The sequence below is a fragment of the Vulcanococcus limneticus LL genome (assembly GCF_002252705.1).
In the GTDB taxonomy this organism is placed as follows: Bacteria; Cyanobacteriota; Cyanobacteriia; order PCC-6307; family Cyanobiaceae; genus Vulcanococcus; species Vulcanococcus limneticus.
In genome coordinates, this window is the sequence record NZ_NQLA01000002.1 from 1 (window position 1) to 56,284 (window position 56,284).

Sequence of the window (56,284 nt, forward strand, 5' to 3'; positions counted from 1 at the left end):
CCATCCAACGCCTGATCCGCCAGCCGCCGCACCTGCCGCAGGGGATGGGCCCTGGGGATCCGCTCCTCGGTGGAGACGTAGGAGAACAGGGGACCGGTCCGCTCCTGCTGGCCGCGCATCCGTTCAGTGCCGTTGGGCCATTCTCCCGCGGATCGGTTGGTTTTTCAGCAGCCTCCTAGCCGCACACTCAGTCCATTTCCCGATCTCAGTACCGGTCTATAGTCCGCCGAGCGGCCCTGCGGCGAAGTGGCCGCCTCGATGGCCCTCGCCCATGGGCCCGAACCCTGACCCGATGTTCCCCTCCCTGCTCGCGGCGGCGGCTGCCGGTTTCCCCGCTGGAGCTGCCGGCAGCGCCTTTCTGGAGGTGGCGCGCCATCCCAGCGGTCTGATCACCCTGCTGGTGTTCGCCGGCGCGATCGTCCTGTTCGTGGGGGGCTGGCTGGCGCCGGAGGTCACGGGCCTGCTGGCGGCGGCCCTGCTGGTGACCTTCAAGGTGCTCAAGCCCGACGAGGCCGTGCGGGGCTTCGGCAGCCCGGCCCTGATCACCCTGATGGGCCTGTTCGCCGTCTCGGCCGGCCTGTTCCGCAGCGGCGGCCTCGACCGGCTGCGGGCCCTGATCGGCTCCGAGGCCGTGCGCAGCCCACAGCGGATGATCACCCTGCTCGTGACGGTGGTGGCGCCGATCTCGGGCTTCATTCCCAACACCCCGATCGTGGCCACCCTGCTGCCGGTGATCGAGGGCTGGTGCCACCGCCGCGGCGTCTCGCCCTCCAAGGTGCTGCTTCCCCTCTCGTTCGCCACGGTGCTGGGGGGCACAATCTCCCTGCTGGGCACCTCCACCAACCTGCTGGCCAGCGATGTGAGCCGCCAGTTGGGCTACGGCTCCTTCGAGCTCTTCAGCTTCACCGCCATCGGCATCCCTGTGTGGCTGCTGGGCAGCCTGTATCTGCTCTGGGCCTCCGACCGGCTGCTGCCCGACCGCGGACTCGACGATGGCGACCTGCTGAACTCCCTGACCCGCGAGGGCTACCTCACCGAGGTGCAGGTACCGGAGGGCTCGGAGCTGGCCGGCCAGTCGCTGCACAACAGCCGCCTGCAGCGCCGCTACGACGTGGACGTGCTGGAACTGCAGCGGGGCAATGAGCTCTTCAGCGCCCCCCTGGCGGATCGGGTGCTGCAGGTGGGCGATCGGCTGGTGCTGCGCTGCAACCGCGAGACCTTGCTCCGGCTGCAGCAGGAGAGCACCGTGCTGCTCTCGCCGCCGGCCGAACAGGAGGAGTGCCTGGAGGAGATGGGCCATCCCGAAATCACCACGATGCGCACGGTGGAGGTGCTGCTGCCCAACGGCTCCACGATCACCGGCTCCAGCGTGCGCGACCTCCGCTTTCGCCAGCGCTACAACGCCACGCTGCTGGCGGTGCGCCGCGGCAACCAGGTGCTGCGCGAGCTGCTCGGCCAGGTGGTGCTCCAGAGCGGTGATGTGCTGCTGCTGCAGGCTCCCCTCGACGCCATCCGCGGCATGCAGGCCAACAACGATCTGGTGCTGCTCGATGAGCTGGAAAAGGACATGCCCACCACCAACCGCAAATGGGTGGCGGTGCTGGTGGCGGCCCTGGTGATCCTGCTGCCCCTGTTCAAGGTGGTGAATCTGATGGCAGCCGTCCTGCTGGGGGTGGTGATCATGGTTGCCACCGGCTGTCTGCGCCCCGGGGAGCTGCAGCGCTCGGTCCGCTGGGACGTGATCCTGCTGCTGGGCTCCCTCTCCTGCTTCAGCGAGGCGATGCAGAAGACCGGCCTGGCCGAGGCCCTGGCCACGGACCTGCTCCACTCGCTGCAGGGCTGGCCGGCCTACGCCGTGCTGCTGGTGGTGTTCGTGCTGGCCCAGCTGTTCACCGAGGCCCTGAGCAACGGCACCACGGTGGTGCTGCTGATGCCGATCGCCACCGCCCTGGCCACGGGGCTGGGGCTACCGCCGAGGGCGTTCATCTTCGCCATCACCTTCGCCGCCAGCCAGAGCTTCCTCACCCCCATCGGCTACCAGACCAACCTGATGGTGTTCGGACCGGGGCGCTACCGCTTCCTCGACATGACGCGCTACGGCGCCCCCCTCACCCTGGGGCTGGCCCTGGTGGTGCCCTTCCTGATCTGCCGCCACTTCGGACTCTGATCGGAACAGCCGGAAACCAGCCAGGACCCAGGGCCGCGTGTCACACCAGCCGCGAGCCGCTGGCCCGCTGGCGCTGCTCGGGGTCGAATACGGAGGCCACCGTGCGGATCAGCCAACGGCCCTGGCTGGTCACCTCCACCCGGCCGCGCTCGCCCTCTCGCTCCAGCCGCACCAGGCCATCGGCCTCCAGGGCCTGCAGGTCCTGCCACTCGGTGGCGAAGCGCGCCAGGTCCAGATCCACCTGGAAGTGACACATCACCTCCTTGATCAGGGCGCGGCGCTCCAGCACCGCCGGATCACGCACCACCAGCCCCCGCTCCACCGGCAGCTGGCCCTGCTCCAGGGCGCCGTAGTAGGCCTTGAGGTCGCGCTGGTTCTGGCTGAACAGGTGGGGGAACTGGCTGATGGCCGTGGGCCCCACCCCCAGCAGATCCAGCTCGCCGCCAGTGGTGTAGCCCTGGAAGTTGCGGTGCAGGCGCTTCTCCCGGGCGGCTATCGCCAGGCTGTCGCCGGCCAATGCGTAGTGGTCCATGCCGATGGCGTCGTAGCCAGCGGCGCAGAGCAGCTGGTTGGCGTCATCGAGCATGGCCAGCCGTTGCCGCTGGGTGGGCAGGTCCGCGGCGGCGATCTTGCGCTGCAGCGGCAGCTGTTCGGGCAGGTAGGCGAAGGAGAACAGCGAGATGCGATCGGGCCGCAGCTCGCGCACCAGCTCCAGGGTGGAGCGGAACCGCTCGGGGGTCTGCAGCGGCAGGCCGCAGATCAGATCCACGTTCACGCTCTCGAAGGCAGCCTCCCGCAGCCACTCCATGGCCCGGCGCAGCTGCTCCACCGGAACCACCCGGTTCACGGCCCGCTGCACCTCGGGGTTGGCGTCCTGGATGCCGAAGCTGATGCGGTTGAAGCCCAGCTGTCGCAGGTGCATGGCGGCATCGCGGCTGAGAAACTCCGGGTTGACTTCGATCGAGGCCTCCAGATCGGGCTCGAGGTCAAAGTGCTCGGCGATCAGCCCCCAGAGGATCGTCTGCTCCTCGGCGCTGAGGTAGTTGGGGGTGCCGCCGCCCCAGTGCAGCTGGGCCAGCCGGCGCCGCTGCGGCAGCACGGCGCTGATCAGCTCCAGCTCCTTGGCCAGGGCCGCCAGGTAGGGCGCCACCACCTTCGAGCCCAGCTGGGTGGTGACCCGGTTGCAGCCGCAATACCAGCAGGCATGGCGGCAGAACGGCACATGCACGTAGAGGGAAAGGGGCTCGCTGCCGGGCTGGGCCAGCTGGGCCGCCAGGTCGCCGGCCCCCACGGCCGGACTGAAGGCCGCCGCCGTGGGGTAGCTCGTGTAGCGCGGCACGGGCTTGTCGTATTTGAGCAGCAGCTCCAGCGGGCTGGACTGGGGTTGGGCCGGGGCCAGGGGCTCCGCGGGAGCGGTGGCGGGGCTGCTGGTGGCCGTGGGGCTGGCGACAGGGGGCATGGGGCGGGGCGAGGTGGGAGGAAGGCGGACAGGGGGCGAAGCAGGGGGATGGGCGGGGGCTCGCCGGCAGCTCAGGGGGCGCCGGGACCCTGGATCGGGGCCCCGGCGCACCGCCCTCAGGCCGGAGCCAGCTCCGCCAGTTCGGCCAGCAGCCGCTGGGTGGCGCGGAAGGCGCTCTCGGCCTCCTCCAGCAGCTCCTCCTCCTCAGCCGCAGAGAGATCGAGCTGCTCGAAGCCGTCGTGCAGGGCCTGCTTCAGTTCGGGGGTGGGCCGATCGAAGGCCCAGAAGTGCAGCGCCGGCAGGCCATAGGACTGCAGGATCGCGTTGGCCTGGCCGCCCAGCTGCTGGCCGCCGGAGAGGTCGCCGCCGTAGCGCACATAGACGTGGGCCATCAGCCGGTGCGGGGCCTGCTGGGCCAGCACCCGCAGCTGCTCCAGCCACAGGGCGGCCGCCGCCGAGGCGGGCGCGGCCGGCAGGGCGGCGAGGGCCTCGGCGTCCTGGGCCAGGGCCTGGCTGCGGGCTAAGGCCGCCCAGGGGATGGCCGTGGAACCGAGGGCCGCGGCCAGCTCGGGCCCCTGCTCCTCCAGAAGTTCGTAGGCCGGCCGCAGGGCGCGCAGCAGGGCCGCCAGCTGGAAGGGGCTCACCTGTCCCTCCAGCAGGGCCCGGGAAAACACCATGCCCTCGGCCTGGCGATGGGCCGCGCCGATGCGGGCATGCAGCCGGCGCACCCGCGGACCGAAGCCCTTGCGCAGGGCGGCATCGTCGCCACCGGCATGGGCGGAGATGGCGGCCTCGGCGGCGGCGGGATGGCCAGGGGCGGCCGCCTGCCCAGGGGCTCCGGGGTGACCGGGAGCGCCGGGGTGACCGGAGGCGTGGGGGGCGGGATGGGTCGTGGTCATGACAGAAGGCGAAGCGAACGCCGGGAGGGGCCCGCAGACCCCGCTCGAACCAACGTTATAACGCTATCGTTGTTCTGCTGTTTCAAGGTTGCGATTTCGTTGCAACCCTTCCCGCCATGGCCGCCCAGCCCTTCCCTTCCGCCAACCCTGGCCACGCAGCCCCAGCGGCGGGTTCCACTGCCCCGGGCCCGACATCCCCAGCTGGCTCCCCAAGCAGCTCCACTCGCCTGGGCCTGTTGCTGGCACCCCAGGGCCTGCTCAGTGGCGACGGCCAGCTGCGGGAACTGATCCAGGAGCAACGCGAGCGCAAGGGAGCCCAGGCTTCGATCTGGTACCTGCCCCCCGCCCTGGTGCGGCACCTGGGCCTGGGCCCCGCCAATGAAGAGGCCGTGGCCACTGCCGATGCCGCGACGCTCACCTGGCTGCAGCTGCGCTTCGGTGGAGCGGTCCGCCCCTGCGACCTGCGGCCGGAGACCCTGGCCCAGCAGGCCACCGCGCTGCCGCCCGCCGCGCCCCTGGCGGCTGTGGGCCTGCGGGAGTCGGGGCGGAACTGAGCCCATGGCAAAGCCCGGGAGACAGGGCTGTCTCCCGGGCCGAACGGCCGCTCTCAGGGACGGCGTGCACGGGACAGCCGGGTGGCTGCGGAACAGCCCAGCTGCCGCGAGCCGGCTCAGCCCAGCGGCACCGTCGCCACCGAGCGGAACACCAGCCGCCGGGCCTCGGTGGCGCTGAAGCCGATCGTCGCCAGCGACTGCTCGAACAGCTCACAGAAGCTGCCCACCAGATCGGCCGGATCCATGCCGATGGCCCGCATATCCGCCGCCACGGCCTGCAGGATCCGCAGCGTCACGGGCAGGCCGCGCCGGCAGATCGCCGCCACCGCGTCGCCCACCTCGGCAAAGCGGGCCTGCAGCCACTGCTCGCCGTAGTTGAGATGTTCGGCCTCATCGGCAAGCACCGCCGCAGTGATCGGCTGGGCGTAGGCATCGGCCACGGGCAGATAGGCGCGGTAGGCCGCCACGGCGAAGCACTCCACGATCAGGCACTGGATCACCAGGCAGCCCGCCAGATCACCCGCGCTGTCGCACTCCTGAAACAGGGCGTGCAGGGGGGCGAACAGCTGCTTCGCCAGGGCCGCATCGGGCCGCACGCCCAGGTTGGCGCCACAGCCGATGAAGTCGCGGGCGTGACGACCCTCCATCGCCCCGAGGCGCAGGAGCTCGGCGCCGTCCTCAGGGATGGCGCGGGCCAGCAGCCGGAAATGGCGGTCGGCCAGGCCCTCACCCACCACCACCACACCGTTGATGCGGCTGTAGGCATCGCGGTAGACAGGGCTGGTGGGATCGGGGCTGGGGGCTGGGGCTGCGGTGCCGGAGGAGGGGGATTGGCGTGGCGTCATCGGGGATGGCGTGGGGGGAACGGGCGTGTGGTCTGCAACGGGGCTGTGGCACGCGGAGATGGCGCGGTATGGGCCGGCGCCACCGCGTGCAGGGGGGCCGCCAGACGGATGCGACGGGCCAGACCCAGCCGCCGCAGCAGGCGGATGTGCTGCCAGGTGAGGTCGAGCTCCCACCACTGGAAGCCCATGCGGGCGCTGCTGGGGTAGGCGTGGTGATTGTTATGCCAACCCTCCCCGAAGCTGAGCAGGGCCACCCACCAGTTGTTGCGGGAGCCATCACCACTGGCATGGCACACATAGCCCCAGCGGTGGGTGGCGGAGTTCACCAGCCAGGTCACGTGGTAGACGAGCACCAGCCGCAGCGGAATGCCCCACAGCACCAGGGCCCAGCCACCGGCGCCCGTGGCCTCGCCCAGGGCGTAGAGAAGAACAGCCAGCGGCACCTGCAGGAGCAGGAAGTTGCGGTTCAGCCAGCGGTAGTAAGGGACCTGCTGCAGATCGGGCGTGAGCTGGTGCACATAGCGCTTGGCGGGCACGTCGTGCAGCATCCAGGCGAAGTGGCTCCACCAGAAGCCCAGATGGCTGTTGTGGTGGTCGGCCGGATCGTCGGAGTGGAGGTGGTGGTGGCGGTGCAGGCCGGCCCAGTCGATCGGGCCGTGCTGGCAACTGAGGGTGCCGCAGGTGGTGATCACCGCCTCCAGCCAGCGCGGCACCTGGAAGGAGCTGTGGGCCAGCAGACGGTGGTAGCCGAGGGTCACCCCCACGCAGGCGGTGAGCCAGTAGAGGACCAGCAGCACCACCACCGCCGTGGGGCTCCAGAAGCGCGGCAGCAGGGCCACCAGCGCCAGCCCATGGATCGCCACCATGAAGGCGACGGTGCCCCAGCTGAGGCGCAGCCGCCGGGGCTCCACCGCAATGCCCCGCCGCAGCGGCGGCAGCGGGGCCAGGGTCGCCGAACTCACGCGCCCTCCGTGCTGGCCACCATCGGCTGGCCGAACTGGCGCACCAGCAGGCCGGCGAAGCGCACCTGCAGCCCCAGCTTGCGCAGGGCGCGGCCCAGGCCGGAGGGCTCCTCGGCGAGGGCCTTGATGGCGCGGTAGGTCTCCACCAGACGGTCGCGCAGCTCGAAGTAGGCGCGGCCCTCCAGGGCGAACACCACCGGGAAGGCCCGGCGCGCGGTGCGGTTGGTCTGACGCATCACCTCCTCATCGAACAGGGAGGGATCCATGCCGAGCAGCCGGTAGAAGTTGCCGCGCTCACACACCGTGAGGCTGTGGGTCAGGAACACCGACCACAGGAAGAAACGGCTCAGCAGCCGGCCGCGCAGGCCTCGGCGCAGGGCGGGGTTGCAGCGGATCAGTACGTTGAAGATGTCGCCGTGGCGGTTCTCGTCCTGGCACCAGGGCTCAAAGAAGTCGAACAGGGGAGCAAAGCTGTTGTCCGGGTTGGCCTTGAGATGCCGGTCGATCAGGATGTAGCGCCAGTAGCCGATCTTCTCGGAGAGATACACCGAATACAGCACCCAGCTGAGCGGGAACCAGGTGATCGGCCGCTTGCCACTCAGCGACGGCAGGTCGATCTCGATACCCTCCGCCACCAGGGCCCGGTTGAGGAAGCCGGCGTGGCGGGCCTCATCGCGGGCCATCAGCTGGAACAGGCGGCCGAGTTCGGGGCGGCTGGCCTTGAAGAGGCGGCGCGAGAGTTCCTTGAACAGCAGGAATCCGGAAAACTCCGACACGCAGGAGCGCACCAGGTAGCTCTCATAGGCCTCCTTCTCATTTGGAGCGAGATCCTTGAGGCGGTTGAGAGGAGCCTTGCGATCGAAGTGGTCGCGGTTGTAGTCGGTCTCCATCTCGCCGAGCATGGCGTCGAAGGCCTGGCGCTGGCCCTCCAGGTCCATGGTCGCGGCCTTGTCGATTTCGGTGGTGTAGAAGCGCGGGGTGAGCAGGTCTTCCCGCAGGTGGGGGGCCGGGCCGGCGGCGGGGGAGAGGGCAGGGCCCGAGACGGCAGAAACAGTGGCGGTCATGGCGGCGATCAGGCGGGGGTGACGGCGGTGGTGACGGCGGGAGCGGCGGCGCTGGCCAGGGCGTAGGCGTTGGCATCGGGACCGGCCCGGTGTCGGTCGAACCAGGTCTGGATGGCGAGCAGCCAGTCGAGACGGGCCGAGCGGTCCAGGCCGGCCTGGCGATAGCCCTCGAAGGCCGTGCGGGCGGCATCGCGGTGGCCGGCGCGGTGGCCAGGGCAGAGACAGCCCGAGGCCTCGAGCCAGCGCTCCTCGAGGCGCAGGTGCAGGCGCAGCTGCCAGAGCAGGCGGCGGCAGCTGAGGTCCTGGGCCAGCTGGACTGCCGGGCTCCCTTCGGGGCCTGTGGACTCCAGGGGCTGGCGGTAAAGATCCACCAGCTCGGCCAGCAGGGCCTCAAGCCGGTCGTGCTGGCGCTCCAGCAGCTGCACCCGCTCGGCCCACTGCCGCGGCCAGCGGAAGGCGGAGGACCGATCGGGCGGCTGGGCGGGAAGCGGGGCTGGCAATGGAGGCGACGGCGGCGCCAGGACGGAAACCACGGGCATCGCGGAGGACGGGGACGGACTCACCCAAAAGCCTACCAGTGAAATAACGCCATCGTGATACTGGGGCAGCGGCAACCGTTGTATCGGCACCCCATGCTGCCGCGATAGAGGTGCTACCATGGTGAGGGTCCCCGGCTTGCGCGAGCCGCTTCCGCCCACTCAGTTACATCCGCCGCCCCACCTCCCATGGAAGCCCTGGCCGAGTACTTCAAGGTGTTCTCCGAGCCCAACCGCCTGGCGGTGCTGGAGGCCCTGCGCGGCGGCCCGCTCAACGTGACGGCCGTGGTGGAGAAGACGGGACTCAGCCAGGCCCTGGTGTCCAAGCACCTCAAGCTGCTCACCATCGCCGGCGTGGTGCAGCGCCGGCCCGAGGGCTCGCTCGTCTTCTACGAAGTGATCGACAAATCGGTGTTCAAGCTGATTGCCCAGGCCGAGAAGCTGCTGCTGGCCGCCCGGCGCCAGCAACTCGACGCCCTGGCCGCCATCCTGTGATGCCCCCCTCCGGCGCTCTCCCCAGCCGGACATGTCTGCTCCGGCATGGCTCCATCTGAACCCGCTCCATCTGAACCCGCCCCATCGGACCCCGTCGGATCCGGGAGCGCCCCGCCGCCCCGGTCCCTGGATGAGCTGCGCGCCGCACTCCTGGCCGGCCGGCACTCCTTTGCGGGCCTGCGCCTGGGGGATCTTGACGGGGTGGACCTGGACCTTTCGGACTGCGACCTGAGGGGGAGCTGTTTCAAGGAGGCCCGCTTCGGCCGCGCCCGATTCCGCGCCGCCCGGCTGGAGGGGTGCCGCTTTCAGCAGGCCCTGCTCTGGGGTGCCGACCTCTCCTCGGCCCAGGCGAGCGACTCCTTCTGGCACGAGGCCGACCTCTCCGGCTCCCGCCTGCAGGAAGCCGATTTCTCTGGTGCCCTGCTGCACCGCGCCTGCCTGCGCGGCGTGGTGGCCGCCGGCAGCCGCTGGCGGAACACGCGGTTGGTGGAGGCCGATTTCCGCAGCGGCCTGGATCAGCTCACGGACCTGGGCCGCGCCGACTTCCAGGGCGCTGACCTCAGCTTTGCCCTGCTGCAGGGGGCCCAGCTGCACGGCGCCGACCTGCGGGGCGCCTGTCTCTACGGCACGGACCTGCGCAACGCCGACCTTCAGGAGGCCGATCTGCGCGGCTGTGACCTGCGGGACTGCAGCCTCGATGGCACCTGCCTGGAGGGGGCCCGACTGGACCGAGCAGAGCTCGGCGACGCCGGATAAGCAGGAAGCAGAAGCTGGCCTGGGCTAGCCCCTCAGGCACTGGCCAGCTGCTGCAGCTGGCCCTCCAGTTGCTGGCGGAGCCGGTTCTGCACCAGGGCGCAGAGCTGATCCACCAGAGCGCTGTCGGCCGTCCAGATCGTGCGGACCCCATCGCGTTCGCAGCGCACCAGGCCGGCGCGTTGCAGCATGCCCAGCTGGCGGCTGATGTGCGACTGGGAGAAGCCCGTGGCCTCAATCAGGCCGGCCACATCCAGGGGACCCTGCTTGAGCTGACAGAGAAGCTGCAGGCGGGCCGTCTCGCTGAGCAGCCGGAAGAAGCGGCTGTATTCCTCCAGCAGCTGGGGGGTGGGCATCGGCCCAGGCAATCCCATGGCAGTGAAGTATGACGATCAAGACATTATGCAGACATCGCGCAGCCCACCACCGAAGCCACGCCGGAACACGCCCCGCAAATCCAGCCAGCGGACGACCACCCAGGGCCTCGCACAGCCTCCTTTTATGCGGCTATCATCATAACAACGTGACATGGCTGCATGGCCGCCGCTTCTGCCCCGGGTGTCTCCCTGGCCGCCGCCGCCGGGGGCGCCTCCCTCTTGCTGCGCCAGCTGTTCGATGCCGCCACCGGCACGTTCACCTATCTGCTGGCCGATGTGCCCAGCGGCGAGGGCGTGCTGATCGACCCGGTGTTCGAGCAGCACAGCCGCGATCTGGCCCTGATCCGCGAACTGGGGATCGACCTGGTGGCCTCGATCGACACCCACGCCCACGCCGACCACGTGACCGGCAGCTGGCTGATGCGCCAGGCCACCGGCTGCGCCATCGGCCTGGCCGCCACCGCCCACGCCGAGAACGTGACCCTGCCGCTGCACCACGGCGAACGGGTGCGCTTCGGCGGCCGCTCCCTGGAGGTGCACAGCACGCCAGGCCACACCGATGGCTGCCTGTCCTACGTACTCGACGACCGGGCGATGCCCTTCACCGGCGACACCCTGCTGGTGCGTGGCTGCGGCCGCTGTGACTTCCAGCAAGGCAACGCCCACACCCTGTGGCGCTCGATCACCGAGCAACTCTTCACCCTGCCGGATGCCTGCCTGATCTACCCGGGGCACGACTACACCGGCCGCAGCGTGACCTCGGTGGCGGAGGAGAAGGCCTTCAACGCCCGCCTGGGCGGGGCCGCCACAGAGCGCGACTTCGTCGGCCACATGGAGTCGATGAAGCTGCCCCACCCGGGCCGGATCGCCGAGGCCCTGCCGGGCAACCTGCGCTCCGGCAAGCCCCAGCAGGCCGCTGCGGCCCCCGAGTGGGCGCCGGTGTTGCCCAGCTATGCAGGTCTGCCGGAGCTCGCGCCGGCCTGGGTGGCCGACCATCGTGCCGCCCTCACCATCCTCGATGTGCGCTCCCGCGAGGAGACCGAGGGCCCCGACGGCCGCATCGGTGGCAGCCTGCTGATCCCCCTGCCCGAGCTGGAGGAGCGCCGCGGCGAGATCCCTGAGGACCGTCCGGTGGTGGTGGTGTGCCATTCCGGCAGCCGCTCTGCCCTGGCCACCCAGCAGCTGCTCAAGGCCGGCCGCCGCCAGGTGGCCAACCTGCGCGGCGGCCTGGCCCGCTGGAGCGATGAGGGCTACCCACTGGAGCGCCCCAGCGCGCCCTGAGACTGGGGCCGACTGGCGGCGATGCCATGGACCGGGTGAAGCCCTGCGAGGAAGCGCCACCAAGCTTGTCCCGTCGGAGGATGGTTCCACCGCTCCCCACTGACCCATGCAGGACCGCTTCGATCTGATCGTGCTCGGGGCCGGCTCCGGTGGCCTGGCCGCCGCCAAGCGCGCCGCCAGCTACGGCGCCAGGGTGGCGATCGTGGAGGGCGACCGGGTGGGCGGCACCTGCGTGATCCGCGGCTGCGTGCCCAAGAAACTCTTGGTGTATGGCTCGGCCTACCGCCACCTGCTCGCCGATGCCCCCAGCTACGGCTGGGATGTGGGCGACATACGCCTCGATGCCTCCCGCCTGCTCGCCAACGTGCGCGCCGAGGTGGATCGGCTCAACAGCCTGCATATCGGCTTCCTCGAGAAAGCCGGCGTGGAGCTGGTGCGAGGCTGGGGACGCTTCAGCGGGCCCAGCGGGGTGGTGGTCTCCGCCGCCGACGGCAGCGAGCGGCAGCTGGAGGCCGAGCGGATCCTGATCGCCGTGGGCGGCCGGCCCCAGCGGCCCGAGATCCCGGGCGCGGAGCTGGGCTGGGTGAGCGACGACCTGTTTGAGCTGGAGTCGCTGCCCGAGGCGGTGGTGGTGGTGGGGGCTGGCTTCATCGCCTGCGAATTCGCCTGCATCCTCAACGGCCTGGGCGTGCAGGTGACCCAACTCGTGCGCGGCGACCACCTGCTGCGCGGCTTCGACCGCGAGGCCAGCCGCGCGGTGCAGGAGAGCATGGAGGAGGCCGGCATCGCGATTCGCTTCGCCCACACCCCCGCCGCGATCACCGGCCAATGCGCCCCCGGGGAGTTCACCGTCACCACCCAGAGCGGCGAAACGATCGCCTGCGGCGGCGTGCTGCTGGCCACCGGGCGCCGCCCCATGCTGCAGGGACTGAACCTGGAGGCGGCCGGCGTGGCGGTGGAGGGAATCCGCATCCCGGTGGATGCCGATCAGCGCACCAACGTGCCGGGGATCTATGCGGTGGGCGATGTGACCGACCGGATCAACCTCACCCCGGTGGCCGTGGATGAAGGCCGCGCCTTTGCCGACACGGTGTACGGCAGCAGGCCCCGCCAGGTGGACCACAGCCTGGTGGCCAGCGCCGTGTTCTCCCAGCCCGAACTCGCCGGGGTGGGACTCACCGAGGAGCAGGCGATCGAGCGCTGCGGCGCCGAGGGTATCCGGGTGCATCGGGCCCGCTTCCGGCCCATGAGTCAGGCCCTGCCGGCCACGGGGCCCAGGGTGCTGCTCAAGCTGATCGTGGAGCGCTCCAGCGGCAAGGTGCTGGGGGCTCACATGGTGGGCGAGCACGCCGCCGAGATCATCCAGATGGCCGCCATCGCCATCGGCATGGGCGCCACCAAGGCCGACTTCGACCGCACCATGGCCCTGCACCCTTCGGTGGCCGAGGAGTTCGTGACCATGCCGAACTGAGACCCCGACCCCATGACATCAGAGCGAGCTCCCCGCACCCTGCTGATCAGCGGCGACAGCCGGGGGATCGGGTGCTGGTGTCGAGGAGCGGCAAGCGGGTGAAGAGACACCAGAGCGCTTACCCCATCAGCAAGCACGCCCTGAAGGGGCTATGCCAGACCATGCGCAACGAGGGCTGGGGGCAGGGCATCGGCGTCACTGCCATCGGCCCCAGCTGGGTGGCCACGGACATGGCCGCGGCAGTGACCGCCCTGCCCGGGGAGGCGAGGACCCAGGCCGACGACATCGCTGCCCTCACCAGCCAGCTGCTGCAGCTGCCGGACAGTGACGTGCCGCTTGAGCTGGCGGCGAGCTGCCAGCGGGAGAGCTGAGGCAACAGGTTCGGCCTTGAGATATCGCGGGCGCGTCTTGTCCCTTTCGCGTGGGAGCACCTGGACAAATCGATCTGATTGCGGGGCCTAGAGACGCAGGACTCCAGGCCTGATTCGCCTGGCATGAGCAGTGCAGTCAATACCCTTTGCAACCCCAGGGGGCTCCTGGCGAGTGTCCCGCGGGCAGGGGCTGGGAGTCAGTAGCAGAGTTACCGGTGGAGGCAACACGAAGGGGGCGTACCACAGAAAACGCTCTACCCACGGCTTGCAGCCGTAACAGAGAGCCAGACCGTGAGAACAAACCCGGTCAGGGTGTGGCAGCTCGTGCAGATCACTCGACACCTGGGCAGCCCAAGAGCAGGTTCTGAGCAGACCGCTCAGAATGCGGTGCAGCTCCATCCAGGTTGATGGGTCTGGGCAAGACGTTGTGCCATACAGGTCTTGTCCAGGTTGGGATTCTCCAAGGGAAGGCGATTCCAAGGCAATGACGACCAGTGCACCCGGGGAGCAGCACGATGATGCGGACATGGCTCCGTCAACACGCTTGAGACGCACTCCTCGGGGAGGCTCTCCAAGCAGCGGCCCACAATCTACCTAGGGGAAATCAGAATCCCTGGACAGCAGGGTCAACAGCAGGCATGCCCAGGACCCTGCAACCACAGAACAATTTAGCGCATGGAACTCGCCCTGGATGATCGCAGCTGCTACCCACACTCACCGCCTCACCGGAGCGCCTGTTCAGCTTGAACAATGGCTTGCTACCAGCGGATGCTAAATTCTTTGAAGGATGCAGAACAAACTTGAGGTCATACGTTGGTCTGCAGACTGCTCGGCAACGTCATCCTTTGAAAGCTCAACAAGTACACCAGAACCCGAGAAAGGTCCTGCCCTTTCTCCCACGAGTCCGCAGGCAGACCCGAGCGCTCCCTACCCAACGGAGCGGCGGATGACCTACGACCCCTGGGGCCAGCATGAACGCCGCTTCCCCGGCAACGGGGCAGCGGCTCGACTGACGGCGCTAAAAGCTCACTTCGAAGATCGCTCAGCCCATTACATCGGATTTCCAAATAGTCGCTTGCTGTCTTTTGCGGCTTTGGCCGATTTCCTGAAATTTAACATCAACAATATCGGCGATCCATTCCATCCCAACAATGGGATCAACACCTGTGATTTTGAGCAGGAGGTGATTGCCTTCTGGTCGACAGCACTGCACCTCGATCCCGCTGCAGGCTGGGGCTACATCACCAACGGCAGCACCGAGGGAATCATGTACGGGATTGCCCAGGGGCGCGATCGGTACGAGGACGCGATACTGATCTTTTCAGACCAATCCCATTACTGCCTGCACAAGATTGCCCATCTGCTGCGGCTGCCCCACCGGGTCATCCCCAGCCATCCAGACGGCACCCTCAACCTCGAGGCCCTGAACACGACGCTGGCGGAGCTGGGAGGCCGCCCCTGCATCCTCAACCTGACCGTGGGCACCACCTTCCATGGCGCAATCGAGGCGCCTCAGCAGGTGCTGGAGCTGCTGGAGCAGCGACACTGCCGAGACTTCCATCTGCATGTGGATGCCGCCCTCTACGGTCCGATGCACTGCTGGATCGCCGGGGCGCCCCTGTTCGATTTCCGCCTGCCGATTCATACCCTCTCCTTTTCCGGTCACAAGTTCCTGGGCGCGCCGATTCCCTGTGGGCTGGTGCTCAGTCACCGCGACCCCATCCAACCCTTCGCGGGCAGCGCCGAGTATGTGGGATCGCTGGACACCACCCTGTCGGGCTCGCGTGATGGATTCTGCGCCCTCCTGCTCTGGCTGGTGATCCAGCAGCTGGGCCCCCAGGGGCTGGCCGAGATGGCGGCCGAATCCCTGCAGATGGCCGCGGAGCTGGTCAGCCGGCTCAAGGCGGCCGGCATCGCCGCGACCCGCCATCCCCAGGGCTGCATTGTGGTTTTCCCGAGACCGGAACAGGCCATTGCCAGGCGCTGGCAACTGGCTACGTACGGTGACTTTGCCCATATTGTGACCGTGCCGGGCGTGACCCAGGAGATGATCGGAGCATTCATCGCAGAGCTGGTGGAGGCTGGAGCGCAAACCGCCACCGGCCTGGGGCCCTGAGCATGGGCAGTCTTCCGATCCGACGTCGGTGGTACTGGAATCCGGCAGTGGAGGGGATCCTGTTTGCCCTCGCCTGGCTGGCGATCACCAACGTAACCATCTACTTCATCTACGTGCGGGCAGTGGAGGCGGTGAAGGAACAGATCCGTGAGGGTCTGTTGCGGAATGTGAGCGCCGCCGCCACGGTGATTGATGGCGATCAGCACCGGACGTTCACCTCCAAGGCCGCTAAAAACGATCCCAGCTATCAGAGTTTCATCCAGCGCCTCGAGCGTCTGCGCCGGGCCTCGAGCGACGTTCGCTATGCCTACACCAACATACTCAAGGATGGGAAGGTGTACTTCATCGCCAACGGCAGCCTCCAGAACGACAACGACAAGGATGGCCGCCCCGATGAGGCACCGCAGCTCATGGATCCCTATCCTGATGCCGGCCGAGCGCTACTCGAGGCTCTTCGCCTGCACAGACCCACCGTCGATCGGGAACCGTACACTGACGCCTGGGGCACCTTCTACAGCGCCTACGCCCCCTTCAAAGATTCCAAAGGGCGATTCGTCGGCACCCTCGGGATGGATCTCGAGCTGGTCACGCTGAAGGCGCGGCTGGTGCCGATTGGCGTTGCTGCCCAGCGGGCAGCCTTCACCTCCGGCATCCTGGCGTTCCTGTTCGGGACCGCCGTCTGGTACTTCCGCAGCCGCAACCACATCCTCGAAGAGCAGCACCGCAAGGGCCTCGACCGGATCGACACACTGGAATTGGAACGCAGCCAGGAGCGCACCGCTGCCGCGATCCAGTTGGAGGCTGTGGCCTCCAGGATTCACCAGACGACGGCCACTGAAGTCGGGGTGACACCGGCGGACCAGACGCGGACGTACGCGATGGCCCTGAGGCGTTATGCGCTCGCCAGGCAGGGGCACCGCTCCAGCCATGGCGAAAACTTCGATCCAGCCCAGCAGGTCCGATCGGCTCTGCCGACGGAGATCCCAGTTGAGGTCTCCCGCGAGGTGCCCTCCAGGCTGTTCGGTGACCCCAGTGAAATGGCTGACATCCTGAAATCTGTGTGTTTCAATCCGCTCAGCAGCACAATTCTGGGATCGTTACAACAGGTCAGTCTTGAGGCCAGCCGCGAACAACTCAACAGTCTCGATCTTGTCGTGACCCTGAGGTTCTGCGGGGCCATGGAGGGTCGCGGCAGCGGCGGAACCCTGATCCAGGACCCGGACCACCCCGAGCACGTCTTCGACGAGGACTCCCTGCAGTTCGCCACCTGCTGCGAACAGGTCCGCGCCCTGGGCGGCAGCCTGTCCCACGTTCAGGATGGAGAGGAGGTCGAGCTCGTTCGGCTCATCCTGCCCTTCGAGAAGTTCCGGGAAACCTGAACCATGGCGCAGGCAAACCAGACCACGGACGACAGAGGAACCCTGGTGGCGGTAGCGGCCCTGGTCCTCGCCACGGCGGTTGTGCAGGCGGCTGTGGGCTTCAACACCGTGCTCTTTCCAGTGCGCCTCGAGGGCTACGGATTCAGCAAGGGCCTGATCGGCCTCTGCCTGGCCTTCGAGATGGGTGCGGTGGTGTCGATCGTCTCCTCGATCGATTGGATCCTCGCCCGCCTGGGCCTGGTGGGCACCATGGCCCTGGCCACCGGGGTACGCCTGGTGGTGCTGCTGCTGCTCCCCGGCAGTCGCAGCCTGCCGCTCTGGTGCCTGGGGGTGTTCTGCTTCGGCATCGGCACCTACCTCTGCCTGATCTCGCTGCAGACCTGGGTGAATGCCGTGCCGCTGGGGCGCCTGCGCGGTGTGGTGAGCGGCTGCTACAGCTCTGCCCTGTCGCTGGGTACCGCCAGTGGGCCGATCCTCTTCAACCAGGTGGGATCGACGGCAGGCAGCCAGGCCTTTCAGGCCAACATGCTGATTGTGCTGCTCGCCCTTCTCCTCGTTGTTCCGTTCCTGAATCGGCAGCCGCGAATCGCCAGCCAGGGCCGGCTACGCCTGGGGTATGCCATCCGCATGGCGAAGGTGCCGATGCTCTCCTCCTTTGTCGGAGGCGTCACGTTCTTCGGTCTGCCGGCGTTCCTGACGCTCTACGGGATGATGAATGGTCTCTCGGTGCAGCGCGCATCGTTGCTGCTCACGGCCTTCATGCTCGGCTCTGTGAGCCTGGGGCTGCTGATTTCCAGCCTCTCGGATCGTGTCAACAGGACCCTGCTGACGATTCTCTGCGTACTGGTAGGTGTGGTCTGTGCCGTCTATCTGCCACTGGGCATCTACAACTACGGCATTGCACTGAGCCTCCTGTTTCTCTGGGGAGGAGCTGCCGGAGGCATCTACGCCACGGGCCTGGCCACGGTGGCCGATCTATTCAGACAGGAGGACCAGGTATCAGCCAATGTGGCCTACTCCATTCTGGACAACGTGGGCGGCATCATCGGCGTGCTGTTGATCGGTGCACTGATGGGTGCAGGCATCTCCGATGGCATCGTGTATGTCATCGTGCTGACTGCCTTGAGCTATTTCATCTACTGCCTGGCACAACTTCTACACAGCCCAGACCATGCCATCTGACACTGCAGCTCTCGTCAACCACCAACGACACCCAGGACAACTCTGCTGCGTTTGCCACCACACGCCAAACTCTCGATGAACCCACACGAGCCACGCCGCAGAGCACGACAGCGCACCAGCCTGCAGAAGCCATGGAATCTGTCAGCTCTGCTGATGGCGCTCATCGCGATCGGCCTGATGCTCCTGGCTGTTTTATCGGTTGATAGGCCCAGCAGTCGAACGGGCGACTATCTGGAGCTCTCAGGCAGCAACAGCCAAGCGATCATTCAGCGCAAGAAAGGGCTAAGCGAACTGCTGAAACGCGACCATAACGACTACCAGAAGTCCGGCAAGGATAATGCCGCCCCTGCTGAGCAGGGTGTGATGAAAGTCAAGATGGGAATTTACGCCATGAACAACTATGGCATCAATCTCCAGGTCCCCTCCTTTGAGAGTTCAGGCTATTGGTGGCTCAAGTGGGATGACGATCTCCAGGAGTACCTGACCAAGAACGACCTCAAAATCTGGAAGGTCCTGACACCCGTCAACCTGCTGGACATTCCCCAGTCCGCCGATTCAGTATTTGTCCCCACCGGCAAGGACGAACCGATCCGAATGAAGGATGGCAGCTGGTACATGACAGGAGCCTACAGCGGCATCTTCTTCATTGATCGCAGCGACTTTCGCCGTCACCCCTTCACGACATTAAGCCTTCCGATCATGATCGAGGCCGACGATATCGTACTGAGCAACAACAGGCTGCAAATCGTGCCCGACGTGCAGGGAAGCGGGATTGGTCAATTTACTTACTCCAACTCAGGATGGGTCAACCAGGGCTGGACATTAGCATCCTATAAACACCATTACGACACAGATTTCGGCTTTGGTCAAGGGGCCTCGGACTACAGCCAACTGGTGTTCGAAGTGAAGTATGCCTCCAGCAGCTGGTCAGCCTTCTGGAAAGTTCTGGTGCCTTTGTTGATCGTGATGGCCATGATCGCTGGAGCCACAAAACTCGATACCACGCATTACGACGTTCGTCTCACGCTGCCCGTCACCGTACTGCTGACCTTGGTTTTCCTGCAACAGACGCACGACGCAGACCTTCCCCGCCTTCCCTATCTCACCTTCTTGGATGAAGTCTATGTCGTTGCCTACATCCTCACCCTTGGAGCGTTTATCATGATGCTCTGGGCCTGTCGCCGGTACTACAAGGCCCTGCAGATCAAAGACCCGGTTGAGCAAGAGGTGGAACTGAAGAAGCTCGACAAGTCAGACGATTACTGGCCCACCTATGTCATCGCAGCAGGCATCATCTCGTTGACAATCAGCTGGTTTACGGGTTGATCCAGACACCCGATCACCATGGCCTGTCCGCCGCCCGCCACCACGCCATCCAGGCGCTGACTAGCGATGACCTGGTGGATGGGAGCGCCGATCAGGCTGCCATCCACCAGGCTGGATTGTCCAGGGGCAGGGAGCTCAGACCAGGGGCGCGAGCAGCTCGAAGCGGAACACCTGGCGTCCCGCGGGAGTTTCGCCGTGGGCCTCGATTTCCACCACCCGCTCGCTCAGCACCCAGGGACCGCCCTCGCCCAGGGGCACGAATGTGTCGGTGAAGCGGCTCCTGCCACCCTTGCCAGCACCCGTGGCGGGATCGGCGTACTGGCTGGTGTAGCTGCGGCTGAGGTAGCCGGCTCCGGTGTCCGTGGTGGATTCCGTGAAGATCGTCACCACGGTGCCATGGATGTGGCGGTGCACCATCGTCACCACGTTGCCATGGATGCGGTAGCGGTCGCCGGTGTTCTTACCGCCCACGATCACCTCGGTACCCACCGCATCGGTGTCACCGGCGGTGAAGGTGTTCTCGCCGTGGGTCTGCTCGAAGCTGCGGCGCACCCGGTGGATCGCCACCTCCCACAGCTGCGAGGCCACGGCCTTGTGGATCTCGGCATCATCGATGCCCTCCACGGTGGCCTTGAGGTCAGCCCCCACCTGGAACTGGCCCTCCACCCGCCGGCCATCCTGCTCCCACACGGCCCGACCCTGGTAGCCGCCGAAGCCCGGATCCCAGGTGTAGCGGTTCTCGTAGGCGGCGCGGAAGGCCGCGGTGCAGTCGGTCCCGGGGGCGATGGCGCTGCTGGGGGCGGTCGGATGGCCGATCGAGATGGGCATGAGGAAGGGCTGGGGGATTGCCGCCTCCAACCCTAAGCAGCGCCAGGACTCGGGGGCCGCCGCCTCAGCGGGACAGCGGCGGGTGGATGTCCTGCAGCGCGGTCACCGCGAAGCTCTGCCCCTGCAGGGCCGCGATCGCCTCCACGGCGGCGCGGGCGCCGGCCAGGGTGGTCACCGTGGGCACCGCGTAGTCGATGGCGGCGCGTCGCAGGTACCTGTCGTCGTGGGCGGCCTGGCGGCCCACCGGCGTGTTGATCACCAGCTGGATGCGGCCGGAGCGGATCGCGTCCTCGATGTTGGGTCGCCCCTCATGCACCTTGAGAATCGACTCCACCGCCAGGCCGGCCTGCCGCAGGCTGGCGGCCGTGCCCTCGGTGGCGATCAGCTGGAAGCCCAGCTCCGCCAGACGGCGGGCCACCGGCAGCAGGGCCGGTTTGTCGCGGTCGTGGGTGGAGAGGAACACCTCGCCGCTGGTGGGCAGAGCCTCGCCGGCCCCCAGCTCGGCCTTGGCGTAGGCCAGGCCGAAGCTGGTGGCGGTGCCCATCACCTCGCCGGTGCTGCGCATCTCCGGGCCCAGCAGCGAATCGGCACCGGGGAATCGCTTGAAGGGCAGCACCGCCTCCTTCACCGCCTGCAGCGGCGGCACCGGTTCGGCCGTCAGGCCCAACTGTTCGAGCGTCTTGCCAGCCATGATCTGGCTGGCGATCTTGGCCAGGGGCACGCCGGTGGCCTTGGCCACGAACGGCACCGTGCGCGAAGCGCGGGGGTTGGCCTCGATGATGAACACCTCGCCGTCCTTGACGGCGAACTGCAGGTTGATCAGGCCGTTCACCTGCAGGGCCAGGGCCAGGGCCTGGCTCCACTGGCGGATCGTGGCCAGGGCTTGCTGATCCAGGCTCACCGCCGGCAGGGCACAGGCGGAATCGCCCGAGTGCACGCCGGCGGGCTCGATGTGCTCCATCAGGCCGCCGATCACCACCCGGCCGGTGGCATCGCTGAGGGCATCCACATCCACCTCGGTGGCGTTCTCCAGGTACTGGTCGATCAGCACCGGGTGGTCGGGCTCCACCTGCACAGCCTCCACCATGTAGCGATTGAGCTCCTCCTCGTCGTACACCACCTCCATGGCGCGGCCGCCGAGCACGTAACTGGGACGCACGACCACCGGATAGCCGACCCGGGCAGCAATGGCACGGGCCTCCTCCTGGCTGCGGGCCAGGCCGTTGCGGGGCTGGCGGATGTCGAGCTGGCGCAGGATCGCCTCGAACTGCTCACGGTCCTCCGCGGTATCGATCGATTCCGGCGAGGTGCCCCACAGGCGCGTGCCGGTGGCCAGGCCCTCGGGGCTGGCCAGCCAGCGCAGCAACGGCAGGGCCAGCTTCAGCGGCGTCTGGCCACCGAACTGCACGATCACGCCCTCCGGTTTCTCGGCTTCGATCACGTTGAGCACGTCCTCGAGGGTGAGGGGCTCGAAGTAGAGCCGATCGCTGGTGTCGTAGTCGGTCGAGACCGTTTCGGGATTGCTGTTCACCATCACCGTGGCGAAGCCTTCGGCCTGCAGGGCGAAGGAGGCGTGCACGCAGCAGTAGTCGAACTCGATGCCCTGGCCGATGCGGTTGGGGCCACCGCCCAGGATCATCACCTTGCGGCGCGTCTCGGGCTGCACCTCGCTCTCCGGCGGGATCAGCTCCAGGCTGCCGTCGGCGTGGAGCCGCTCGGTGGGGCGCTCATAGGTGGCGTAGTGATAGGGGGTTGTGGAGGCGAACTCGGCCGCGCAGGTGTCCACCGTCTTGAACACGGCGTTGACCCCCAGGCCCTGGCGGTGGCGGCGCACCTCCAGCTCCTGGGCGCCGGTGGCCCAGGCGATCTGGCGGTCGGAGAAGCCCAGCTGCTTGAGCTCCAGCAGGGCGGCCCCATCGAGCTGGGGGAGGGAGCGCCCCTGCAGCAGCCGCTGTTCGGCCTCCAGGATCCGCCGCAGCTTGGCCAGGAACCAGGGGTCAATGGCGGAGAGCCGATGGATGGTGGCATCGCTGTAGCCGGCCACCATGGCGGTGCGCACCGCGAAGATGCGATCCGGCGCCGGGGTGCGCAGCTCCCGGTCCAGCTCGGAGCGCTCTGGGCTGGGATCGGGCCGATCACAGCCCCAGCCGGCGTGGCCCGTTTCCAGGGAGCGCAGGGCCTTCTGGAACGACTCCTCGAAGCTGCGGCCGATCGCCATCGCCTCGCCCACCGACTTCATCGCCGTGGTGAGCACCGCCGGGCTGCCGCGGAACTTCTCGAAGGCGAAGCGGGGGATCTTCGTCACCACATAGTCGATCGTGGGCTCGAAGCAGGCCGGCGTCTTGCCGGTGATGTCGTTGAGGATCTCGTCGAGGGTGTAGCCCACCGCCAGGCGGGCGGCGATCTTGGCGATCGGGAAGCCGGTGGCCTTCGACGCCAGCGCCGAGCTTCGGCTCACGCGAGGGTTCATCTCGATCACCACCACATCGCCGTTGGCGGGGTTGATGGCGAACTGGATGTTGCTGCCACCCGTATCCACACCGATCTCGCGGATAATCGCGATCGACTGGTCACGCAGGCGCTGGTATTCGCGGTCGGTGAGGGTCTGGGCCGGGGCCACGGTGATCGAATCACCGGTGTGCACCCCCATCGGATCGAGGTTCTCGATGCTGCACACGATCACCACGTTGTCGGCGGTGTCGCGCATCACCTCCAGTTCGAACTCCTTCCAGCCGAGCAGCGACTGCTCGATCAGGATCTGGGACGCCGGACTGGCCTCGAGGCCGCTCTTGCAGATCGCCCGGAACTCCTCGGGGTTGTAGGCGATGCCGCCACCGGAGCCGCCGAGGGTGAAGGCGGGCCGGATGATGCGTGGATACGTGCCGATCTGCTCGCCCACGGCCTCCGCCTCCTCCAGGCTGGTGGCGATGCCGGAGGGGCAGACGGCCACGCCGATGCGCTCCATCGCCTGCTTGAACAGGTCGCGGTCTTCGGCCTTCTCGATCGCCTGCAGGTTGGCGCCGATCAGCTCCACCCCGTAGCGCTCCAGGGTGCCGTCGCGGGCCAGGGTCACCGCCAGGTTGAGGGCCGTCTGACCGCCCATGGTGGGCAGCAGGGCATCGGGGCGCTCCTGCTCGATCACCCGCCGCACCACCTCGGGGGTAAGCGGCTCGATGTAGGTGCGATCCGCCATGTCCGGATCGGTCATGATCGAAGCCGGATTGCTGTTCACCAGCACCACCTCGAAGCCCTCGGCCCGCAGTGCCTTGCAGGCCTGGGTGCCGGAATAGTCGAACTCGCAGGCCTGGCCGATCACGATCGGCCCGGAGCCCAGCAGCAGGATGCGACGCAGATCCGTGCGACGGGGCATGGGCGGGGGGATGGCGGCCAAACCTGGCTAGCCTCTCACGCGCCGCTTCGCGACACCGTCCAATCCGGCGCTGGCGAGCCGCTGGCGGTGGCTAGTGTTGACACCACGACCAAGCCCTCCACCATCTCCATGAGCGAACTCCAGCGCCTGAAGGGGCTGCTGCCCCCGGAAATGCAGAGCTGGGTGTTCGTGGAAGCCGCCGCCTCCGCCGATCCCCCGCTGATCACCATCGAGGAGATCGGCCGCGATGAGGTGGAGATCCAGGTGGACCTTGAGAAGTGGGACCAGCTGGCCCTCGACCACCGCAACCTGCTGTTCTGGCACGAGGTGGGCCGCATCCAGAACGACGCGGTGCCCCGGGACGGCTGGGAGATGGCGGCCCTGGCCATCGGCCTCGGCGGCGCCATCGGCGAACTCTGGGTGCAGGACGGCCTGCTGCTGCTGATGGCCCTCGGGCTCTCGGGCTTTGCCGGCTACCGCCTGTACCTCAAGAACAACTCCGAGAAGCGCCTGCAGGATGCGATCACGGCCGACGAACGGGCGATCGACCTGGCCTGCCGCTTCGGCTACACCCTGCCCAACGCCTATAAGAGCCTGGGCGGCGCCCTCAAGGAACTGGTGGAGCAGACCCGCAAGAAGAAGAAACGGGCCTTCTACGAAGACCGGCTCGAGGCGCTGCGCAAGAGTGCCGGCAAGGCCCGGGCTGAGATGGCCCAGCAACAGGGGTCCCGTCAATCCGTGAGCAGCGAGAACGTCTATGGCTGAGGCCAGCACATCCGGGACCACCCCCTCCCAGGCCAGCAGCTCAGGGGTCCCAGGCGCCGCCAAGCCCAGCCCAGACCCCAGCCGCCCCCGCCTTGATCCCACCGACAGCAAGGCCCTGGCCCTGCTGGCGGCCGAGGCCTGCGACGACCGCAAGGCCGCCGACATCGTGCTGATCCGGGTGGAGGAGATCTCCTCGATCGCCGACTGGTTCGTGATCGCCAGCGGCTTCTCCGACGTGCAGGTCCGCGCCATCGCCCGCTCGGTGGAGGACAAGGTGGAGGAGGCCAGCGGCCGGCTGCCCCTGCGCAAGGAGGGTCAGACCGAGGGCCGTTGGGTGCTGCTCGATTACGGCGAGGTGATCGTGCATGCCCTCACCCCCGATGAGCGCAGCTACTACGACCTGGAGTCCTTCTGGGGCCACGGGGAGAAGGAGACCTACCTAGGCTCGGCGGGCGACTCGCCGGCCTGAGGGCCGAGACCCGATGGCCGCTCCTGGTCCCCCCGATCCCGGTGCGGTGGCGACGGCGGCCTGCCCGGTGCCGCCGGCCCAGCGCCCCCTGGAGCAGTACCGCGAGCTGGCGGCGTCCTGGTTCTTCGCCTGGCCCCACGCCAGTTTCGCGAGCCTGCTGCGGCCCCTGGCCGTGAGCTGGCTGTTGCTGCTGCCCGGGGCCTGGCTGGTGGCCAGTGGGAGCGTGGCCCTGCGCCACGACCCGCCGCGACTGGTGGCGGCTGGCGCCGTGGCGGCCCTGGTGCTGCCGCTGCTGTTGCTGACACGCCAGTGGCTGGGCTGGACCAGCATCCAGCGCCGACTGGTGGCGACCGCCGTGGAGTACGAGGAATCGGGCTGGTACGACGGCCAGGTGTGGGAGAAGCCCCTGGCCTGGCGGGAGCAGGACCTGCTGGTGGCCACCCACCAGGTGCGGCCGGTGCTGGAGCGCCTGCAGCGGGCCCTGGCGATCGCCTCCGTACTCCTCCTGGCCGGGGCGAGCCTCTGTCAGGCTCTCTGAGCTAGCCACCGCGGCGATGACCTTCTCCAGCAGCTTCGGTTCCCCCCAGCGCCCCGGAGTGCCGCCGCTGGAGGTGCGCCTGCGCCGCAACGGCATCACCGAGTCGGTGCATCGGGTGCATGCGGTGGTCTGCGACCAGCGGGGCCGGGTGCTGATGCGCGCCGGCGATCCCCAGAAGCTGAGCTTCATCCGCTCGGCCCTCAAGCCCTTCCAGGCTCAGGTGTTCGTGGCCAGCGGCACGGCCGATGCCGCCGGCGCCGACGACCGCGCCCTGGCCATCGCCTGTGCCTCCCACGCCGGTGAGGCCCACCAGGCCCGCGAGGCCTTCAAGATCCTGTGGCAGTCGGACCTGGAGACCGAGCAGCTGCAGTGCCCGGTGCCGGCGGGCGCCAACAGCCGACTGGAGCACAACTGCTCCGGCAAGCACGCCGCCTTCCTGGCCACCTGCAAGCGCATGCACTGGCCGCTGGAGTCGTACCTGCAGGGGGACCATCCGCTGCAGCAGCAGGTGCTCAAGCAGGTGGGTGAGCTGCTGGGCATGCCCGGCGCCGAGCTGGTGGTGGCCCGCGACGACTGCGGCGCCCCCACCCTGCAGCTGCAGCTGGCCCAGATGGCCCTGCTGTTCGCCCACCTGGGGGCGGGCCAGCAGCCGGAGCTGGAGCGGCTCAGCCGCGCCATGCTCGCCCACCCCGACCTGGTGGCCGGCGAAGGCCGCTTCGACACGGCCCTGATGCGAGGCGGCCACGGCCAGGTGATCAGCAAGGGCGGCGCCGAGGGCATCCAGTGCCTGAGCCGCGTCGGCGAGGGGCTGGGACTGGCGATCAAGGTGGAGGACGGCGCCAGCCGCGCCAAGCACGCCGTGGCCCTGCACCTGCTGCGCCAGCTGGAGTGGCTCACCCCCTTCACCCTCGCGGAGCTGGGCCAGCAGTTCCTGCACCCCAACGACGCCGTGGATCTGCAGGTGAGCGGCGAGCTGCGCTTCGACGGCAGCCGCTGAGAGGCCCAAGCCGCCCTAGTCCCCCAGGGCGTCCCGCTCGAACTGCTCGGCGGCAGCACGGGTGACGGGGCTGGCGAACAGCTCAGCGGCGATCTGGGGGCTGATGGTGAAGGTGTCGAGCCCCTCGGCGGCAAGGCGGGCCAGATCCTCCTGCCGCCGGAGGCTGGCCACCAGCAGCCGCAGCGGCGAGCCGACCCCCGCCACGCAGCGCTGCATCGCCGCCAGTTCGGCGTGACCATCGCGCCCCAGATCGCCGATCCGGCCCAGGTAGGGGGCGATGTAGTCGGCGCCGAGGGCCGCGGCCAGCAGCACCTGGGCGGGCTCGAAACAGGCGGTGAAGGTGATCGGGATGGCCTCCTCCAGCAACTGCCGGGCCGCCAGTGCTCCGGCGCGGGTGATCGGCAGCTTCACCCAGACGCGGCGGGGGGCCAGGGCTGCCAGGGCGCGGCCGCAGACCAGGTAGCGCTCGGCCTGGGCGCCCTCTGCCTGGGCCTCGGTCACCTGGGCCGTGGACGCCTGGCCGGCGGCGGGCCCGGGGCCAGCGCCGATGCCCGACCAGGCCTGCAGATGCACCTCCCGCGCCCCCAGCGCCAGGGCCCGGTCGGTGAGCACCGCCAGGTTGTCCAGGCGGCAGGGCTGGCCGGCCCGGCGCAGCAGCGTGGGGTTGGTGGTGACACCGTGGAACAGGCCGCTAGGCAGCCACTCCGCCCAGGCGGCGGGGTCGGCGGAATCCAGCAGCAGACGCAGGGCCATGGCGGACTCTCAGGCGGGCGGCAGGCCGGTGGCGCTCTGGCGGCGGCTGTGGCGCAGGGAATCCCCCAGGGCCAGCAGCAGCAGCACCACGCCGATCAGCCCGCTCAGCCACTCCGGCACATGCTGACCCCAGCGGGCCAGCACCACGCCGGCGAGCATCAGCAGGCCCAGGGCGCCGATGGCGTAGTGGGCGCCATGCTCCAGGTAGATCAGCTGCTCCAGGGCCCGCTCGCGGCTGAGCATCACCGTGAGCGAGCGGATGAACAGGGCCCCCAGGCCCAGGCCGATCAGGATCAGCACCAGCTGGTTGGTGATGGCGAAGGCGCCGATCGTGCCATCGAGGCTGAAGGAGGCATCCAGGAGCTCCAGATACACCAGGCTGGCCAGGCCACCGCCGGCCGCCATCCGCCCCGCGGCCTCCTCCTCACCGCCGAAGAACTCCGCCAGGGAGGTGCTGAGGATCTGCAGCACCAGGCCCACCAGGCCGCTGAACAGGATCGCCGCCTGCTGGCCGCCGGGTACGGCGGCACTGACCGCCAGCAGCAGCACCAGGGCCAGAGCCACCTCCAGCGACTCCACCCGCCCGGCCCGGCTCAGGCGCGCCTCCACCACCTGGAACCAGTGCAGGGTCTTGGCCTCATTGAAGAAGTAGCGCAGGAAGACCATCAGCAGGAACATGCCGCCGAAGGCCAGGATCCGCGGCTCGGCCACCTCCAGCAGCTGGTGGTACCGCTCGGGATGGTGCATCGCCGCCCCGAACGCCTCGCCCAGGCCGATCCCCCCCGCCAGGGACACGAGCACCAGGGGCCCCAGAAAGCGCACGCCGAACACGGGGATCACCAGGCCCCAGGTGAGGAAGAAGCGCTGCTGGACCGGTGTGAGCCGCTCCAGCACGCGTGCATTGACCACGGCGTTGTCGAAGGAGAGGCTGATCTCCAGGGCCAGCAGCACCAGGGTCACCCAGGCGGCCTCCAGGCCGCGGGCGATCAGCACGGCGACGAGCCCGACACCACAGCAGAGCAGGGGCAGGCGCACGTAGTGCAGGTAGCGGGTCATGGGCGCTGGCGGCAGCGCCCCATCCTGCTGGCTGGCTCCGCCGCCGCCCGGATCAAGGGCCCGATGCAGGCCCCGCTGGCGGACCGGATTGCGGCCTGGAAGCCCCGTGTTGTATGGTTCATGGGTCGCCGCGGGGTAGAGCAGTCTGGTAGCTCGTCGGGCTCATAACCCGAAGGTCAGGAGTTCAAATCTCCTCCCCGCCACCAACTCCCGAGACCCCGGCCTTCCCTGAAGTGCCGGGGTTTTTCGTTGGGAGCTCTGTTGTCGATTACGGGCTGTTTCCCATGCGGTGCAGTGTCCCGTTGGGAGGTGTATTGCGTTGGTTAGTTTTATGGAACGCCCCTGCATTGCGGTCCTGATCGCAGTCCTGCATCGCCCGACCGGATCGTCCATTCCGCCTCGCTGACCTGCTTGCCATGGATCCCTTCTCGACTCCCAGCCCGAGTGGTGAGGCCGGCGACGGCTCCAGCTCCGTGGTGGCCGCCGCCTCGGCACCCACCGGGCCTGAAGGTTCGCCTGTAGCCGCGGGCCGGAGCTCCGAACACCCGCTGATCTGGCTGGCGCTGCTGGTGTGGCTCAGCGTTGAGGCGATCGGCGAGGGCCTCGTGGCCCTGACCAGCCTGCTGGCGGAGTCCACCCCCACGGCAACGGCCCGTCCAACCGCGTCCAACGCAGCTGAGACCACCAGCACAACCACGGCCGAAGCCCTGCCCACCCCCCAGGTGACCCCCTCCTGATGGCCCAGGGTCCCGACGCGATCGTCGTGGGCTCCGGTGCCACCGGTGGTGTCGCGGCCATGGTGCTGGCCCAGGCAGGCCTGCAGGTGCTGGTGCTCGAGGCCGGCCCGAAGCTCAGCGCCCGGCGGGCCTTCGGCAGCGAACCCCTCAACACAGCCCGCCGCATCGCCGCCCTCAGCAGCGGTCGCCAGCGCCGCGCCAGCCACCACCCCGGCTACTGGAAGGCCAACCCGGAGCTGTTCGTCGACGAGCGCCAGAACCCGTACAGCACCCCGGCCGAGCGGCCCTTCCTCTGGACCCGCGGCCGCCAGGTGGGTGGCAAGAGCCTCACCTGGGGCGGCATCACCCTGCGCCTGTCCGACTTCGAGTTCAAGGCGGCGCAGCGGGACGGCCATGGCCGCAGCTGGCCGATCGGCCACGGCGACCTGGCCCCTTACTACGCCCGGCTGGAAACCCTGCTGCAGGTGCACGGCCAGGCCGATGGCCTTCCCCAGCTGCCCGATGGCGTCTACCAAGATCCGCTGCCCTTCACCCCGGCGGAGGCGACCCTGCAGGGGGCGGTGGCCCGGGAGCTGGGCCTGCCCCTGATCCACTCCCGCGGCTTCGCGCTGCACCGTCCCGGTGGCGCCGGGCCCTGGCCTCGCTCCAGCTCCCAGGGGGGCTGCCTGGCCGTCGCCCTGGCCACGGGCCGGGTGGAGCTGCGCAGCGGCGCGGTGGTGAGCCATGTGGAGGTCGACCCGGGCACGGGACGCGCCCAGGGGGTGATCTATGTGGAGGCCGCCAGCGGCCGGCGCCAGCGGGCCCAGGCCGCCCTGGTGGTGCTGTGCGCCTCCACGATCGAGAGCCTGCGGCTGCTGCTGCACAGCGCCCAGCTGGGCGGTCTGGAGGATCCCTCCGGCGGCCTCGGGCGCGGCCTGATGGACCACATCTCCACCAGCCGCTTCTTCGCCCTGCCCCACCAGCCGCCCGCGGGGCCGAGCGAGCTCTCCGGGGCCGGCAGCGTGTTCCTGCCCAACACCGTGAACCTGGAGGCTGGTGGCCCAGGCGGAACCAGCGGAGACGGCGCCACCGACTTCCTGCGCGGCTACGGCCTCTGGGCCGGCATCCAGCGCTTCGACCCCCCGGCCCCCTTCAAGCGGGATCCGGGCGCGGCAGTGGGCTTCCTGATCGGCCACGGCGAAGTGCTGGCCCAGGACCACAACCGGGTGAGCCTGGACCCCCAGCGCACCGATGCCTGGGGCATTCCCATCGCCCACATCGACTGCCGCTGGGGCGAGAACGAGCGGCGCATGGTGGCCCATATGCAGGCCCGCATGCAGGCGGTGGTGGCCAGTGCCGGCGGGCAGATCGCCCCCCTCACCGATCTCTTCCTCTTTCCGCTGCTGGAGCCCCTGGTGAAGGGCAGCCTGGCGGTGGCCCCTGACGCGCCGCCTCCGGGCTACTACATCCACGAACTGGGCGGAGCGCCGATGGCGGAGCGCGACGACGCCGGGGTGCTCAACCCCTGGAACCAGCTGTGGCGCACCCCCAACCTGCTGGTGACGGACGGCGCCTGCTGGCCCAGTGCCGGCTGGCAGAGCCCCACCCTCACGGAGATGGCGATCACCTGGCGAGCCTGCGAGCACGCCGCCAGCGCCTTGCGGCGCGGCGATCTCTGAACGGGCTTCTTGGTGTGGAGGCGCTCACCCTCAGGGCGGAGCGGTGTGCATCACCACAGTTTTCAGCGGCGGTCGCCCCCACACTCTCCAGGCGACCTCACAAGGGTCGGGCAAGGGAGAAACAGGTGGGCGGGGGTTCGGCACTCCCGCCTTTTTTCTTGGCTCCTCTCCTCGACGGTCGCGCTCAAGCCAGGCCCTCAACTGCCGACGGCGGGGGCCATCACCGGGGCGGGCTGGTCCGGGATCAATCGCCGGGGCGCATGAACAGGCCGTTCAGATAGTGCTGGGCGACGCAGCGGTCGCTGCAGCCGTTCTGGAACAGGAAGCCGGCCAGGGCGGAGGTGATCACCCGGTACTGGTCCCACTCGGGGCGCGCGCTCAGGAAGTTGCGCATGCCCTCGAACAGGGCTTCGGGCACCTCCGCCTCCAGGCTGACCCGGGGGGCCTGCGGAGCGTCGCTGAGATCCTCAGCGGCCGCTGCAGTGGGGAGGGAGGCCGAGCGGGAGGCGTCATCGCGCTCCAGACAGCGGCGCTGCAGATCGCGCTGGGGCAGGCGGCGGGGCGCTTCAGGGCGCTGGGGACGGGCCTGGGCGTGGCCATGGACGGGGTGATCGTGGCCGCCGCGCCCCGGGGCGCCCGGCTCCTGCATTCCCCGATCCCAACCCATACCCATGTCTGCGTCCAAGCGTCTCACGTCCGTCCTGCCGACCCAGGAAGCCACAGCCCACCCCCCCACGTCAAAGGGCGGGCCACGGGCCCGAACCCATGCCGATCCAGCGTGAGACAGGCCGCCGGCACTGACCCTCCCCGGGGGCTGCGGCCAACCCGGCACGCTCGCCTAGCAGCAAGGGGCCGACTGTCAAGCGCCCGGGTGGCCGATCAGCGCAATCCCCAACACCCTCGCTCCGACCGCCGCTTTTCCTCCGAATCCTGTGGAAAACCCCCCGGAAACCTGGGGAAAAAGCACTGCAACTGGGGAAATCCACTTCGGATAAGCAGGGCTTATGTCTCTGGATCTCATGGGACCCGGTCCCCTCCGAGACGGATGAGGCAGGGGCCGATCCCGAAGCTGGTCCCACAGGCGACCTGCTCGATCGGGCGCCGCGGCTCCGATCCGGCGGGGCAGTTCCAGCAGTCCTGATCAAGGCTCAGCTGCTGGCTGGTCCATCAGCCCGGCTCAAACAGCCCCATCCGGGCGCTGGGCCGACCGCTTCAGGGTTCGGGGGCCCAGGGGGTGGTCGGCGTGGGGGTAGGGAGCATGGCCGTGGTCATGGCCGGGACCGTGCTCATGGGCATGACCGTGCTCGTGGTCATGCTCGTGGTCATGGCTGTGGTCGTGGTCATGCCCGTGGGCCCCGTGGTGGTGCTGGTGGCCCAGCGGGATGGGGATGCCATCGGGCTGGCAGGCCCCGGTGCACTCGTGCTCGCAGAGGGTGCAGCCCTCCACCAGGCCCTCCACATGGTGGTGGTGGCTGCGCTGGGGCGCGCCCACCTCGGCCTCGAAGCCCAGCACCTGGGCCCGGTACTTGCAGAGGGAACAGTTCATCTGGGTCTCGCCGCGCACCACCTCCAGCACCCGCTGGCGGAAGGTCTCGATCACCAGCGGGTGGTCGCCGAGGTAGGAGGCCTCCACAAACTCCAACTCGGGATGGTCCGCCGCCACCAGGGCCGTGTGCTGGCGGATGCGGCTCACCAGGACCCCCGAAAACAGGAAATAGGGGAACACCAGGATCCGCCGGAAGCCGAGCCGCACCGCATGGCGCAGGCCGGGCTCCACCAGCGGGAAGGTGACGCCGGAATAGAGCGTCTCGCCCCAGCCGAAGCCGAAGCCCTCCACCAGCATCCGCGTCACCTTGGACACATTGGAATTGGCATCGGGATCGGACGAGCCGCGCCCCACCACCACCAGCAGGGTCTCGGCCAGGGGCACGGGCTGGGCACCGCTGGCGCTGGCGGCGGCATCGGCGCGATCGAGGGCCTGGCGCAGGCGGACGCCGGCGGCCTGGATCATCTGCAGATCCACCCCCAGCTCGCGGCCGTAGTCCACCCGCAGACCGGTCTCGGCGGCATAGGTGTTGAGCACCGAGGGGATGTCGTTCTTGGCATGGCCGGCGGCGAACAGCATTCCCGGCACCGCCAGCACCCGCCGTACCCCCTGGCCGCGCAGCTCATCGAGGGCATCGCGCAGCACGGGCCGGGCGAACTCGAGGTAGCCGTAGGCCACCGGAAGCGACGGCATCAGGGCCCGCAGGCCCTCCGCAAGCTGGGCGAACTCGGCTACGGCCTGGCGATTGCGACTGCCGTGGCCGCAGATCAGGACCCCGATCGGACCGCCGTCCAGGGCCTGGAGCTCGAGCGAATCCTGTTGCGCTGCGGTGGATGTCATGGGGAGCTTTGCCTAAAACGACCCTATCGCCGCCCCAGCCGGCACCAGGGTTTCAACACCATTGAAGAGGAAGCCGCACCCCTCAGTCGTCAAGCAGGCGCAAGAACTCGTTACATTTGTGGCATCACCGCATCTCCACCATGACCAGCGCCCCCACTGCCTCCCGCAACGCCAGCGACGGCTGGTTCCAAGCCTCGGCCACCGCCCAGATCCACGCAGAACAGCTCAAGCGCGTGGAGCTGTTCAACGGTCGCGCCGCCATGCTCGGCTTCGTGATCGGCGTGCTCACCGAGGCCATCACCGGCCAGGGAATCCTGCACCAGATCGGCCTGGCCACCCTGCTCGGCCCCGGCGGCGGCCTCGGCTGACCCCAAGCCCTGAGGCGCTGGCAGCGGCCTCTCCAAGCCCTACATTGCGGGTCTTGAGAAGCCGGTTGTGGCAGGTCCGGAGGCCCAGCTCGAGGTTGCCACGGCGGCGCAGGGCGTAGCCGGCGGCGCCCCCTGCGCCTTCCCCAGCCAGGCCGCCCTCTACCGCCATCTGCTGGACCTCGTCGACGGAGCGTGCACGATCCTCGACGCCGTCGGGGGCGCCATCGTCGACTGCAACGTCACCGCCCACCAGCAGCTCGGCTACACCCGCGAGCAGTACCTGGCGCTCCCCCCCTCTGATCTCCTGGCAGACCCGGCCCATGACCAGGCCTGGGTCGAAGCCGTGAAAGCGGACCTGCGCAAGCGCGGACGGCTGAGCTTCAGCACCAGCCTCCGGCATCGCAACGGCACCACCCTCGCCGTGGAGGTCCATCTGGAGCTGGTGCGCTGCGGCGGCCAGAAACTGCTGCTCGCCGCCGCCCGCGAACGCTTCCAGCTGCTGCGCATTAAGGAGCAACTCGAACTCTCGAATCGCCAGCTGCTCGAAGCCGAGCGGCTGGCCCAGCTGGGGAGCTGGCAACTGCGCAGCCTGCACGGGCCGATCACCTGGTCTCCCCAGATCGAGCAGATCCTCGAGTTCCCCGACAGCCGCCGCCCCCAGCTGCGCCTCTATCTCGCCCGGGTGCACCCCGACGATCGACCGGCGTTGCGGCAAGCCATCCGCCAGCTCGTCCAGGGGGGCCGTCCCCTGGAGCTGGAACACCGGTTGAAGCTTGCCGGTGGCAGACGCAAGGTGGTGGTGCTGCGCGCCCGCATCGAATCGGGCCGCCGCGGTCAGGCCGTCGGCGTGGTCGGCACCCTCCAGGACGTGACGGCCGCCAGCGCGGTGAAGGAGAAGCTGAAGCACACCGCCTACCGCGACGGAGTAACGGGCCTGCCGAACCGGGCCGCCAGCCATCGCCATCTGGAGCAGCTGCTGCGGGAGCTGCCCCACACCAGCAACCTGGCAACGATCTGTCTGGACATCGACGACTTCCAGGCGATCAACGACAGTTTCGGTATCGCGATCGGCAACCGGGTCCTTGAGGAGACCGGCCGCCGGCTGCGGAAACTTCTCGGACCGGCCGACTGGGTGGCCCGCACGGGCAGCGACGAATTCCTGGTCCTGAGCTCCCGGGTCCACAGCATCGGTGAGGCCCGCAGCCTGGCGGTGGAGCTGCAGCGCCAGCTGGCCAGGCCCCTGCCGATCCAGGAGCACCTCGCCGTCACCCTGGCCGTCACGGTTGGGGTGAGCGTGTGGCCGGAGCACGCCGGCGATCCGCTCGAGCTGCTGCAGCGGGCCAACACGGCCCTCACCGAGGCCAAGCAGCGGGGGCCTCGCCAGCTGGAGGTGTACTCCAACCTGATCAGCGCCCGCCTGCTCGTGCGCACCCAGCTGGAGCAGGAGCTGGCCCGGGCGGTCGATCGGGACCAGCTGCGGCTGGTGTTCCAGCCCCAGACCGACGGCCGCGGCGAGGTGGTGGGGGCCGAGGCGCTGCTGCGGTGGATCGATCAGCGGGGCCAGCCCCAGTCTCCCGCCAACTTCATCCCGTTGGCGGAGCGCACCGGCCTGATCCACGCCATCGGTCAGTGGGTGCTGGAGGAGAGCTTCCGTCAGCTGGCGGCCTGGGAGCGCCAGGGACTGACGCTGCCGCTGCTCTCGATCAACCTCTCCTCCATCCAGCTGCAGGACCCTGAGCGCAGCCTCGGCCGCTTCATCCACAGCTGCAGCCAGCAGCACGGCATCCAGCCGCAGCGGCTGGAATTCGAGCTCACCGAGACGGCGATCCAGCGCGATGCGGCCCTGGTGACCGAGCAGATGCAGGAGCTGGCCGGGATGGGCTTCAAGCTCGCCCTCGACGACTTCGGCACCGGCTACTCCTCCCTGGAAGTGCTGCACCGCCTGCCGCTGCACAAGCTGAAGATCGATCGCTGCTTCATCGATCCGCTGGTGGACCGCCACACCGACCGCAGCATCGTGGCGGCCACCATCGCCATGGCCCGCCAACTGGGGATGACGCCCCTGGCCGAAGGGGTGGAGAACGCCGGCCAGGTGGAGCTGCTGCTGGAGCTGGGCTGCGAACTGTTCCAGGGCTTCCACTTCGGCGGGCCCATGGAGGCGGCGGAGCTGGGGCGGAGGCTCGCCAGCCAGGGCACCTAGACCGGGCACCTCCCAGGCCGTCAACCGAGCGGCGCTCCGGCCAGCGGCAAGGGATTGGCGGAGCCCAGGCGAGTCAGCAGACCCTGATGCAGCCAGGTTCCCACGAAGCCGAGCGGCCGCAATGGGTAGCCCACGAAGTCCGACAGCAACTCAAGCGGATGCGGGAACACAGGCGGGTAGGCGGATTGGATCACCGTAACGAATCATTGCCATTCTGAGGGCCTGGGAGAATCGCTGCATGGTCAGCCCACCCGATCCGGCCACCGGCCCCGGCGGCATCCGCGACCCCGGCTCCCTCGCCGTGATCGGCGCCGGTGCGGCGGGCTGCGCCTGCGTCGCGGCACTGCGGCGCCAGGGCTGGGCTGGGCCGATCTCCCTGTGGGAAAGCGGCCGGGGCCCGGGTGGGCGCACCGCCACCCGACGCTCCCGCACGGACGCCGGCCTACGCATCGACCACGGCGCGCCCCTGTTCAACCTCACGACCAGCCCGCCGCCCGCGCTGCTGGAGCCGCTGCTGGCCGGCGGCTGGATCGAGCCGTGGACGGGCCCCATCGCCCAGCTCGACGGCCAGGGCCAGCTCCATCCCGGCGGCAGCGCCCCCCACGGCCTGGGCAGCCTCTACCGGGGCAACGGGGGAATGGAACACCTCTGTCGCGGTCTGCTGGAGCAAGCCGGAGCTGACGTGGAGATTCACTACGGCCAGCTGGTACGCCATCTGGAGATCACCCCGGAGCGGCGCTGGCGCCTGCTGGGCCCGGATCGCCAGCTGCTCAAGGAGGTGGACTGGCTGGTGCTGAGCGGCACCCTGCTGGCCCACCCCCGCAGCCGGCTGCTGCTCGACTGGACGGAGGTGCCCCTGGCCGCCGCCGCCCGCCGCCTGCAGGACGCCCAGCTGCAGCACGTGCTGGCGGTGCTCGCCTCGATCCAGTCGGAGGCGCGCAGCAACCTGCTGCTGCTGGTGCCCGCCGCCGCTGCGGCCCCCTGGCGCAAGCTGCCGTTCCGGCTGCTGGAGTTCTCGGAGGCGGCCCAACTGCGCTGGAACCTGTCGCGGCTGTCGGTGCAGCCCCTGGCCGATGGGCGCTGCGCCGTAGTGGCCCACTCCAGCGCCACCTTCGCCTCCGAGCACCTCAGCGTGTATGGCTCGCGCTCCTCGATCGCCAGCCAGCTGGGGGTGGCGCCGCGGCCCGAGCAGGAACAGGCCGTGATCGAGGCCCTCAGCGCCGCCCTGCAGGACACCCTGGGCCAGGCCCTGGGCCGCTGGTTGTCCAAGGCGGCCCTGCGCCGCTCCCTGGCGGGCGAGCGCCAGCTGATGCGCTGGGGCGCCGCCTTTCCCCGGCCCCCGGGCCTGCCGCTGGAGCTGGCCCTCTGCCCCGCCAGCCGGCTGGGTTTCTGTGGCGACTACGTGGCGGGTCCGGGCTTCGGCCGAGTGGAGGGGGCCCTGCGCAGCGCCGAGGCCCTGGCGGGCCGGCTGCTGGCCGCCGCCGCTGGGGGTTCGCCCGCCGCCGTCAACAACCATTGCGAGTCCAGCCGGGGCCCGGCGCCCTTGCTTGGCTGAGGCCGGCGCGCGGGGGTCGATGGCTGCGAACCGAGCACCAGCGCCCCAGCAGAGCGATCCCACCTACGACATCCTGCGCTCCCAGCGCCAGCCGCTGGCGGCCCTGTTCCAGCCGCGCACCGTGGCGGTGATCGGCGCCACGGAGCGGCCCGGCAGCGTGGGCCGCACCCTGCTCTGGAACCTGATCAGCCATCCCTTCGGTGGCACCGTGTTTCCGGTGAACCCGAAGCGCCACAGCGTGCTGGGCATCCGGGCCTACGCCGCCGTGGGGGAGATTCCCGAGCCGGTGGACCTGGCGCTGATCGCCACCCCTGCCGCCGGTGTGCCAGACCTGGTGAGCGCCTGCGCCGCAGCCGGCGTCAAGGCGGTGGTGGTGCTCTCGGCCGGCTTCCGCGAGGTGGGGCCCGCGGGACTGGCCCTGGAGATGGAGCTGCGCGAACGGCTGCGCCAGAGCCCGATGCGCCTGCTGGGACCCAACTGCCTGGGGCTGATGAACCCGCGCCTGGGGCTGAACGCCACCTTCGCCGGGGCCATGGCCAGGCAGGGCCACGTGGGCTTTCTGAGCCAGTCGGGGGCAATCTGCACGGCGGTGCTCGACTGGAGCCAGCGCCAGAACGTGGGCTTCAGTGCCTTCGTGTCGATGGGCTCGATGCTGGATGTGGGCTGGGGGGACCTGATCACGGCCCTGGGCGATGACCCCGACACCCACAGCATCGTGATCTACATGGAGTCGATCGGCGATGCGCGGGCCTTCATGTCGGCGGCGCGGGAGGTGGCGCTCACCAAGCCGATCGTGGTGATCAAGGGGGGCCGCACCGCCGAGGCGGCCCAGGCCGCCGCCTCCCACACCGGCGCCCTCACCGGCAGCGACGCGGTGCTGGAGGCCGCCTTCCGCCGCTGCGGCGTGCTGCGGGTGGATCGCCTCTCCGACCTGTTCGACCTGGCCGAGGTGCTGGCCAAGCAGCCGCGCCGCCCCGCCGGTCCCCGGCTCACGATCGTGACCAACGCCGGCGGGCCCGGAGTGCTCGCCACCGACGCCCTGGTGATGACCGGCGGTGAGCTGGCGCACCTGGCCCCCGAGACCCTGGCCCGCCTGAACGAGCGGCTGCCGCCCCAATGGAGCCATGGCAACCCGATCGACATCCTCGGCGACGCCGATCCCCAGCGCTACGCCGACACCATCGCCGCCGTCCTCGACGATCCCAACAGCGACGGCCTGCTGGTGGTGCTCACCCCCCAGGCGATGACGGACCCCACCGCCACGGCCCAGCGGCTGCGCCAGCTGGCGGCCACCAGCCAGAAGCCGCTGGTGGCCAGCTGGATGGGCGGCGACGAGGTGGCCGCCGGGGAGGCGATCCTCAACGGCACCGGCATCGCCACCAACCGCTACCCCGATGCCGCCGCACGTCTGTTCAACACCCTGTGGCGCTACAGCTACAACCTGCGGGGCATCTATGAGACGCCGGAGCTGCTGCCGGAGGCGGAATCCGATGGCCCCGGATCCGGCGGGCCCGGCGAGCGGCCGCGGGTGCGCCAGATCCTGGCCGAGGCCCAGGCCCAGGGCCGCCAACAACTCAGCGAGAGCGAGGCCAAAGCGATCCTCTCGGCCTACGCCATCCCCGTGGTGGAGACGCGCCTGGCCAGCACGGCCGAGCAGGCGGTGGCGGCAGCCGGGGCCATCGGCTACCCGGTGGTGGTGAAACTGCACAGCACCACCATCAGCCACAAGAGCGATGTGGAGGGCGTGCAGCTCAACCTGCAGGGCCCCGCTGAGGTGGAGCAGGCCTTCCTCGCCATGGAGCGCCGCATCGGCGAGGGCCAGGGCAGGGCGGCCTTCGGGGGCGTGACGGTGCAGCCCATGCTGCGGCTGCAGGGGGCGATCGAGCTGATCGTGGGCAGCAGCGTGGATCCCGAGTTCGGGCCGGTGATCCTGTTCGGCACCGGCGGCACCCTGGTGGAGGTCTACCGCGACAGCGCCGTGGCCCTGCCGCCGCTCAACACCACCCTGGCGCGACGGCTGATGGAGCAGACCAAGGTGTATGGCGCCCTGCAGGGGTCGCGGGGCCGGCCGGCGGCGGACCTGGCGGAGCTGGAGAAGCTGCTGGTGCGGGTGAGCCAGCTGGTGCTGGAGCAGCCGCTGATCCGTGAACTCGACATCAACCCCCTGCTCGTCTCCTGGACCCCAGGCGTCCAGGCCCGGACGGATGCTGCTTCAGCTGCAGAAGCCCCGACCGAAGCTCCGACCACGCAGCTGGTCGCCCTCGATGCCCGCATCGTGCTGGCCGACGCCGCCGGCGACAGCTGCGGGCTGCCCAGGCCGGCGGTGCGGCCCTACCCCAGCCAGTACGTGAAAACCTGGCGGCTGCGCGACGGCACGGCGGTGACGATCCGGCCGATCCGCCCCGAGGATGAGCCGCTGCTGGTGGCCTTCCACCGCACCCTCTCGGAGGAGAGCGTCTACTACCGCTACTTCCACATGATGTCGCTGAGCAGCCGCATCACCCACGAGCGGCTGGTGCGCATCTGCTTCACCGACTACGACCGCGAGATGGCCCTGGTGGTGGACCGGCGCGATCCCGAGTCCGGCCGCCACACGGTGCTGGCCGTGGGGCGCCTCAGCCGCAGCCATGCCAGCGCCAGCGCCGAGTTCTCACTGCTGGTGAGCGATCCCTACCAGAGCCAGGGCCTGGGCACCGAGCTGCTGGGCCAGCTGCTGCGCATCGGCCGCGACGAGGGCCTGGCGGAGGTGACTGCCGAGATCCTGCACGAGAACGGCGCCATGCAGCACGTCTGCCAGAAGCTGGGCTTCAGCCTGCACGGCACCCCGGACGTGGTGGAGGCCCGCATCAGCCTGCTGGAGCCGGCCTAGGTGCTGGGCTCCAGGAGCTCCGGCCGCTCCGGAGGCTCCAGCAGCGCCGCCACGTGGGCCGCCGCCGACCGGGCCAGACCGGCCAGGTCGTAGCCACCCTCCAGCACGGACACCAGCCGACCGCCGGCGTGCCGCTCAGCGATGCCCCGCACCAGCCGGGTCAGCTCCCCGAAGTCGACATCCAGCAGCAGGAAATCGCCCAGGGGATCGCCCAGGGCCCCATCGAAGCCGGCGGAGACGAGCACCAGTTCGGGCTGGAAGGCCTCGGCCGCCGGCAGCAGCTGGTCCCGCAGGGCCCCGAGCACCGCTGCCCGGCCGGAGCCCGGTGGCAGGGGGCAGTTGATCGTGAAGCCCTCACCTGGGCCACCGCCCCGCTGGCTCGCCGCCCCCGTGCCGGGGTAGAGGGGCCACTGGTGCACGCTGAAATAGAGCACGCTCGGATCATTCCAGAAGATCGCCTGGGTGCCGTTGCCGTGGTGCACGTCCCAGTCGACGATCAGTACCCGGCCGATGCCCAGGGCCTCCTGGGCGTGGCGGGCGGCGATGGCCACGTTGTTGAACAGGCAGAAGCCCATGCCCCGCTCCGGCTCTGCGTGGTGGCCGGGCGGCCGCACCGCCGCGAAGGCATTGGCCACCTGGCCCGCCAGCACCGCCTCCACGGCCGCCAGCAGACCGCCGGCAGCCAGCCTGGCCACCTCCTCGGAGTGGTCGCCCAGGGGCGTGTCGCCGGTGGAGAGCTGCTCGCGGCCGTAGGCGATGTCGCGCTGGACGGTCTGCAGGTAGCGGCGGCTGTGGCAGCGCAACAGCTCGGCGTCTGTGGCGGGCCGAGCCGGGATGGGCCTGCAGCGCTGGCGCAGGCCCGCACCCTCGAGGCCCTGGATCAGGGCCTCGAGCCGCTGGGGTGATTCTGGGTGGCCCGCCCCGGTGTCGTGCAGACCAAAGGCCGGGTCGAACACCAGGCCGGTGCGCTGGCCCATGGCCCGCTGCTCAGGCCGCCAGCTCGCTGGTCTGGAGGGAGTTCAGGTAGCGCTTGCGCTGGCCCGAGGCCCAGGGCTCATCGAGAACCACCAGGGTGTGACCGGAGTGGATCACACGAGCTGGGCTGGCACTGGAACTCCGTTCGCTGGTAGTGGCGCTCGACGTGGACTTTGAAGTGGATGAGTTTGTAGTGGATGTAGGCGTAGACGTGAACGCGGAAGACAGGGGGCCGCTCTGCGGCGCTGCTGGTAACTGAGCCATAGGTGGACCCTAGGCCGATTTCCAGGAAATTCAGTATCCGCCCACACGCTGTCGCAGTCGGGGGGAACACGGGCCGGCGCGGGGCTGCAGTGCCGATGGCTGGGGCCGCCAGGTCCTGTCTACGGTGAACTTGCCCCCCGAGGCCTGGATGCCGCAGAGCCCGCCGCCGGCCACCCCCCCCGACACCGCCGCCCAGGACCCGGGCCGCCAGCTCGTGGCCATCGGCTCCTCCGCCGGCGGCCTGGAGGCCCTGCAGGATCTGATCGGCAGCCTGGTGCCCAGCGGCCGCGTCTCCTATGTGGTGGCCCAGCACCTCTCGCCGGAGCACCGCAGCCTGATCGTGGAGCTGCTGTCGCGGGCCACGGGCCTGTCGGTGGTGCAGGCGGTGGATGGGGCGCGGCTGGAGCCCGATGTGATCGTCGTGGCGCCCCCCAACCACGACGTGACCGTGCTGGCTGACCGGCTGCGGGTGGTGGAACCCAAGGGCCGCTTCGGGCCCAGCCCCAGCATCGACCTGCTGTTCGAATCGGTGGCCGAGCACTGGGGCAGCCGCGGCGTGGCCGTGGTGCTCTCGGGCACGGGTTCCGATGGGGCCCACGGCCTGCGCTCGGTGCGGGCGGCCGGGGGCCTCACGGTGGTGCAGACGCCGGAGAGTGCCAAGTTCGAAGGCATGCCCAAGGCGGCGATCGCCCTGGGCGGCGCCGATCTGGTGCTCGATGCCCGCGCCATCGGCCAGCGCCTGGCCGACCTGGTGGCCGGCGGCGGCGACTGGGTGGGCCACAGCCTGCCGGCCCCCCGGGCGGAGCTGCTGCAGGACGTGGTGGGCCGGCTCAAACGGGTGGTGGGGGTGGACTTCTCCCGCTACAAGCCCTCCACCCTGCGGCGCCAGGTGCAGCGGCGCATGGCGATCCGCCAGGTGAGCAGCGTGGAGGACTACCTGCCCCTGCTGGCGGCCGACGCCGACGAGGCCGTGGCCCTGGCCCACAACCTGCTGGTCAACGTCACCGCCTTCTTCCGCGACCCGGAGTGCTTCGAGGCCCTCGCCGACCAGCTGCGCCTCTACATCGCCCACAAGGGCTGCAGCGAGCAATACCGGGTGTGGGTGCCGGGCTGCGCCACCGGCGAGGAGGTGTACACGATCGCGATGCTGTTCAGCGAGCTGCTGGACCATCCGGTTCACCTGGCCCACCAGCTCAAGATCTTCGGCACCGACCTCGACGAGGGCAGCCTGGCGACCGCCCGCCGCGGCCTCTATCCCCTCGCTTCGGCCCAGGCGATTCCACCACGGCTGCGGCAGAGCTTCTTCAGCGAGGGCAGCCAGGGGATCGAGATCCAGGAGGCGATCCGCGAGTGCGCCGTGTTCGCCCGCCACAACGTGACGGAGGATCCGCCCTTCCCGCGGCTGGACCTGATCTCCTGCCGCAACACCCTGATCTATTTCACGGCGCCGCTGCAGGAGCAGGTGCTGGCCCTGTTCCGCTACGGCCTGCTGCCCGGCGGCCTGCTGATGCTGGGCAGCTCCGAACTGCTGGGCAATCGCACGCCGGGATTCGCCAGCGCCGACCAGGAGCATCGCCTCTACAGCCGCACCGCGGAGAACCCACGCGCCAACCTGCCGACGATCAGCGGACCCTCGGCCCGCAGCGGCCTGAGCGCCACGCTGCTGCCACCCCTGCCGGCCGCCAGCCGCATCGCGATCATCCGCGACAGCGTTCCCGAGCAGCACACGGCCCTGCTGGAGGCCCTGGTGCGCACGGTCTGCGCCCCCTGCCTGGTGCTGGATGAGGCCCACAACCTGGTGGAGGTGGTGGGGGATGTGTCGGCCTACTGCCGGGTGCCGGAGGGGCGGATCACCACCGCCGCCGGCTCGTTCCTGCGGCCCGAACTGCAGGTGGAGGCCCGCACCCTGTTTCTGATCGCCCGGGCCGACGGGGTGCCGATCCAGAGCCGGGCCCTGACTCTGCCCGGCCTGGAGCGGCCGATCCGGCTGGAGGCACGGCCGCTGCCGGTGGGCGATCGCGAGCTCACGATCCTCTCCTTCCTCACCGAGCCGGAGGGCCCCGGGGCCGGCGCTACGGCGACGGGCGGGGCCGGGCCCGGCGGCCAGCCGGCGCGGGTGCTGGAGACAGACAGCTCCTTCGGCCGCGAGATCGAGCGGCTGGAGCGGGAGCTGCTCAGCAGTCAGGACTGCCTGCGCCGCTCCCTGGCCGAGCTGGAGACCGCCAACGAGGAGCTGGAGGCCTCCTCGGAGGAGCTGCAGGCCTCCTCGGAGGAACTGCAGTCGTCGAACGAGGAGCTGGAGGCCGCCAACGAGGAACTGCAGGCCACCAACGAGGAGCTGGGCATCCTCAATGCCGAGCTGCGCCAGCACAGCGAGGAGCAGGAGCTGCTCAACAACGACCTGGAGAACATCCAGGCCTCCCTCAACCAGGGCATGGTGATCGTCGATCAGGAGCTGCGGGTGACCCGCTACTCGCCCCTGGCGGTGCGCATCTTCGCCCTGGTGCAGGGCGACCTCGGCCAGCCCCTGATCGGCATCCCCACCACCCTGCCGCTGCCCGGCCTGCAACCGGCCCTGGAGTCGGTGCTGGCGGGCGGGCCGCGGGTGGCGATCGAGGCCAGCGGCGAGGGCGGCGCCTACCTGGTGCAGGTGCAGCCCTACCTGGAGCGGGACGGCCGCCGCCGCGGCGCGATCGTGACCCTCACCGACGTGGGCGAGCTGGTGCGGCTGCGCACCGCCGCCGAGGCGGCCCTGGCGGAGTTCACCAACCTCACCAATGCCCTGGAGGAGGCGGTGTGGAAACGCGATGGCGCCATGCAGCGGCTGCTCTATGCCAGCGCCCGCATGGCCAGCCTCACCGGCTGGAGCGCCGCCGAACTGCAGGACCAGCCCGGCCTGCTGGACGGGCGCATCGATCCGGCGGACCGGGAGCAGGTGCGGGCGGCACGGGAGAGCGGCCAGCCCCGCTGGGCGGTGCGCTACCGGCTGCAGCGCCGCGACGGCCAGTGGCTGTGGCTGAACGAGGTGGCCACGGTGGTGGGCGAAGGGGCGGAGCGCTGCGTGGTGGGCACCCTGGCCGATGTGAGCCCGCTGCAGGCGGCCGAGGCCCGGGCCCTGGAGATGGCCTCGATCTTCGAATCGGTGTTCCGCACCCAGGTGTTCGGCGTGGCGGTGCTCAACGGCCAGGGCCGGGTGGTGATGGCCAACGGGGCCTTCTGCGAGCTGGTGGGCTTCAGCGCCGAGTCGGTGGTGGGGCTCTCGCTGGAGCGGCTGCGGGTGCCGGTGGCACCGACGCCGGAAGCGGACGGAACGGACGCCCCCGAACCGCCGCTGCGCGATGGCCTGCGCGAGCTGCAGCTGCGCAGCCACAGCGGCCGGCTGGTGTGGGTGACGGCGGAGACCCACCTGCTGCACCAGCCCATCGGCGACACGGTGGCGCTGCTGGTGGTGCAGGACGTGACCACCCTGCGCGAATCGACCCAGCTGCTGGAGCGCCAGGCCCGGTTCGATGCCGCCACCGGGCTGTTCAACCGCAGCACCTTCACCGACACCCTGCAGCGGGAGATCAGCCGCTGCCAGCGGGACCAGAGCCAGCTGGCCCTGGCCTGGGTCGACCTCGATCACTTCAAGGAGGTCAACGATCAGTACGGCCACGACGCCGGCGACGTGGTCCTTCAGACGATCAGCGACCGCCTCCAGCAGGTGGTACGCGGCCAGGACTGCGTGGGCCGCCTCGGCGGGGACGAGTTCGGCATCGTCGTCTCGGGCTACGACGGCATGGGCGAGCTGGAGTCGATGCTGGAGCGCGTGATGGCGATGCTGCGGCAGCCGATCGCCATCGCCGGCGCCGAGGTGCTGGTGGGGGGCAGCGTGGGGATCAGTCTCTATCCCGACGATGCCGGGGAGCTGGAGGGGCTGATGGGCACCTCCGATGCCGCGATGTATGCGGTCAAGGCCGCCGGCGGCGACGCCTTCGCCTACTTCACGCCCCAGATGAATGCTGCCGCCGAGGAGCGGCGCCAGATGCAGCAGCAGATCGCAGTGGCGATCGGCGCCGGCCAGTTCGAGCTCCACTACCAGCCGATCCTGGGCGTGGCCGATGGCCAGGTGTGGGGGGTGGAGGCGCTGCTGCGCTGGCGCCGCGACGGGGCCAGCGTTGCCGCCGGCGACTTCATCGCCTTCGCCGAGGAGAGCGGCCTGGTGCGCCAGTTCTCGCCGCTGGTGCTGGGGCTGCTGCGGGCCGACCTGGCGCGCCTGAAGGCCAGCGGCGCGGACGCACTGCGGGTGAGCGTCAACCTGTCGGTGCGGCAGCTCCAGGATCCCGACCTGGCCAACCAGCTCGCTCCAGGCTCGGAACCGTCAGCGCTGGCGGGCCTTGTGCTGGAGGCACGGGAGAGCGTGTTCCTGCCTGAACACGCCCACGCCCTGGCCACGCTGCAGCGGCTGGGCCGCCAGGGGGCCGAGACCTGCATCGACGACTACGGCATGGGCTACTCCAACATCCGCCTGCTGCAGGACCTGCAGCCGCGCTACGTCAAGCTGAACCACCACTTTCTGCAGGGCTGCGGCGGCGATGCCCAGGGCCGGCGGATTCTGCGCTCCGCCACCGACATGGGCCACGCCCTGGGGGCCTCAGTGGTGATCGAAGGCATCGAGACCGCGGCGCAGCGGGAGCTGGCGGCCGAGGTGGAGGCCGATCTGATCCAGGGCTACCTGCTGGCCGAACCGATGCCGATCGAGCAGCTGCTGGCCTGGCTGGCGGAGCGCCCATGCAGCTGACCTAAGCTAGGGGTTCGGCAACAGGTTCCTTCTCCGGAAGCCTTGGCCCACCTGCTCCCGCGGTCCCACCGCGTTGCCACTTCAAGCTGCGCACCCCTGAGGTCCGGGTTCGCATCGTGCCGTCCCAGAGCCATGGGCCGCAGCCGATCCCGTCTACTCCCAATCCGCACGTCCTGCCAAACAGCAGGTCCAGCCAAACGGCGCCTGCTGCCCAACGGCGGTGTCCAGCCTGCAAGCCCTGGCCTGCAGCCCCAGCCCCTCCAAGCCTTCAGCACCAGCTCCATCGGCCTCGGCCCGGCCCCCTTGCGGCTGTGGCCCTGGCCAGGCCCCTGCCAGGCCCCACCGCCTGCCGACTGCGAACCCCTCGATCGAAACCCATGAGCGAACAGCCTTCCCTGACGATCGGTGAACTCGAGTCGAAGTACTACCTCTACCGGCGGGCCATGAAGATGCTGGTGCAGGAGGGCCGTGGGGCCACCACGATCCAGCGCACCCTCTGCTGGAGCCGTCTGGCGACCCTGCACCACTGCCTGCCCCGGCGCTACAAGTCCCCGGACCACATCCTCAACCAGGTGCGGCGCGAGGTGGAGGAAGAGCAGGCCACGGCCCTGCTGGTGGCCGAGGGCTAAAGCCAGGCCACGGGGGCCGTTCCGACCTCGCGGGCTGGCCTCCTCGGTTGGGTGCATAGACGCGCTGTCCCCAGCTCCCCGGCCGCAGCGCCCCAGTCCCCGGTCGGTATCGCCTGGGGCTCACGCGCAAAAAAACCGCCCCCGGATCGGGGACGGTTGAGGAGGGTGCCGACCTGAATCGGGCACCCGGAATCCAAGCAGAACTTGGTTTGGGCTGTTGGATCCGCAGTGAGCGGACCCGTTCAACTGAGTGGGGCAGGAACTCGGTGGTTCCCGAAACTCAGTGGTTCCCGAAACTCAGTGGCTTCCGAAACTCGGTAGCTCAGCAGCCCAGGGGCTAAGTAGCCCGGAGCTCAGTAGCGGTTGCCGCCGCCACCGCCGCCGTAGCCACCACCGCCACCGCCATAACCACCGCCGCCGCCGCCGTAGCCGCCGCGACCACCGCCACCGCCGCCGCCGCCACCGGTGCGGGGCTCAGCCTTGTTGACACGGATGTTGCGGCCCATCCACTCCACATCCTGGAGGTCGCTGATCGCCTTGTCTTCATCGGCCGCATTGGCCATGTCCACAAAGGCAAAACCGCGCTTGCGACCGGTGTCACGGTCGAGGGGAAGGGTGCACTTGCTCACCTGGCCGTACTCGGTGAACAGGTGTTCGAGATCGGCCACTTCGGCATCGAAGGACAGATTCCCAACGTAAATTGTCATGAACTGGAAAACTATGAACCGACTCGTCGACAGCCCTGAAGAAAGTTGCGAGCTAACTGGAGAGAAATCTATGAATCGCCTTACAAACTAGCATGGGGCGAGCCTCAGTCCAGCTTGACCACGTCCACGGGCCCCTGGCCGAGCCGGTTGAGCTCCTCGGCAGCCCGCAGGGCCGCCTCGTGGGTGTGGAAGCGGTGGGCGGCCAGGGCATCAGCCACATCCTCCAGGTGCTGGTCCTCACCGGCGATGGCCAGGAATGTGCCGGACTCCAGGCGCGTGAGCACGTAGTGCTCGGCCTGGGTGCAGTCCATGGGGTGGGCGGGATCGATCTCGGGAGCCCAGAAGTGCATCGCTCCAGTGCGGCTGCAGATCCAGGCTAGGGACGATCGGCTGGTGTGCCGCGGTTTGGCTGCAGTGCCGGATCAGCTGTCATGCCGTGGCGTGGCGGCTAGGAGTCCCGGCCCCGGCGGCGCTCCTAGCCTTCGGAACACAGCGTCGGGATGGAGTCCTCCATGGGACTGGTGGAGATCTCCCTGCTGGTGCGCTGGCTGCTCGGCTGGTTCCTCTGCCTGCGCATGCCGGCCCTGCCTGAGGCCCCCAACCCGACAGGGGGACTGTCCTTGGAGGCGCGGCGCGGCGCGCTGCGGCTGTCGGTGCTGATCCCAGCCCGCAACGAGGAGGGAACCCTCCCCCACCTGCTGGCGGCCCTGGCCCGGCAGAGCCTGCAGCCCCTGGAGGTGATCGTGATCGACGATCACTCCAGCGACGGCACCGCCGCCGTCGCCAGCGGCGCCGGTGCCCTGGTCCTGCAGGCCCCGCCGCTGCCGGCCGGCTGGTGCGGCAAGACCTGGGCGCTGCACCACGGCGTGCTCGCCAGTGGCGGCGAGTGCCTGGTGTTCCTCGATGCCGACACCGTGCCCGGCCCCCGCTTCCTGGAACACCTGCTGGCGGCCCAGCAGCGGCTGGGAGGGCTGGTGTCGGTGCAGCCGTTCCACCGCACCGAGAAGCCCTACGAGCAGCTCTCCCTGCTGTTCAACCTGGTGGGGCTGATGGCGGTGCCGCTGGGGCCCAACGTGGGCGTGGCCTTCGGGCCGGCGATGGCCACCAGCCGGGCCGACTACCAGCAGAGCGGCGGCCACGCGGCCGTGGCGGGCCAGGTGGTGGAGGACTGGTTCCTGGCCCACCTCTACGAGCGGGCCGCCCTGCCAGTGAGCGCCTTCATCGGCAGGGGCCAGATCGAGTACCGCATGTATCCCGGCGGTCTGCGGGACATGGTGATCGGCTTCAGCAAGAACTTCGCCACCGCCGCCGCCGAGGTGCGCTGGCCCTGGCTCCTGGGGGTGCTGCTCTGGATCTCGGGCCTGTTCTGGGCCGCCTGGTGCCTGCCGGCCGCCCTGCTGGGCTGGCCCCTGGTGGGCAACCCCGATCCCTGGCTGAACGCGGCGATCTACGGCGCCTTCGCCCTGCAGCTGGGGGTGCTGTCGCGGCGGGTGGGGAGCTTCGGCTGGATCAACCTGGTCTTCCCGATCCCGGTGCTGTTCTTCCTGGGGGTGTTCCTGACGGCAATCCTCAACCTGGAGCGCGGCACAATCGAGTGGAAGGGGCGTCAGATCCCCACGCGCTGACCACCGGCCTACCCAGGGCCAGAGGTCCAGTCAGCAAGGGGAGCGGGCCGGCCGAACAGGTAGCCCTGGCCCACCTGGCAGCCCATGGCCAGCAGCAGTTGGCGCTGCCCTTCGGTCTCGATGCCCTCGGCCACCACCAGCAGGCCCAGCTCCTTGAACACCCGCACGAAGCCGCGGATCAAGGTGGCGCAACGAGGGTCGTCGTCGATCTGGCGGATGTACGACTGGTCCAGCTTGACGATGTCCACCGGCAGCTGGCTCAGCCAGGAGAGGCTGGAGTAGCCGGTGCCGAAGTCGTCGAGGGCGATGGTGACGCCCGCCTGCTTGAGGACCGAGAGATCGTGGAACGCCTGGGCGTGCTCCCGCAGCAGCACCGTCTCGGTGACCTCGATGCGCAGGCCGGCCAGATCCACGCCGGTGCGCTCCCGCTGCTCGAGCAGCTCCTGCACCAGCGTGGCCGTCTCCAGGTGGTAGGGACTCACGTTGATCGACATCTGCCAGGACTTGCCCTGGCGCTGCCAGTCCCGCAGGGTGTCGATGGCGCGGGAGAGCACCCAGCGCTCCATCGGCACGATCAGGCCGGTGCGCTCGGCCATGGGAATGAAGCGATCCGGCGGGATCAGATCGCCGTCAGAACCCTGGAGGCGCACCAGGGCCTCGGCCCCGAGGATCGTCCCGTCCTCCAGGTTCACGATCGGCTGGTAGTGGAGCAGCAGCCGATCGTGGCGCAGGCCCTGCTCCAGCTGCTGGCGCAGGCTCACGCTCGCCTGCACCGCCTGATCCACATCGGCGTCATAGACCGCCACCCCGTCACGGCCGGCCACTTTCACCTGATACATGGTGAGATCAGCGCGGCGCATCAGCTCCTCGGCCGAGGTGCGGCCGTGGGTGCTCATCGCCACCCCCATGCTCATCGACAGCGACAGCTCCTCCCCGCCATGGCGCCAGGGCTCCGCCAGGCAGGCCTGCAGGCGCTGGGCCAGCTGCACCGCATCGTCCTCACTGGCCATGGTCTCCACCAGCACCACGAACTCATCGCCACCCAGGCGGGCCAGGGTGTCATTGCTGCGCAGCACGGTCTGGAGGCGGCGCGTCAGTTCGAGCAGCAGGGCATCGCCGGTGGCGTGGCCGTAGCGATCGTTCACCTCCTTGAAGCGATCCAGATCGCAGAAGATCAGCGCCAGCAGGCCCGGACGGCGCTGCAGCCGGGCCAGGGCCAGATCCAGCCGCTCGGCCAGGCCACGCCGATTGGGCAGACCGGTGAGCGGATCACTGAGGGCCTGCTGGGCGAGCGCCTGCTCGCCGGCGCGGCGATCCGACACATCCCGCTGCACCGAAACCCAATGGGTGAACCAGCCGTCGCTGTCGGCAAACGGCGCCACCTTGAGCTCAATCCAGTACGGATTGCCGGCGCGGTCATAGTTGAGTACCTCCATGGTGGGGGACTCCCAGCGCCGCAGGGCCGCGCCGAACTCCGCCGTGACGGTGTGGTCGGTGTCAGGCCCCTGGAACAGCCGCGGGCTTCGGCCCAGCACCTCCTCGCTGCTGAAACCCGTCTCGCGCAGCAGGGTCTCGTTGGCGTAAACAATGATCGGGCCCGGCCGGTCCATCGGCTCGGCCAGGGTGATCAACAGGGCGTCCTGGATCGTGTTGAGCAGGCCCTCGAAGAGCCGCAACCGCGGTTCGGTACTGGCCTCAGCCGCCGCCTGGGCCAGCAGGCCCACCCCCACGCCATCATCGGTGCGGAACAGGCGCAGATTCAGCTGGCCCTGGGGCGACGGCAGATCCAGATCGAGGGGACCCTGCTCCAGATCGTCACGGTGGGTGGCGATCAGGTCGGCCAGCTCGGGCCACACCGCCGGCAGATGGGCCTGCTCCAGCTGCCCGGCGTGGCTGCCGAACAGGGCCCTTGCGGTGCGATCCAGGTGCAGCACCGCAAGGGCGTCCGACACCAGCACCAGACCATCGCCCGGCAGCAGCAGGAAGCCGTGGCGTGAGGGATCCCAGCCGCGGCGGATGGGGGTTGGCGGGCGGGGTGTGATGGCGTGGGGATCAGGCGGTTGGGAAGCCACGTTGGCTGGCCCATCTGATGGCACGGGCCCCAGATGCGTGCGCCCATTCTGAGGTCTGGTCCGCTAGGACCGCTCAGGCCGGCGTGCCACCCGTCCCCAGAGCTGCGGCGGCACCGGCGCCCACGGCCGGTGAGCCATTCACGGCCACCGGGATGCTGGGCACCGGGAAGCCGTGGCGCCCCAGCACATCCACGATCAGGCGGTTGGTGTCGAAGTAGACCTGCCAGTAGTGCTTGGTGTGGGTGTAGGGGCGAACGGCCAGGCGCGGACCGCGCTCGCTGAACTCCAGGATCTCCACATCGGCGGGATGGCCCTCGGACTGGTTGGGGATCGACTTGAGGGCGTCCTTCAGCAGGGCAATGGCCTGGGGCACATCGGCCTTGTTGTCGAGCTGGGCCACCAGGTCCACCCGGCGGAAGGGATGGACAGAATAGTTCTGGATGTTGTCGCCGAACAGCTTGCCGTTCGGAATGATGTTGCGCACATTGTCAGGCGACTGGATCGAACTGACAAACATGCCGATTTCCTCAACTGTGCCGGTGACGCCGGCGGCGCTGATGAAGTCGCCCACGCTGAAGGGGCGGAACACTTGCAGGAAGACACCCGCGGCGAAGTTGCCGAGCATGCCGCTCCAGGCGGCGCCGATGGCCACGCCGGCACCGGCGAGCAGGGCGGCGAAGCTGGTGGTCTGGATGCCGAAGAAGCCCAGGATCGCCACCACGAGAATCACCCGCAGCACGGCCCCCAGCACATTCAGCAGATAGCTGATGACGGTGGCATCGAGGCTGCTGTGCACCAGGCTGCGGCGCAGAATCCGCAGGGCAAGCTGAATCAGCCAGCCGCCCACGATCCAGAGGGCGATCGCCCCCACGAGTTTGAATACGAAGGGAACAATCGTTTCGGCCACGATCGTGGGCGCACTGTCCAGCACAGAGAACTCCTCTTGAGGTAGAGCTATCTGAACCGCTGCGACGGGACCTTGTCAACTCGACCACAAGGGACCCTGACTTGGTGTAATGCCGCAGCTGGGCTCCCTAGGATCGGCGACGGCGTTGCGGCGCCGGATCGATACCCAACTCCCTCCTCGCCCCTGCTGCGCCCTCGCCCATGGCTGATCTGAAGCGCCTGGCTGTTCTGCCGCTGCCACTGTCACTGCCACTGTTGTCAGTGGTGGGGCTGGCCGCGCTGCTGGGGCCCCAGCCGGCCCGCGCCGGCCTGGGCGACAAGCTGCAGCAGTGGATCGATCGGCCCGGCTACCAGCGCAGCCAGTGCCTGGCCCTGCAGGAGGGCCGCCTCAGCTATCAGCAGGGCCTGGTCAAGCTGGGGATCGAACCCAGCACCCGCGCCAACGCCCACCTCTATGCGCTCTGCCGCGAGGTGGGGGCGCCCTTCTTTGCCAGCGGCGGCTGAGATCTGCGCCAGCTGACGGCAGCGGAACCCCGTCGTCGCTGGCGCCGCCTACCGGCTGCTCTCCAGTGGCACCACCGCCATGCCCACCGGCGCCAGGGCAATCAGGGCCAGCTTGAGGTGCTGGATGCCGAAGGGGATGCCGATGATCGTCACGAAGCAGGCCAGGGCCGAGCTGAGGTGGCCTATCGCCAGCCACCAGCCGGCCAGCACGAACCAGATCACGTTGCCCACCAGGCCCAGGGGGCCGGTGCCGAGATCGCCACGGCCCCTGAGCTCGCGGCGGCTCACCGCCTCCTGTCCAAAGGGCCAGAAGGAGAAGTTGCCGATCACGAAACAGGCCCGGGCCCAGGGCAGTCCCACGATCGTGATGGCGGCCACCAGCCCGGCCAGCCACCAGCCCAGGCCCATCAGCAGACCGCCGCAGACGAACCAGATGACGTTGGCGAGAAAGCGAAGCATGGGGGCGGCGGGCCTGCGCTGAGGATCAGCGTAGGAAGGCCAAAGAAGGCCGCCCAGTGGGAACCGTACCGGCCGGGTGCGCAGAACCCGCCAAGACAAAAGCCGCCTGCGGAGCGGAGGCTCCTGCAGGCGGCTTGGGGGGTGGGCCGCTCAGGCCCAGGGCCGGATTCAGCCGAGGCCGATCTGGGTGAGGATGCCCTGGCCGGTCAGCAGCTCGGTGCCCAGGCCGATCACGAAGCCGAGCATGGCCAGGCGACCGTTCCAGGTTTCGGCGAAGGCCACGAAACCGAAGCGGGAGGAGGTGGAGTCAGCCATGGAGGAGGTGGGTTACGAAACTTGAAGTGAGCGTAACACCTTGTTAAGACGGCGGGATGTGTCCGTCGATGCCGTTGGGCCTTGGGCTTGGGTTCCGGGGCCGTACCGGCTAGCGCGGCCTGGCGAGCTGGGGGGGGCGGAGGGTGCCTGGTGCCCCGCGGCAGTTCCCCCCAGTGCGGGAGACAGCGTGGATTTGGAATGGGCCCTGCGATCGCCTGGGGCACCGTGCGCATGGTGCTGATCGTGGTGGCAACGGTGGTGCTGCTGCCGCCAGGTGGCACCCAGCGCAAGCCCTGAGGCCCAGGTAACGGCGCAGGTCAGCAGCGGGCCCCGCTTCATGGGGGAATGCAACGACTGGTTTGGCTCCATGACATTGGGATTCACGGGCCACCGGGCTTGGCTATTCAGGCTGTGGATGGCCCTGCCAACCCCGGCGGGCCACGGGAGAAGCGCCATGGCACCAGGCCCCACCAGCAACCGCTCCAGCGGTTCCCGGCCGAGCGGCTCGCGCGCCGGTGGCACGCCGGCCAACAGCTCCCGCTCCAGCGGGACGCGCTCCAGCGGCGAGCGCAGCAGCGGCGGCCATGGCCGCTCCCTCGGCTCGGGGGCCGGCCAGCGCGGTCCAAACGAGGCGCCCCGGGGCCCGGCCGGGGACAGCCCCACCGGGGACGGCGCCGGCTGCGGGGCAGAACCCAGCCGGCGCCGCAGCCAGGAGATCGTGGCGGGGGCTACCCGCTACTTCGAAGCCCACTACGGCGAGCCGATCGCCCCCACCGACGTGGCCCGGCACCTCGGCATCTCCGAGAGCTGCCTGGCAAGCAGCTTCGATGAGTGCCGACGCCGCACGCCCTTTCAGGCCCTGGAGAGCTTCCGGCTGGCCCAGCTGTTCCAGCGCGTGCGGGAGCACCCCACCGACTCCCTGGCGACCCAGGTGCGCCAGTGCGGCCTGCCAGCGCTGGCCCGCACCGATCGCCTGTTCGAGGCCAACTTCGGCATCGGCCTGGCCCCGTTCCGCCACACCAGCCGCCGCGCCGCCGAAGACCGGGCCTTCCGTATCGAGCATCCCGGCCCGGAGGACCTGGTGGTCCCCCCGGACGGTGGCCGCCTTGGCGGGGATCAGGCCACCCCGTTAGCGCGGAACCAGGCCAGCAGCCGCTGCCAACCCTCGGCGGCCTCCCGGGCTCGGAAGGTGGGCCGGTAGTCGGCGTGGAAGCCATGGGGCGCCTCGGGGAACACCACGATCTCGCTGCGGCTGCCGGCGTCCTTGAGGGCCTGCTGCATCCGCCTCACCGACTCCAGCGGAATGCCGACGTCCTGGCCGCCATAGAGACCCAGCGTTGTGGGCCGCGTAGAGCCAGGTGATCCGACCGCCCCAGCAGAAGCCCGTGATGCCGAGCCGTTGGGTGTCACCGCCCCCCTGGCGGCCGGCCCAGACCAGCGTGGCATCGAGATCCTTGAGCACCTGGGCGTCGGGCACCTGGGCCACCACCGGCAGGATCGCCTCAATGCTGGCTAGGGCGCTCACATCCCCCTGGCGCTCGAACAGGCTGGGGGCGATGGCCAGGTAGCCGGCGCGGGCCAGGCGGCGGCACACGTCCTGGATGTGGGCGTGCACACCGAAGATCTCCAGCTCACGGCGGCCCAGGGCGAGGGGCGACGCGGCGGCTCGGGGGGAACGGAATGGAGCGGGGATGGTACGGAGAGAAGGGGGGACGGGAGCAGCTGCGCGTCTTCAGGCAGGGCGGAAGCGGCTGCAGCCGCTCAGGCGGCGAGGGCCCGCCAGGCCGGCAGCAGGGCGCCGGGCACCCGGCGCGGCAGGTAGTCGCGCGGGTCGCTGGGGCCGTGGCGCAGCACCGCATTGACCACCACCGCCGGCGTGCGGCCGCGGTTGATGGCGCCATGGGGCACGCCCGGGGGAATGCACACCCACGAGGCCTCGTCCTCCCGCAGGCGGATGCGGCGCAGGTGGCGGTCCTCCAGCACCACCAGGTCGATGGCGCCGCGCAGCACCATCAACTGGTCGGTCTGGCGGCGGTGGCAGAACAGCTCACAGGACTGGTCCGGCGAGATTTCGGCGATCAGGGTCTCGTCGCTGGGGCGGGGCGCCGAAAACAGGGCATGGCCCGACCTGGAGCGCTCCAAGGGCAGGATCTCGACCCGCCGGGGGCGGGAGACGGAACGGGACATCACAGCAATGGCAAGTGCGTGAACATTCGCGACGAAATCCAGCGACGGTCGTGCGATCCGTCACTGATCGGAGCCGCCTGTCAGGAAGTCCACGTACCGGAGCCGGCGACGGCTGCAACCAGCCGGGTGTGACCCGCCCAACGCGACCTGCCCATCACGACCTGGCCCAAGCGACCTGACAAAGCAACCAGGCAAGCAATGGGGCTGGCTGGCTGCCTAGCGTCGTGGCCTTGCCAGCCAGGGCGTCCACCGCCTTCCAACGCCGATGCGGTTGCCCTGGGCGGTGCTGCTGCTCACCCTGCTGGGGGGCCGCTACCTGGCCTGGCGCCTGGGCAGCACCCTGAACCTCGACAGCTCACTGGCGGCGGGCCTGAGCCTGGTGATGCTGCTGGCGGAGCTGGCGCTACTGATCACGGCCTTTCTGCAGCTCTGGTTCACCCTGGCGCCCGATCCCGGCATCGCCGCCCTGGCCGAGCGAGCCGCCGCCGAGCTGGAGCAACGCCGACGCCTGGATCCTGGCGCGCTGCCGGCGGTGGATGTGCTGGTGCCCAGCTACGGCGAGCCGCTCGAGCTGATCGGCCGCTGCCTGCGTGGTTGCCGGGCGATCGACTACCCCAAGGTCACCGTGTGGCTACTGGATGACAGCAGCCGGCCGGAACTGGAGCGGCTGTGCACCGCACTGGGCTGCCGCTACCTGGCCCGCGAGCAACGCGAGCACGCCAAGGCCGGCAACCTCAACCACGCCCTGCCCCATCTCGATGGGGACCTGCTGGCGGTGTTTGACGCCGACGTGGTGCCCCAGACCTCCTTTCTGGCCCGCACCGCCGGCCTGTTCGTCGATCCGGCCGTGGGCTTCGTGCAGACGCCCCAGAGCTACATGAACGCCGATCCGGTGATCCGCAACCTGCGGCTCGAGCGCTGGCTCATGCCTGACGAGGAGACCTTCTACCGCTGGGTGGAGCCGGTACGCCAGGGGCTGAATGCCGTGGTGTGCGCCGGCACCTCGTTCGTGATGCGTCGCTCGGCCCTGCTGCAGGTGGGGGGATTTGAGACCGGCACCCCCTCGGAAGACCTG

Annotated in this window: 48 protein-coding genes, 1 tRNA gene and 2 pseudogenes (1 of these 51 cut by a window edge); 28 read left to right on the forward strand and 23 right to left on the reverse strand. The window is 69.4% G+C overall.

The features are described from left to right. Positions 1-119, reverse strand: a pseudogene (locus CJZ98_RS01170) (IS5/IS1182 family transposase); the annotation flags it as partial. A 152-nt stretch (positions 120-271) separates the two neighbouring features. On the opposite strand from CJZ98_RS01170, the gene CJZ98_RS01175 reads away from it, so the two are divergent. Beyond that, positions 272-2,167 (forward strand): SLC13 family permease, encoded by a 1,896-nt coding sequence (locus CJZ98_RS01175; RefSeq protein ID WP_232756097.1) that lies wholly within the window; start codon positions 272-274, stop codon positions 2,165-2,167. A 40-nt stretch (positions 2,168-2,207) separates the two neighbouring features. Here the strand turns inward: CJZ98_RS01175 and hemN are convergent, their stop codons facing one another. Both hemN and CJZ98_RS01185 read right to left on the reverse strand, forming a co-directional pair. Then, positions 2,208-3,626 (reverse strand): oxygen-independent coproporphyrinogen III oxidase, encoded by a 1,419-nt coding sequence (gene hemN / locus CJZ98_RS01180; RefSeq protein WP_094587699.1) that lies wholly within the window; start codon positions 3,624-3,626, stop codon positions 2,208-2,210. 116 nt (positions 3,627-3,742) lie between these two features. Continuing rightward, positions 3,743-4,525, reverse strand: coding sequence for a biliverdin-producing heme oxygenase (locus tag CJZ98_RS01185; RefSeq protein WP_094587700.1), 783 nt, complete (start codon positions 4,523-4,525; stop codon positions 3,743-3,745). A gap of 116 nt (positions 4,526-4,641) precedes the next feature. On the opposite strand from CJZ98_RS01185, the gene CJZ98_RS01190 reads away from it, so the two are divergent. Further along, positions 4,642-5,079 (forward strand): hypothetical protein, encoded by a 438-nt coding sequence (locus CJZ98_RS01190; RefSeq protein WP_157910825.1) that lies wholly within the window; start codon positions 4,642-4,644, stop codon positions 5,077-5,079. 116 nt (positions 5,080-5,195) lie between these two features. Here CJZ98_RS01190 and CJZ98_RS01195 read toward each other — a convergent pair whose 3' ends face one another. The 4 genes from CJZ98_RS01195 to CJZ98_RS01210 form a co-directional block, all read right to left on the reverse strand. Continuing rightward, positions 5,196-5,924, reverse strand: coding sequence for a long-chain fatty aldehyde decarbonylase (locus CJZ98_RS01195; RefSeq protein ID WP_094587702.1), 729 nt, complete (start codon positions 5,922-5,924; stop codon positions 5,196-5,198). Continuing rightward, complete coding sequence (locus tag CJZ98_RS01200) at positions 5,921-6,790, reverse strand: acyl-CoA desaturase (protein ID WP_094587878.1); 870 nt, start codon at positions 6,788-6,790, stop codon at positions 5,921-5,923. The genes CJZ98_RS01195 and CJZ98_RS01200 overlap by 4 nt, the downstream gene beginning before the upstream one ends. A gap of 92 nt (positions 6,791-6,882) precedes the next feature. Further along, complete coding sequence (gene acsF, locus CJZ98_RS01205; protein ID WP_390625468.1) at positions 6,883-7,959, reverse strand: magnesium-protoporphyrin IX monomethyl ester (oxidative) cyclase; 1,077 nt, start codon at positions 7,957-7,959, stop codon at positions 6,883-6,885. Further along, positions 7,959-8,483 carry a hypothetical protein gene (locus CJZ98_RS01210; RefSeq protein ID WP_232756098.1) on the reverse strand — a complete coding sequence of 175 codons (525 nt, stop codon included), beginning with the start codon at positions 8,481-8,483 and terminating at the stop codon, positions 7,959-7,961. The genes acsF and CJZ98_RS01210 overlap by 1 nt, the downstream gene beginning before the upstream one ends. A gap of 192 nt (positions 8,484-8,675) precedes the next feature. Between CJZ98_RS01210 and CJZ98_RS01215 the strand changes: the two genes are divergently transcribed. Next, positions 8,676-8,981, forward strand: coding sequence for an ArsR/SmtB family transcription factor (locus tag CJZ98_RS01215; RefSeq protein WP_094587705.1), 306 nt, complete (start codon positions 8,676-8,678; stop codon positions 8,979-8,981). Positions 8,982-9,026: 45 nt separating this feature from the next. Further along, positions 9,027-9,737 (forward strand): pentapeptide repeat-containing protein, encoded by a 711-nt coding sequence (locus tag CJZ98_RS01220; RefSeq protein WP_094587706.1) that lies wholly within the window; start codon positions 9,027-9,029, stop codon positions 9,735-9,737. A 32-nt stretch (positions 9,738-9,769) separates the two neighbouring features. Here the strand turns inward: CJZ98_RS01220 and CJZ98_RS01225 are convergent, their stop codons facing one another. Then, complete coding sequence (locus tag CJZ98_RS01225) at positions 9,770-10,090, reverse strand: ArsR/SmtB family transcription factor (RefSeq protein WP_094587707.1); 321 nt, start codon at positions 10,088-10,090, stop codon at positions 9,770-9,772. A 180-nt stretch (positions 10,091-10,270) separates the two neighbouring features. On the opposite strand from CJZ98_RS01225, the gene CJZ98_RS01230 reads away from it, so the two are divergent. The 7 genes from CJZ98_RS01230 to CJZ98_RS01260 all read left to right on the forward strand — a co-directional run bounded on the left by CJZ98_RS01230 (position 10,271) and on the right by CJZ98_RS01260 (position 19,237). Further along, positions 10,271-11,392, forward strand: coding sequence for an MBL fold metallo-hydrolase (locus tag CJZ98_RS01230; protein ID WP_094587708.1), 1,122 nt, complete (start codon positions 10,271-10,273; stop codon positions 11,390-11,392). Positions 11,393-11,498: 106 nt separating this feature from the next. After that, positions 11,499-12,863, forward strand: coding sequence for a glutathione-disulfide reductase (gorA, locus tag CJZ98_RS01235; RefSeq protein WP_094587709.1), 1,365 nt, complete (start codon positions 11,499-11,501; stop codon positions 12,861-12,863). 98 nt (positions 12,864-12,961) lie between these two features. After that, positions 12,962-13,234, forward strand: a complete 273-nt coding sequence (locus CJZ98_RS01240) for an SDR family NAD(P)-dependent oxidoreductase (protein WP_232756116.1) — start codon at positions 12,962-12,964, stop codon at positions 13,232-13,234. A gap of 787 nt (positions 13,235-14,021) precedes the next feature. Further along, positions 14,022-15,350 carry a histidine decarboxylase gene (locus tag CJZ98_RS01245; RefSeq protein WP_094587711.1) on the forward strand — a complete coding sequence of 443 codons (1,329 nt, stop codon included), beginning with the start codon at positions 14,022-14,024 and terminating at the stop codon, positions 15,348-15,350. A 2-nt stretch (positions 15,351-15,352) separates the two neighbouring features. Next, the gene (locus CJZ98_RS01250; protein ID WP_157910827.1) at positions 15,353-16,729 is read left to right on the forward strand and encodes a PDC sensor domain-containing protein; all 1,377 of its coding nucleotides are present in this window, start codon (positions 15,353-15,355) and stop codon (positions 16,727-16,729) included. Positions 16,730-16,732: 3 nt separating this feature from the next. Next, entirely contained in the window at positions 16,733-17,911 is a 1,179-nt protein-coding gene (locus CJZ98_RS01255; RefSeq protein ID WP_094587713.1) for an MFS transporter, read from the forward strand. 75 nt (positions 17,912-17,986) lie between these two features. Continuing rightward, the gene (locus CJZ98_RS01260; protein WP_198537409.1) at positions 17,987-19,237 is read left to right on the forward strand and encodes a hypothetical protein; all 1,251 of its coding nucleotides are present in this window, start codon (positions 17,987-17,989) and stop codon (positions 19,235-19,237) included. A gap of 135 nt (positions 19,238-19,372) precedes the next feature. On the opposite strand, the gene CJZ98_RS01265 is transcribed toward CJZ98_RS01260, so the two are convergent. Then, a complete protein-coding gene (locus tag CJZ98_RS01265) occupies positions 19,373-20,065 on the reverse strand; it encodes a DUF3386 domain-containing protein (RefSeq protein WP_094587715.1) in 693 nt (230 codons plus the stop codon). A gap of 64 nt (positions 20,066-20,129) precedes the next feature. Continuing rightward, complete coding sequence (gene carB / locus CJZ98_RS01270) at positions 20,130-23,435, reverse strand: carbamoyl-phosphate synthase large subunit (RefSeq protein ID WP_094587716.1); 3,306 nt, start codon at positions 23,433-23,435, stop codon at positions 20,130-20,132. 129 nt (positions 23,436-23,564) lie between these two features. Between carB and CJZ98_RS01275 the strand changes: the two genes are divergently transcribed. The 4 genes from CJZ98_RS01275 (at position 23,565) to CJZ98_RS01290 (ending at position 26,204) form a co-directional block, all read left to right on the forward strand. Next, positions 23,565-24,200, forward strand: a complete 636-nt coding sequence (locus CJZ98_RS01275) for a DUF3318 domain-containing protein (RefSeq protein ID WP_094587717.1) — start codon at positions 23,565-23,567, stop codon at positions 24,198-24,200. 115 nt (positions 24,201-24,315) lie between these two features. Then, positions 24,316-24,669: a ribosome silencing factor gene (rsfS, locus tag CJZ98_RS01280; RefSeq protein WP_232756117.1), complete on the forward strand. Its 354-nt coding sequence runs from the start codon at positions 24,316-24,318 to the stop codon at positions 24,667-24,669. A gap of 13 nt (positions 24,670-24,682) precedes the next feature. Then, on the forward strand, positions 24,683-25,207 hold the full coding sequence (locus CJZ98_RS01285) for a CGLD27 family protein (protein WP_094587719.1): 525 nt from the start codon (positions 24,683-24,685) through the stop codon (positions 25,205-25,207). Positions 25,208-25,223: 16 nt separating this feature from the next. Next, positions 25,224-26,204, forward strand: a complete 981-nt coding sequence (locus CJZ98_RS01290; protein WP_094587720.1) for an asparaginase — start codon at positions 25,224-25,226, stop codon at positions 26,202-26,204. Positions 26,205-26,219: 15 nt separating this feature from the next. On the opposite strand, the gene CJZ98_RS01295 is transcribed toward CJZ98_RS01290, so the two are convergent. Together CJZ98_RS01295 and CJZ98_RS01300 are read right to left on the reverse strand one after the other, a co-directional pair. Next, the gene (locus tag CJZ98_RS01295; RefSeq protein ID WP_094587721.1) at positions 26,220-26,957 is read right to left on the reverse strand and encodes a transaldolase family protein; all 738 of its coding nucleotides are present in this window, start codon (positions 26,955-26,957) and stop codon (positions 26,220-26,222) included. Between the two features lie 9 nt (positions 26,958-26,966). Continuing rightward, positions 26,967-28,013 (reverse strand): DUF475 domain-containing protein, encoded by a 1,047-nt coding sequence (locus tag CJZ98_RS01300; protein WP_094587722.1) that lies wholly within the window; start codon positions 28,011-28,013, stop codon positions 26,967-26,969. A gap of 129 nt (positions 28,014-28,142) precedes the next feature. Between CJZ98_RS01300 and CJZ98_RS01305 the strand changes: the two genes are divergently transcribed. The 3 genes from CJZ98_RS01305 (at position 28,143) to CJZ98_RS01315 (ending at position 30,408) form a co-directional block, all read left to right on the forward strand. Continuing rightward, positions 28,143-28,219: transfer RNA gene (locus CJZ98_RS01305), tRNA-Met, on the forward strand. A gap of 210 nt (positions 28,220-28,429) precedes the next feature. Next, entirely contained in the window at positions 28,430-28,750 is a 321-nt protein-coding gene (locus CJZ98_RS01310; RefSeq protein WP_094587723.1) for a hypothetical protein, read from the forward strand. Continuing rightward, positions 28,750-30,408 carry a GMC oxidoreductase gene (locus CJZ98_RS01315; RefSeq protein WP_094587724.1) on the forward strand — a complete coding sequence of 553 codons (1,659 nt, stop codon included), beginning with the start codon at positions 28,750-28,752 and terminating at the stop codon, positions 30,406-30,408. The genes CJZ98_RS01310 and CJZ98_RS01315 overlap by 1 nt, the downstream gene beginning before the upstream one ends. A 244-nt stretch (positions 30,409-30,652) precedes the next feature. On the opposite strand, the gene CJZ98_RS19495 is transcribed toward CJZ98_RS01315, so the two are convergent. Next, on the reverse strand, positions 30,653-31,057 hold the full coding sequence (locus tag CJZ98_RS19495) for a DUF2811 domain-containing protein (protein WP_094587725.1): 405 nt from the start codon (positions 31,055-31,057) through the stop codon (positions 30,653-30,655). A 528-nt stretch (positions 31,058-31,585) separates the two neighbouring features. Then, on the reverse strand, positions 31,586-32,794 hold the full coding sequence (locus tag CJZ98_RS01325; protein WP_094587726.1) for a sirohydrochlorin chelatase: 1,209 nt from the start codon (positions 32,792-32,794) through the stop codon (positions 31,586-31,588). A gap of 140 nt (positions 32,795-32,934) precedes the next feature. On the opposite strand from CJZ98_RS01325, the gene CJZ98_RS01330 reads away from it, so the two are divergent. The 4 genes from CJZ98_RS01330 to CJZ98_RS01345 all read left to right on the forward strand — a co-directional run bounded on the left by CJZ98_RS01330 (position 32,935) and on the right by CJZ98_RS01345 (position 39,786). Then, positions 32,935-33,162, forward strand: coding sequence for a chlorophyll a/b-binding protein (locus CJZ98_RS01330; protein WP_094587727.1), 228 nt, complete (start codon positions 32,935-32,937; stop codon positions 33,160-33,162). Between the two features lie 67 nt (positions 33,163-33,229). After that, the gene (locus CJZ98_RS01335) at positions 33,230-35,362 is read left to right on the forward strand and encodes a putative bifunctional diguanylate cyclase/phosphodiesterase (RefSeq protein ID WP_094587728.1); all 2,133 of its coding nucleotides are present in this window, start codon (positions 33,230-33,232) and stop codon (positions 35,360-35,362) included. Between the two features lie 238 nt (positions 35,363-35,600). Then, positions 35,601-36,917 (forward strand): NAD(P)-binding protein, encoded by a 1,317-nt coding sequence (locus tag CJZ98_RS01340; protein WP_094587729.1) that lies wholly within the window; start codon positions 35,601-35,603, stop codon positions 36,915-36,917. Positions 36,918-36,936: 19 nt separating this feature from the next. Next, complete coding sequence (locus CJZ98_RS01345) at positions 36,937-39,786, forward strand: bifunctional acetate--CoA ligase family protein/GNAT family N-acetyltransferase (protein ID WP_094587730.1); 2,850 nt, start codon at positions 36,937-36,939, stop codon at positions 39,784-39,786. Here CJZ98_RS01345 and CJZ98_RS01350 read toward each other — a convergent pair. Next, positions 39,783-40,763 (reverse strand): histone deacetylase family protein, encoded by a 981-nt coding sequence (locus CJZ98_RS01350; RefSeq protein ID WP_094587731.1) that lies wholly within the window; start codon positions 40,761-40,763, stop codon positions 39,783-39,785. The genes CJZ98_RS01345 and CJZ98_RS01350 overlap by 4 nt on opposite strands. A gap of 386 nt (positions 40,764-41,149) precedes the next feature. Here CJZ98_RS01350 and CJZ98_RS01355 point away from each other — a divergent pair, with 386 nt between their 5' ends. Then, positions 41,150-45,805 (forward strand): EAL domain-containing protein, encoded by a 4,656-nt coding sequence (locus CJZ98_RS01355; RefSeq protein WP_094587732.1) that lies wholly within the window; start codon positions 41,150-41,152, stop codon positions 45,803-45,805. A 377-nt stretch (positions 45,806-46,182) separates the two neighbouring features. Next, the gene (locus CJZ98_RS01360; RefSeq protein ID WP_094587733.1) at positions 46,183-46,434 is read left to right on the forward strand and encodes a DUF3136 domain-containing protein; all 252 of its coding nucleotides are present in this window, start codon (positions 46,183-46,185) and stop codon (positions 46,432-46,434) included. A 353-nt stretch (positions 46,435-46,787) separates the two neighbouring features. On the opposite strand, the gene CJZ98_RS01365 is transcribed toward CJZ98_RS01360, so the two are convergent. Together CJZ98_RS01365 and CJZ98_RS01370 are read right to left on the reverse strand one after the other, a co-directional pair. After that, positions 46,788-47,141: an RNA recognition motif domain-containing protein gene (locus CJZ98_RS01365; RefSeq protein ID WP_094587734.1), complete on the reverse strand. Its 354-nt coding sequence runs from the start codon at positions 47,139-47,141 to the stop codon at positions 46,788-46,790. Between the two features lie 104 nt (positions 47,142-47,245). Beyond that, positions 47,246-47,491, reverse strand: coding sequence for a hypothetical protein (locus CJZ98_RS01370; protein WP_094587735.1), 246 nt, complete (start codon positions 47,489-47,491; stop codon positions 47,246-47,248). Positions 47,492-47,653: 162 nt separating this feature from the next. On the opposite strand from CJZ98_RS01370, the gene CJZ98_RS01375 reads away from it, so the two are divergent. Continuing rightward, a complete protein-coding gene (locus CJZ98_RS01375) occupies positions 47,654-48,766 on the forward strand; it encodes a glycosyltransferase family 2 protein (RefSeq protein WP_094587736.1) in 1,113 nt (370 codons plus the stop codon). Positions 48,767-48,774: 8 nt separating this feature from the next. On the opposite strand, the gene CJZ98_RS01380 is transcribed toward CJZ98_RS01375, so the two are convergent. Beyond that, complete coding sequence (locus CJZ98_RS01380; protein WP_157910828.1) at positions 48,775-50,838, reverse strand: putative bifunctional diguanylate cyclase/phosphodiesterase; 2,064 nt, start codon at positions 50,836-50,838, stop codon at positions 48,775-48,777. 73 nt (positions 50,839-50,911) lie between these two features. Beyond that, a complete protein-coding gene (locus CJZ98_RS01385) occupies positions 50,912-51,745 on the reverse strand; it encodes a mechanosensitive ion channel family protein (protein ID WP_232756099.1) in 834 nt (277 codons plus the stop codon). Between the two features lie 200 nt (positions 51,746-51,945). Between CJZ98_RS01385 and CJZ98_RS01390 the strand changes: the two genes are divergently transcribed. Further along, positions 51,946-52,248 carry a hypothetical protein gene (locus CJZ98_RS01390; protein WP_094587739.1) on the forward strand — a complete coding sequence of 101 codons (303 nt, stop codon included), beginning with the start codon at positions 51,946-51,948 and terminating at the stop codon, positions 52,246-52,248. A gap of 48 nt (positions 52,249-52,296) precedes the next feature. Here CJZ98_RS01390 and CJZ98_RS01395 read toward each other — a convergent pair whose 3' ends face one another. Then, entirely contained in the window at positions 52,297-52,707 is a 411-nt protein-coding gene (locus CJZ98_RS01395) for a YccF domain-containing protein (protein WP_094587740.1), read from the reverse strand. Between the two features lie 168 nt (positions 52,708-52,875). Further along, positions 52,876-53,022, reverse strand: a complete 147-nt coding sequence (locus CJZ98_RS01400) for a chlorophyll a/b-binding protein (protein WP_094587741.1) — start codon at positions 53,020-53,022, stop codon at positions 52,876-52,878. A gap of 454 nt (positions 53,023-53,476) precedes the next feature. Here CJZ98_RS01400 and CJZ98_RS01405 point away from each other — a divergent pair, with 454 nt between their 5' ends. After that, positions 53,477-54,223, forward strand: coding sequence for an AraC family transcriptional regulator (locus CJZ98_RS01405; protein WP_094587742.1), 747 nt, complete (start codon positions 53,477-53,479; stop codon positions 54,221-54,223). Here the strand turns inward: CJZ98_RS01405 and CJZ98_RS01410 are convergent. After that, positions 54,139-54,637 (reverse strand): annotated as a pseudogene (locus CJZ98_RS01410) (dienelactone hydrolase family protein). The gene CJZ98_RS01405 and the pseudogene CJZ98_RS01410 sit on opposite strands and share 85 nt — an antisense overlap. 146 nt (positions 54,638-54,783) lie before the next feature. Continuing rightward, on the reverse strand, positions 54,784-55,209 hold the full coding sequence (locus CJZ98_RS01415) for a cupin domain-containing protein (RefSeq protein WP_094587743.1): 426 nt from the start codon (positions 55,207-55,209) through the stop codon (positions 54,784-54,786). Between the two features lie 265 nt (positions 55,210-55,474). Here CJZ98_RS01415 and CJZ98_RS01420 point away from each other — a divergent pair, with 265 nt between their 5' ends. Beyond that, on the forward strand, positions 55,475-56,284 hold the 5' end (the start) of the coding sequence (locus CJZ98_RS01420; protein WP_094587744.1) for a glycosyltransferase family 2 protein. The gene runs 1,197 nt beyond the window's last position; the window shows 810 of its 2,007 coding nt (coding positions 1-810); the start codon lies at positions 55,475-55,477; its stop codon lies beyond the right edge, outside the window.

Bases quoted from the DNA above. Each gene is read 5' to 3' on its own strand.
- CJZ98_RS01345 (WP_094587730.1), top strand. From the start codon at position 36,937: ATGGCTGCGAACCGAGCACCAGCGCCCCAGCAGAGCGATCCCACCTAC.
- gorA (WP_094587709.1), top strand. From the start codon at position 11,499: ATGCAGGACCGCTTCGATCTGATCGTGCTCGGGGCCGGCTCCGGTGGC.
- CJZ98_RS01245 (WP_094587711.1), top strand. From the start codon at position 14,022: ATGCAGAACAAACTTGAGGTCATACGTTGGTCTGCAGACTGCTCGGCA.
- CJZ98_RS01360 (WP_094587733.1), top strand. From the start codon at position 46,183: ATGAGCGAACAGCCTTCCCTGACGATCGGTGAACTCGAGTCGAAGTAC.
- CJZ98_RS01290 (WP_094587720.1), top strand. From the start codon at position 25,224: ATGACCTTCTCCAGCAGCTTCGGTTCCCCCCAGCGCCCCGGAGTGCCG.
- carB (WP_094587716.1), bottom strand. From the start codon at position 23,435: ATGCCCCGTCGCACGGATCTGCGTCGCATCCTGCTGCTGGGCTCCGGG.
- CJZ98_RS01250 (WP_157910827.1), top strand. From the start codon at position 15,353: ATGGGCAGTCTTCCGATCCGACGTCGGTGGTACTGGAATCCGGCAGTG.
- CJZ98_RS01185 (WP_094587700.1), bottom strand. From the start codon at position 4,525: ATGACCACGACCCATCCCGCCCCCCACGCCTCCGGTCACCCCGGCGCT.
- CJZ98_RS01215 (WP_094587705.1), top strand. From the start codon at position 8,676: ATGGAAGCCCTGGCCGAGTACTTCAAGGTGTTCTCCGAGCCCAACCGC.
- CJZ98_RS01375 (WP_094587736.1), top strand. From the start codon at position 47,654: ATGGGACTGGTGGAGATCTCCCTGCTGGTGCGCTGGCTGCTCGGCTGG.
- CJZ98_RS01275 (WP_094587717.1), top strand. From the start codon at position 23,565: ATGAGCGAACTCCAGCGCCTGAAGGGGCTGCTGCCCCCGGAAATGCAG.
- CJZ98_RS01330 (WP_094587727.1), top strand. From the start codon at position 32,935: ATGACCAGCGCCCCCACTGCCTCCCGCAACGCCAGCGACGGCTGGTTC.
- CJZ98_RS01255 (WP_094587713.1), top strand. From the start codon at position 16,733: ATGGCGCAGGCAAACCAGACCACGGACGACAGAGGAACCCTGGTGGCG.
- CJZ98_RS01230 (WP_094587708.1), top strand. From the start codon at position 10,271: ATGGCCGCCGCTTCTGCCCCGGGTGTCTCCCTGGCCGCCGCCGCCGGG.
- CJZ98_RS01195 (WP_094587702.1), bottom strand. From the start codon at position 5,924: ATGACGCCACGCCAATCCCCCTCCTCCGGCACCGCAGCCCCAGCCCCC.
- CJZ98_RS01265 (WP_094587715.1), bottom strand. From the start codon at position 20,065: ATGCCCATCTCGATCGGCCATCCGACCGCCCCCAGCAGCGCCATCGCC.
- hemN (WP_094587699.1), bottom strand. From the start codon at position 3,626: ATGCCCCCTGTCGCCAGCCCCACGGCCACCAGCAGCCCCGCCACCGCT.
- CJZ98_RS01390 (WP_094587739.1), top strand. From the start codon at position 51,946: ATGGCTGATCTGAAGCGCCTGGCTGTTCTGCCGCTGCCACTGTCACTG.
- CJZ98_RS01415 (WP_094587743.1), bottom strand. From the start codon at position 55,209: ATGTCCCGTTCCGTCTCCCGCCCCCGGCGGGTCGAGATCCTGCCCTTG.
- CJZ98_RS01190 (WP_157910825.1), top strand. From the start codon at position 4,642: ATGGCCGCCCAGCCCTTCCCTTCCGCCAACCCTGGCCACGCAGCCCCA.
- CJZ98_RS01340 (WP_094587729.1), top strand. From the start codon at position 35,601: ATGGTCAGCCCACCCGATCCGGCCACCGGCCCCGGCGGCATCCGCGAC.
- CJZ98_RS01370 (WP_094587735.1), bottom strand. From the start codon at position 47,491: ATGCACTTCTGGGCTCCCGAGATCGATCCCGCCCACCCCATGGACTGC.
- CJZ98_RS01310 (WP_094587723.1), top strand. From the start codon at position 28,430: ATGGATCCCTTCTCGACTCCCAGCCCGAGTGGTGAGGCCGGCGACGGC.
- CJZ98_RS19495 (WP_094587725.1), bottom strand. From the start codon at position 31,057: ATGCAGGAGCCGGGCGCCCCGGGGCGCGGCGGCCACGATCACCCCGTC.
- CJZ98_RS01295 (WP_094587721.1), bottom strand. From the start codon at position 26,957: ATGGCCCTGCGTCTGCTGCTGGATTCCGCCGACCCCGCCGCCTGGGCG.
- CJZ98_RS01400 (WP_094587741.1), bottom strand. From the start codon at position 53,022: ATGGCTGACTCCACCTCCTCCCGCTTCGGTTTCGTGGCCTTCGCCGAA.
- CJZ98_RS01325 (WP_094587726.1), bottom strand. From the start codon at position 32,794: ATGACATCCACCGCAGCGCAACAGGATTCGCTCGAGCTCCAGGCCCTG.
- CJZ98_RS01225 (WP_094587707.1), bottom strand. From the start codon at position 10,090: ATGCCCACCCCCCAGCTGCTGGAGGAATACAGCCGCTTCTTCCGGCTG.
- CJZ98_RS01395 (WP_094587740.1), bottom strand. From the start codon at position 52,707: ATGCTTCGCTTTCTCGCCAACGTCATCTGGTTCGTCTGCGGCGGTCTG.
- CJZ98_RS01300 (WP_094587722.1), bottom strand. From the start codon at position 28,013: ATGACCCGCTACCTGCACTACGTGCGCCTGCCCCTGCTCTGCTGTGGT.
- CJZ98_RS01405 (WP_094587742.1), top strand. From the start codon at position 53,477: ATGGCACCAGGCCCCACCAGCAACCGCTCCAGCGGTTCCCGGCCGAGC.
- CJZ98_RS01365 (WP_094587734.1), bottom strand. From the start codon at position 47,141: ATGACAATTTACGTTGGGAATCTGTCCTTCGATGCCGAAGTGGCCGAT.
- CJZ98_RS01260 (WP_198537409.1), top strand. From the start codon at position 17,987: ATGAACCCACACGAGCCACGCCGCAGAGCACGACAGCGCACCAGCCTG.
- CJZ98_RS01285 (WP_094587719.1), top strand. From the start codon at position 24,683: ATGGCCGCTCCTGGTCCCCCCGATCCCGGTGCGGTGGCGACGGCGGCC.
- CJZ98_RS01220 (WP_094587706.1), top strand. From the start codon at position 9,027: ATGGCTCCATCTGAACCCGCTCCATCTGAACCCGCCCCATCGGACCCC.
- CJZ98_RS01200 (WP_094587878.1), bottom strand. From the start codon at position 6,790: ATGGTGGCGATCCATGGGCTGGCGCTGGTGGCCCTGCTGCCGCGCTTC.
- CJZ98_RS01175 (WP_232756097.1), top strand. From the start codon at position 272: ATGGGCCCGAACCCTGACCCGATGTTCCCCTCCCTGCTCGCGGCGGCG.
- CJZ98_RS01315 (WP_094587724.1), top strand. From the start codon at position 28,750: ATGGCCCAGGGTCCCGACGCGATCGTCGTGGGCTCCGGTGCCACCGGT.
- CJZ98_RS01350 (WP_094587731.1), bottom strand. From the start codon at position 40,763: ATGGGCCAGCGCACCGGCCTGGTGTTCGACCCGGCCTTTGGTCTGCAC.